Origin of the sequence: Nonomuraea sp. NPDC049637 (assembly GCF_040675235.1) — a bacterium.
Taxonomy (GTDB): Bacteria; Actinomycetota; Actinomycetes; order Streptosporangiales; family Streptosporangiaceae; genus Nonomuraea.
In genome coordinates, this window is sequence record NZ_JBFAOM010000004.1 from 225207 (window position 1) to 281325 (window position 56119).

Genomic DNA, 56119 nt, shown 5'->3' on the forward strand with positions numbered 1-56119 from the left:
CGCGATCGAGGCCGGGCTCTCCCTCGTGGACCAGACCAAGATCGTCACTGCGGCCAGCGAGCTGGCCCGCAACGCGCTCGTCTACGCCGGCGGCGGCGACGTGCGCATCGACCTCGTCGAGAACGGCAGGAAGCGGGGCCTGAAGCTGGTCTTCAGCGACAAGGGCCCCGGCATCCCCGACCTGGACAAGGCGCTCACCGACGGGTTCACCACCGGCGGCGGCATGGGCCTCGGCCTCGGCGGCTCCCGCCGCCTGGTCGACGAGTTCGACCTGCTCTCCGCCCCCGGGAAGGGCACGACCGTGACGGTGACCAAGTGGGCGAGGTGAGCCCGGCCTGGGTGCGCGCCGAGGACCCGAGCGCCGTCGGCGCCGTCCGGCGGCGGGCGGTCGAGCTGGCCGAGGCGGCCGGGTTCGACACCACCCGCACCGGGCAGACGGCCGTGGCCGTCAGCGAGGCCGTCTCCAACCTGGTCAAGCACGCCGTGGAGGGCGTCGTCCTGGTGCGGCCGCACCCCGAGGACCCGGCCAGCGTCGAGCTCGTCGCGGTGGACAAGGGCCCCGGCATGGCCGACGTGGCCCGCGCCCTGCGCGACGGCTACTCCACCTCCGGCACGCTCGGCATCGGGATGGGGGCCATCGCCCGCATCGCCACCGGATACGACGTTCACTCGGTGCCCGGCATGGGCACGGTGCTCGTCATGCACTTCACCGCCGCGGACACGCCCGGCCCGCCGCTGCGCGCCAGCGGCCTGACCCGGCCGATCGGCGACGAGGTCAGCTGCGGTGACGGCTACGCCATCGCCGAGAACGACGAGAGCACCACGGTGCTGCTGTGCGACGGTCTCGGCCACGGCCACATCGCCGCCATCGCCGCGCAGACCGCCATCGAGCTGTTCGCGCAGGTCCAGGACCAGGAGCCGCTGGCGATCCTGGAACACCTGCACCGCGGGCTGAGCGGCACCCGCGGCGGCGCCGTCGCGGTCGCCCGGGTCGGCCGGGACACCGTCACCTACGCCGGGCTGGGCAACGTCTCCGGCTGGGTCGCCGACGCCGGCGGCCGGCAGGGCATGATCTCGCTGCCCGGCATCGCCGGCCACCAGGGACGCACGCTCCGCCAGTACGAGTACAAGATCCCCCCGTACGCCACCGTCGTGATGCACTCCGACGGCCTGACCGACCGATGGGACCCCGGGAACGTACCGGGGCTGTTCGCGCGCACCCCCGCGGTCATCGCCGCGGGCCTGCTGCGCGAGGCGGGCAGCAGGCGCGACGACGCCTGCGTGGTGACGGTGAGGCCCGGCAATGGCGGAAACTGAGCTCATCAGGGTCAGGCTCGAAACCGACCAGGACGTCTTCGTCCTGCGCCGCCTCGGCCGGGCCGCGGCCGAGCTGGTCGGGCTGGAGTCCCAGGACCAGATCAGGGTCGCCACCGCCCTCAGCGAGGTGGGCAGGGAGGCCTTCGGCAAGGACGCCGCCGCCGTGATCGCCCTCGGGCGCGACGTGCTCGCGATCACCATCCGCCACACCAGGCCGTCCGCTTTGGACCGCTCCGAAGGCGTGACGCTGGCCGGCCGGCTCGTCGACGACATCGCCCTCGGCGACGGCCACGTCACGATCACCAAGCGGCTGCGGCCGCGGGCGACCGCCGTCCCGCTGGCGGCGATCCGGGCCGACCTGGCCAAGCTGGCGCCGATCAGCGCCATGGAGGAGCTGCGCGAGCAGAACAGGGAGCTGGCCGAGACCCTGGAGGACGTGCTGCGGCTCAACTCCGAGCTGCAGGAGACCAACACCGGCGTGCTGGCCATGTACAACCAGCTCTCGGCCGAGCTGGAGGAGACCAACAGGGGAGTCGTCGCCCTGTACGCCGAGCTGGACGAGAAGTCCGCCCAGCTCCGCGAGACCATCGACGCGCGCAACCGGTTCTGGGCCACCGTCAGCCACGAGCTGCGCACCCCGCTGAACTCCGTCATCGGCCTGGTCCGGCTGCTGACCGGCCCGGGCGGCGAGCCGCTGACCGAGGAGCAGGCCCACCAGATCGGGCTCATCGGCGATTCGGCGCAGACGCTGCTCGAACTCGTCAGCGAGCTGCTCGACATGGCCAAGGCCGAGTCCGGCCGCCTGGATCCGCAGCCCACACTGGTCAACCTGGCGCGGATGGCCGGGCAGTTGCACGTCACGATGCGGCCGACCAGCGAGCGCGCCGGCGTGACGCTGAGCCAGGAGATCGCGCCGGAGGCCACCGAGCTGTACGCCGACGAGGGCATGCTGCTCAGAATCCTGCGCAATTTGCTCTCGAACGCGCTCAAATTCACTCAAAGCGGGCAGGTAGTGCTGGCCGCGCATGCCGACGAAGCCAAGAGCGAGATCGTCATCACGGTCACGGACACCGGCATCGGCATCTCGGAGGAACACTTGACGCGCGTGTTCGAGGACTTCTACCAGGTTCCCGGCTCGCTCCAGGTCAGGGCGAAGGGCACCGGCCTCGGCCTGCCTTACGCGCGCAGGCTCACCGAGGCCCTGGGCGGCACGCTGGATCTCACCAGCACGCCGGGCGAGGGCACCACCGCCACCCTGCGGCTGCCGCACCAGAGCGGCACGCCGGAGGTGCAGCGCGTGCTGATCGCCGACGACGACGAGGTCTTCCGCGCCAGCGCCCGCCGCATGCTCTACGGTTTCGCCGTGCACGTGGACGAGGCCGCCGACGGCGCCGCCGCACTCGAGGTCATGGCCGCCTCCCCGCCCGACGTGATCCTGGTCGACCTGCTCATGCCGCGCATGGACGGCCACGTGCTGCTGCACCAGATGGCCGAGGACGAGCGGCTGAGCGACATCCCGGTCGTCGTCGTGACCATCGCCCCGCAACACGCCCCCGGCAACCGGCCGGTACTGTCCAAGCACGGGCTGCGCAGGGAACAACTCCTGCAGGCCATCCGCAGCGCCCGCCAGGGCGAGGACGGCGGTGCTGGAGAGGACCAGGATGTCTGAGTCCGCACGCGTGCTGGTGGTGGACGACACCCCCACCAAGCGCTACATCCTGTCGAGCTGGCTGCGACGGTCGGGGCACCAGGTGCTGGAGGCCAGGGGCGGCGAGGAGGCCCTCGGCCTGCTCGCCGCCAACCAGGTCGACCTGGTCGTCCTCGACGTGCGCCTGCCCGACATCAACGGCTACGAGGTCTGCGAGCTGATCAAGGCCAACCCGGCCACCGCCTCCATCCCCGTCATCCAGGTGTCGGCCAACGCGATCACCCCCGCCGACCGCACCGAGGGGCTGGAACGCGGCGCCGACGCCTACCTGAGCGAGCCCATCGAGCCCACCGAGTTCGCCGCCACCGTCGAGGCCATGCTGCGCTACTACCGGGCGCGCTGGCGGGCCGAGCTGATGGCCGAGCGCCTGGCCAAGCTCGCCGAGGTGACGTTGCGGATGAACGAGGCCGAGACGTTCGACGAGCTGCTGACCGTGGCCGTCGAGGGCGCCGCCGAGGTGCTCGGCCGCTACAGCGGCACGCTCGCCATGCTGCCCGACGGGCGGGTGCGGCGCTTCCGCGCCCGGCCCGGCGAGCCGGCCAGTGTCCAGCCCGCCGCCTCCGACGTGCTGGACCGCCTGTCCGAGCGGACGCTGAAGGACGCCACCAGGGCCCGGGTGTTCACCCTGGCCACCAGCGAGTGGGAGGGCCTGCTGCCCGACGTGCGCGCCGAGGACTCCACCACCGGCGTGCTCTGCCGCACCAAGAACTCGCCGTCGCCGGTCTACCTCGGCGTCGAGGCCGTCTCACCGCTCGACGCCGACGAGGTGAACCTGCTGCGCCAGCTCGGCCAGGAGCTGGCCCTGGCGCTGGGCGCGCTGCGCGCCTACACCGAGGAGCACGACATCGCGCTGACCCTGCAGCGCAGCCTGCTGCCCAGCCGCATCCCCGAGGTGCCCGGCCTGCAGGTCGCGCTGCGCTACCAGCCCGCCGTGGACAACGTCGAGGTCGGCGGCGACTTCTACGAGGTGCTGCAGGTCGACGGACGCGTGCTGGTCGCCGTCGGCGACGTGGAGGGCCACTCCCTGCACGCCGCGACCGTCATGGCCGAGGTGCGCCACGCCCTGCGCGCCTCGCTCATCGCCCAGGTGGACCTGAGCGCCTCCCTCGACCTGCTCAACCAGATGATGCGCCGCTACCACCGGGGCCTGACCGCCACCGTGTGCCTGATGCTCATCGACCCGGCCACCGGCGAGATCGAGCTGGCCAACGCCGGGCACATGCCGCCGCTGTTCGCCGGGCCCGGCAGCTCGTACCACACGCTGGGCAACCTGCTGCTCGGCGCGGTGCCCGAGCGGTACCAGGTCGACCGGCTCAAGCTGCCGCCCGGCGGCACGATGATGTTGTTCACCGACGGCCTGCTGGAGGACCGGCACATCCTGCTCGACGACAGCATGGAGAAGGCCAGGCAGCTCGCCGAGACCGTCGAGGACGACCTGGAGGAGTTCGCCGAGCGCATGCTGGCGGCGTTCGGGGCGCGCGAGGACGACGTGGCGCTCGTCGTCGTCCGCCGCACGCTCGACGCGGATTCCGGCGGGGCCTGAACGGTTGCACCGGCGCCTCAGCGGGTGTACCGGTGCTTGGCCCCGGGCGGGAAGTACTCGGGGTCCCCGGCCTCGCGCAACCGGATGGACGGCAGCTGCTGCGCCGCCGGCACATAGTTCGCGAACTCGCTGTTCAGCCGCAGGAGCTGGGTCAAGATCGAGGCCCCCACCGCCTGGGCGACCTCGCCGGTCGGCTTCTCGCCGGGCATCAGCTCCACCGTGACCGTCAGCTGCCGGTCGTGGTCGGCGTCCTCGGCCGCCTCCATCACGAACTTGCCCGTCACCGACCCGCTGACCTCCGGCTGCTCCAGCCCCACCGCGATGTTCTCCGGGTAGACGTTCGCCCCGTAGTACGACAGCGTGAAATGGCTGCGGCCGAACACGTAGACGAACGGATGGCGCGGGCCGGCGACCTGCGACCGGAATCCGTGCCGCCCGGCGAACTCCATCATGCGCTCGTACGGGATCACCCCGCCCTCGTCGGCGATGTGGTACCGGATCAGCGGCACGCCGTTGTCGCCGGAGAACAGCAGCGTGCCCTCGTGCTCCTCGAAGAAGCGCACCCGCGGGTCGTACTGCACCAGGGTCGGCAGCCGGGACTCCCCGAACAGCTCCCTGGCCGTGTCCGGACGGCCGGACAGGAAACGGCGCAGCTCGACCGAGAGCGGCGTCTCGTTGCCGAGCACCCCGGCGTCCGCGGTGCCGTACAGGGAGGCGATGCCGCGCACCGGGTCGGCGATCCCGGCCCGCTCGGCCACCAGTGTGCGCCACTCCTCGCTGAACACCTCGCCCGCCGTGACCAGCTTGACGTTCCAGTCGGCCCAGGGGAGCGGCTCGGTGTCGATGACGTTCTTCAGGAACGGCGGATAGCCCAGCAGGACCACCTGGTCGAAGTGCGGCGCCAGCTCCGGCAGCACCCGCGCGATCTCCCTGCGGTCGGTGCCCGGCGCGACGACGGTGATCGGGTAGCCGCGTTCGGCCAGGTGACGACAGCATTCGATGGTGAACAGGCCGCCCACCCAGGTGCCCAGGGCGAAGCAGACCACGGCCAGCGTACGGCGTTCGCGGGCCCCGAAGGAGTCACGGAAGACCTCCTCGAAGCGGGCGGCGATCACCCGCTCGTCCGCCACCGTACGCGGCCAGAACGACGGCGTCCCCGTCGAGCCCGACGACACGGCGATCATGTCCCCGATCACGCCGTCCCGGCAGAGGTCGGGGAGCGGGTGGCGGCGGATGTAGGTGTCCTTGGACGTCATCGGCAGCCGGCTGAAGCGCTCCAGGCTGGTGACGTCCGCCGGCTCGACACCGTGCTCGGCCAGGAACGAACGGTAGGCGGGCACGGTGGCGGCCACCTGGTGAAAGAGCTCAAGGGGATCCATGGGGCACGCGTGGCCGACCGCCCGGAACCTCGCGCCCCGGACCGGCCCCCACGCCTCCTCCCTCCAAGATTCGATCGTCTCCAGCCCCATGGTGACACCACGGCAGCACGAACGGGCCAGGGCCTGCCGGCGTGGGGTCGAGCGGCCACAGACTGCCGGCGACATGGCGGAATCCGTCGAGCAGGCCGACAGGTAAGCCAGTCCGGCCAGGTCCGGACGGTCGCGGAAGCGTGGTGACCCGCGCCGGATCTCCTCGACCAGCTCCCTCGTGCCCGGCGGGTCGTCGAGCGTTCGCGGGACGGGTCACTCGCCGGGGCGGACGAGGCCGGTTTCGTAGGCGAAGACGATGGCCTGGGCGCGGTCGCGCAGCCCGAGCTTGGTCAGCACGCGGCCCACATGGGTCTTGACCGTCTGCTCGGCCACGAACAGCTTCTGGGCGATCTCCTGGTTGGACATGGCCTGCGCGACCAGGATGAGCACCTCCGCCTCGCGCTCGGTCAGCTCCTCCGGACGCCTCCCCGACGGCGGACGCGGCCCGCCCAGCCGGGCGAACTCGTGGATCAGCCGCTTGGTGACGGCCGGCGCGATGAGCGCGTCGCCGGCGGCGACCACGCGGACGGCCTCGGCGAGCTGGGCCGCCGAGGCGTCCTTGAGCAGGAACCCGCTGGCTCCCGCCCGCAGCGCCTCGTAGACGTAGTCGTCGAGGTCGAACGTGGTCAGGATGAGCACCTTCGACGCCGGGCACGCCGCCAGCACCTCCCGGGTCGCCTCCAGCCCGTTCATGACCGGCATGCGCACGTCCATCAGCACCACGTCGGGGCTCAGCGCGACGGCCCGCGTCACCGCCTCGCGGCCGTCGGCCGCCTCGCCCACGACCTCGATGTCCGGCTGGCCGCTCAGGAACACGGTGAACCCCGTGCGGACCATCCCCTGGTCGTCGGCGATCAGCACGCGGATCACGCGGCGCCCTCCCTCTCCTCGATCGACAGCCCTGCGCCCAACCCCGTTGGCGACCCGACCGGCGGTTCCGTCGGCAACGCGGCGCTCACCTGGTAACCGCCGGCCCTCGTGGGCCCGGCGTCGAGCGTGCCGCCGAGCAGCGCCGCGCGTTCCCGCATGCCCACCAGCCCCTGGCCCGCGCCGGGCGCCGCCGCGGCGGAGCGGCCGGGGCCGTTGGCGACGCGCAGGCGCAGCGTGCCGGCGTCGGCGGCGATCTCGACGGTGACGCTCGACCCCGGCGCGTGCCGCATCGCGTTGCTGAGCGACTCCTGCACGATCCGGTACGCCGACAACCCCACCGCGGGCGACAGCGGCCCGATCGGCCGCCGCCGGTCGACCGCCACGGTCAGCCCCGCGTTGCGGGCGTTGGCCACCAGCTCCTCCAGGCGGTCGAGGCCGGGCTGCGGCGCGGTGTCGGTGCGGCCCTCGGGGTCGCGCAGCACGCCGAGGACCTGGCGCAGCTCGTCGATGGCCTCCAGGGACAACGCGCGGATCTCGGCCAGCCCCGCCTCCAGCTGGGACGCGTCGCCCGCGGCCCTGAGCGGCACCGCCTCGGCCTGGATGGCGATCACCGACATGTGGTGGGCCACGACGTCGTGCAGCTCGCGGGCGATGCGGGCGCGCTCCTCCAGCACCGCCTGGGCGCCCTCGGCCTGCCGGGTGCGCCGCTCCTCCTCGACGAGCAGGGCCGTGGCGTTGCGCCGGGCGCGCACGTTGTAGCCGAACAGCAGGACGACCACGGCCACGCCGGCCACCACCGGCGTCGAGTCGACGTCGACGGCCAGGCACAACAGGACGGTGAGGATCCCGGCCCCCACCGTGATCCGCCGCTCGCAGCGCACGCCCACGGAATACAGCGCCAGCAGGTACGCCACCCCCACCGCGACCGGGTAGGGCGCGTAGCCCTCGTCCTGCCCGATCGTGAGGCTGGCGCAGACGGCGACGGGGGCCAGCACGGCCGCCGCCCGCCAGGCCGCCAGCGGCCACCGGTTGCGCAGCACCACGGGCAGGCCGGCGGCCAGGGCCGCGAGGACGACGACGCCGCCCCAGAGCGGCGCGGGATCGCCGGGCGTGGCGGCGGCCCGCTCGTTCCACTCCTGGGTCGTGGACAGCGTCACGCCGAACAGCTCCACGCCCAGCAGGAGCTCGGCGATCTGCACCACGCTGTACGTCTTCACCGGGACCACCGGCGCCAGCCATCGGGGCACCGGCATCCGCAGCCACCGGGAACGCGGCCGGGACGGGGGATCGGCGCCGCCCGTCAGCAACGCGAGCGTGAAGGGCCGCAGCACGGCCAGCAAGGCCCGCCACAACGCCACGGCGAACCGCCCGGCCGCTCCTCCCGGCGACTCCGGAGGGCCGGTGCGCGCGTCGCCCCGGAAGGCGAGGGGCGCGGAGCGCCGGGCACGGTGATTCACCTGGTCAAGAATACGGAAAGGCGGGCGGCCGGGCGTCAGACCAAGGTCTGATCCTGACGTCACCCTCAGGTATCGCTTACAACATTACGATCGCCGTGAGCGAACATCGGCAAGGTTGGGAACAACAGCGCGCTCCAATGAATTGAGTCGGTATAACTCAACCCTTTGGAGTTCGCATGAGTGAGAGCTTGATCCTCCCGGTCCTGCCGCTCGACGACGAGGTCGTCCTGCCGGGCATGGTGGTTCCGCTGGACCTGTCCGACTCCGAGGTGCGTGCTGCGATCGACGCGGCCCGCGCGTCCGGTGGTAACAAGCCGCGGGTCCTCCTCGTTCCCCGGATCGACGGCCGTTACGGCGCCGTCGGCGTCCAGGCGGTGATCGAGCAGGTCGGGAGGCTGCCCGGCGGTGAGCCCGCCGCCGTGGTCCGCGGTGTCAACCGGGTGCGCGTGGGCACCGGCACCACCGGCCCCGGCGCCGCACTGTGGGTCGAGGCCGACACGATCGACACGGTTCCGGCCGGCGAGCGCGCCCAGGAGCTGGCCAAGGAGTACAAGGCCCTGGCCACCACCATCCTGCAGAAGCGCGGCGCCTGGCAGGTCGTCGACCAGGTCAACCAGATCGACGACCCCTCGGTGCTGGCCGACAGCTCGGGCTACACCCCTTGGCTGACCACGGCGCAGAAGGTCGAGCTGCTCGAGGCTCCCGACCCCGCCGACCGCCTGGCCAAGCTCGTCGAGTGGTCGCGCGAGCACCTCGCCGAGCTCGACGTCGCCGAGACGATCCGCAAGGACGTCCAGGAGGGCATGGAGAAGCAGCAGCGTGAGTTCCTGCTGCGCCAGCAGCTCGCCGCGGTCCGCAAGGAGCTGAAGGAGCTCAACGGCGACACCGCCGAGAGCGAGGAGGAGGACTACCGGGCCCGCGTCGAGGCCGCCGACCTGCCGGAGAAGGTGCGCGAGGCCGCGCTCAAGGAGGTCGACAAGCTGGAGCGCACCTCCGACCAGTCCCCGGAGGGCGGCTGGATCCGCACCTGGCTCGACACGGTGCTCGACATCCCGTGGAACGAGCGTACCGAGGACAACTACGACATCGCGGGCGCGCGGGCCGTGCTCGACGCCGACCACACGGGCCTCGACGACGTCAAGGACCGCATCATCGAGCACCTGGCCGTGCGCAAGCGCCGCCAGGACAAGGGCCTCGGCGTGGTGGGCGGCCGGCGCAGCGGCGCCGTCCTGGCCCTCGCCGGTCCTCCCGGGGTCGGCAAGACGTCCCTGGGCGAGTCGGTGGCGCGCGCGATGGGCCGCAGGTTCGTCCGGGTCGCGCTCGGCGGCGTACGCGACGAGGCGGAGATCCGCGGGCACCGGCGCACCTACGTCGGCGCCCTGCCGGGCCGCGTGGTCCGGGCCATCCGCGAGGCCGGCTCGATGAACCCGGTCGTCCTGCTCGACGAGGTCGACAAGGTCGGCGCCGACTACCGCGGCGACCCGACGGCGGCGCTGCTGGAAGTCCTCGACCCGGCCCAGAACCACACCTTCCGCGACCACTACCTGGAGGTCGAGCTCGACCTGTCCGACGTGCTGTTCCTGGCCACGGCCAACGTGCTGGAGGCCATCCCCGGCCCGCTGCTCGACCGCATGGAGGTCGTCACGCTCGACGGCTACACCGAGGACGAGAAGGTCGCCATCGCCCGCGACCACCTGCTGCCCAGGCAGCTGGAGCTCGCGGGCCTGACCTCCGAGGAGGTCAAGGTCGACGACGGCGCGCTGCGGCGGCTGGCCGGCGAGTACACCCGCGAGGCCGGCGTGCGCTCGCTGGAGCGGGCGGTCGCCAGGATCCTGCGCAAGGTGGCGGCCAAGGACGAGCTGCCCGTCACGGTCGGCCCGGACGACCTGGTCGGCTACATCGGCAGGCCGCGGTTCGTGCCGGAGTCGTCGCTGCCCGAGTCCACCCAGCGCACCTCCGTGCCGGGCGTGGCCACGGGCCTGGCGGTGACCGGGGCCGGCGGCGACGTCCTCTACGTGGAGGCGTCGCTGGCCGACCCGGAGACCGGCGAGACCGGCCTGACCCTGACCGGCCAGCTCGGCGACGTGATGAAGGAGTCGGCCCGGATCGCGCTGTCCTACCTGCGCTCGCACGGCGCGGAGCTGGAGCTGCCGGTCACCGCGCTGAAGGACCGCTCGGTCCACGTGCACTTCCCCGCGGGCGCCGTCCCCAAGGACGGTCCCTCGGCGGGCGTGACGCTGACGACCGCGCTGGCCTCGCTCCTGTCGGGCCGCCAGGTCCGCGCCGACGTCGCCATGACCGGTGAGATCTCGCTGACCGGGCGGGTCCTGCCGATCGGCGGCGTCAAGCAGAAGCTGCTGGCCGCCCACCGGGCGGGCATCACCACGGTGCTCATCCCGGCCCGCAACGAGCCCGACCTGGACGACGTGCCCGAGGAGGTGCGCAACGAGCTGACCATCCACGCGGTCAGCGACGTGCGCGAGGTCCTCGACATCGCGCTCACCCCGGCCGAGGTCGCCACCACGGTCGCGGCCTGACGCCGCACCCGGCACCGCCCCGCCGCACCCGGCTTCCCGGATGCGGCGGGGCGGCTCCATGTACGGGGGCGGGCCCGAACACACCGGCGAAGCGGGGTCAGCCGGTGAGGAGCAGCGCCTCCAGTTCGTCCAGCAGGGCCACGACCCGGGCCGCGCGCTCGGGGTCGTCGCCCACCGCCGCGTGCACCGCCTCCTCCACCGGCCTGGCCGCCCGGCGGTGGACCGCGGCCAGCGCCGGCTCCGTCAGCGTGACGAGGGTGCGTCGCCCGTCGCCGGGGTCGGGCTCGGTCCGGACGAGGCCGCGCTCGCGCATCCGGGCCACCGAGGCCGACACGTGGCTCTGGACGAAGCCCGTCCTGGCCTGGATCTCGCCGACGGTGCCGCCCGGGTGGCGCAGCACGTCCTCGAAGACGGCCTCCTCGCCGGGGGTGAGGGGCGGGCCCTTGGTCTCGCCGGCCGCCGTCTTCGACAGCTCCACCAGCCGCCGTCCGAGCCTTCGCAGTCGTGCCACGTTCATGGTGGCCGATTGTATCGCTGGAGATGTATCGTCAGCGATATGAACGGCGTGGCGAGGACGGCGGTGGGCGCGGCCTGGTTGCGGGCGCGCGAGAGCGAGCGGCCCGACCGGCTGTTCGAGGATCCGTACGCGAGTGCCTTCGTGGCGGCGGCGGACGCCCGGTCGCCGCAGGCGGGGCGGGGGAGCGGGGCGGGCGATCTCTTCGGCGCCCACCTGGTGTTCAGGACCAGGTTCTTCGACGACCACCTGAGCGGTTCCGGCTGCGACCAGGTCGTCCTGCTGGCCGCCGGGTTCGACGCCCGCGCCTACCGGCTCGACTGGCCGCCGGGCGTGCGGCTGTTCGAGCTCGACCTGCCCGAACTGCTGGCGTTCAAGGAGGGCGTGCTGCGCGGGCTGGCCGCGACGGCGCGCTGCGAGCGCGTCCCGGTGCCGGCGGACCTGCGCGAGGACTGGCCGGGCCGCCTGCGCGCGGCCGGGTTCGACCCGGCCCGGCCGACCGCCTGGCTGATCGAGGGCCTGCTGATCTACCTGGGCCCGGCCGAGGCCGGGCGGCTCCTCGACGGCGTCGGCGCGCTGTCGGCGGCGGGCAGCAGGCTCGCCTTCGAGTACGACCCGGCCGCGGCCGCCGTGCTCGCCGAGCGGGTGCGCACGATGCCCGAGCTGCGGCGGATCGCCACCCTTTGGAAGGGCGGCCCGGGCGAGGACGTCGTCGCCCGGCTGGCCGCCCGCGGCTGGCGGGCGCGTACGGTCGAGGCCTCCGCCCTCGCCGGCCGGTACGGCCGCCCCGCCCCGCGCGGCGGTTTCCTCACCGCGGTGCTGAGTGACGCAGATCACCACAATTCCCCGGAATAGGAGTATGTAAAGGCGGCGTTAGCACCGGCGTGAACGAGGCATACGCGAACGACCACCGCGCCCACCGGGACGCCATATGTTGTCGCATGCGTATGGGGCGAATGCCGGCCCGTTAGAGACCAGATCCCGCCCGTTCTCCTCGAAGGTCACCATGATCCACACCTTTTGCTTCGTGCTGCGCAGGCTGAGCCACCTGCCCTTCCCTCCCGGCAGCCACTAGATCCCGCCGCTCCGACGGCGACGTTCGTGTGTTGTCCGTGTGTTGTTCGTGTGTTGTTCGTGCAAGGAAGCGGCCCGCCACCCGGCCGCTCTCACTCGTGGGGAAATTTTCGTGATCCAGGCTTCCGGCCTGCGCAAGCAGTACGGCCAGACCGTCGCGCTCGACGGCGTCGACCTGCATGTGCGCGAGGGCGAGATCTACGGCGTGCTCGGCCAGAGCGGCGCCGGCAAGAGCACGCTGCTGCGCTGCGTCAACCTGCTCGAACGCCCCACCGCGGGCACGGTCACCGTCGCCGGGCAGGACCTGACCGCCCTGCCCGGCCGCGAGCTCAACCGCGCCAGGCAGCGCATCGGCATGATCCACCAGCACTTCGCGCTGCTGTCCTCGCGCACGGTGGCCGGCAACGTCGCCTTCCCGCTGGAGGTCATGGGCGTGCCCAGGGCCGAACGGCAGCGGCGCGTGGCCGAGCTGCTCGACCTCGTCGGCCTCCAGGGACGCGGCGGCGACCGCCCCCACCAGCTCTCCGGCGGCCAGAAGCAGCGCGTGGGCATCGCCAGGGCGCTGGCGGGCAACCCGTCGGTGCTGCTGTCGGACGAGGCCACCTCCGCGCTGGACCCGGCCACCACCCAGTCGATCCTCGCCCTGCTCAAGCGGCTCAACGCCGAGCTGGGCCTGACGATCCTGCTCATCACCCACGAGATGAACGTCGTCAAGAGCGTCTGCGACTCGGTCGCCATCATGGCCGGGGGCCGCATCGAGGAGTCGGGGGCGATCGCCGACCTCATCAGGACGCCCGGGTCCCGCCTGACCAGGGAGATCTTCCCGCTGCCCGAGCCCGCTCCGGCCGGTTCCGTCACGCTCACCTTCACCGGTGACCCGGGCCGGCCGCTGGTCTCGGAGATGGCGCGCAAGTTCGACGTGGACGTCAACATCCTCGGCGGCTCGATCGAGGACCTGGCCGGCGGTTCGGTCGGCCGCCTGCGGGTGGCGCTGACCGGCGCCGAGTCGTCCTCGGCGCTGTCGTTCCTGCGGGAGTCGGGGCTGATCGTCGAAGTCGCGGGGGAGGCCGCATGACCTGGGAAGAGATCGCGCCGCTGCTGTGGCCGGCCACGTGGGAGACCGCCCAGATGGTGGGGTGGGCCACGCTGTTCACCGTGCTGTTCGGGCTGCCGCTCGGCGTGGCGCTGGTGGCCTTCGACCGGGACGGGCTGCGTCCGCTGCCGGCGCTGAAGTCCGTGCTGGGGATCGTCGTCAACATCGGGCGGTCGCTGCCGTTCATCGTGCTGATGATCGCGATCATCCCGTTCACCCGGCTCGTCATCGGGACCACGATCGGCACCGCGGCCGTGGTGGTGCCGCTGACCGTGGGGGCCGTGCCGTTCTTCGCCCGGCTGGTCGAGACGGCGCTGCGCGAGGTCGGCACCGACGTCGTCCAGGCCGCGCAGGCCATGGGAGCGAGCCGGACCGCCATCGTGCGCAAGGTCCTGCTGCCCGAGGCGCTGCCGGGCCTGGTGTCGGGGCTGACCGTCACGATCGTCGCGCTCATCGGGTACTCGGCCATGGCGGGCACCGTCGGCGGCGGCGGGCTCGGCGACCTGGCCGTGCGCTACGGCTACCAGCGGTTCGAGACGCTCGTGATGATCGTGACCGTCGTCCTGCTCATCGTCATCGTGCAAATTCTGCAGAGTCTGGGCGACTGGGTCGCTCGGCGTATTTCACATAAGTAAGGGAAAAATCATGAAGATTCGCTCGATATTGGGTGCTGCTGCGCTGTCCCTGTTGCTCGCCGCATGCGGTACGTCGCAGTCCGCGACCTCCACCCCTGCCGCCGAGTCGGCCGACACGGTGCTGAAGGTGGGCGCGAGCCCCGTCCCGCACGGCGAGATCCTGAAATTCGTCAAGGACAACCTGGCCCCGGCCGCCGGGCTGAAGCTGGAGATCGTCGAGTTCACCGACTACGTCCAGCCGAACGTGCAGCTCGACGAGGGCCAGCTGAACGCCAACTTCTTCCAGCACAAGCCCTACCTGGACGACTTCAACGCCTCCAAGGGCACCAAGCTGAGCTTCGTCACCCCGGTGCACCTGGAGCCGCTCGGCCTGTACTCCAAGAAGATCACCTCGCTGTCGGCGCTGGCGGACGGGGCCACCGTGGCCGTCCCCAACGACGCCACGAACCTCGGCCGCTCGCTCAAGCTGCTCGCCGACAACGGCCTGGTCAAGCTCAAGGACGGCGCGGGCACCGCGGCCACCGAGCGCGACGTCACGGACAACCCCAAGAAGCTGCAGTTCAAGCCCCTTGAGGCGGCCCAGCTCCCGCGCTCGCTCGACGACGTGGACGCCGCGGTGATCAACGGCAACTACGCCATCGAGGCCGGGCTCAAGCCCGCGAGCCAGGCGCTGGTGCTGGAGAAGACCGAGGGCAACCCGTACGTCAACGGGCTCGTCGTCCAGGCCGGCCACGAGAAGGACGCCAACATCGTCACCCTCGGCAAGCTGCTCCAGGACCCGAAGGTCAAGGACTTCATCAAGCAGAAGTACGAGGGCTCGGTGATCCCCGCCGAGTGACGCCCGTCGAGTGATCCCGGCGTCGGCCTGATCCCCGTGTCGGTCGGTGCCCAAGCCGCGGCTCCCCGGTGGAGGGCCGCGGCTTCGGCGCGCCCTAGCGCCCTCGCCGAACGACCGAATACTGTTCTAATATGTATCCGGGAGCCATCGCAGCCGTCACCCCCGACAAGCCCGCTGTGATCATGGCGGGCTCCGGGCGGGTCCTCACCTACCGCGAGCTCGAAGAGGAGTCCAACCGCCTGGCCCACGCCTTCCGCGCGGCCGGGCTCAAGCCCGGCGACCACGTCGCCTTCATGCTCGCCAACCACCCGCTCTTCCTGGCCATCGCCTGGGCCGCGCACCGCGCGGGCCTGTACTACACGCCGATCAGCTCCCGCCTGCAGACCGACGAACTCGCCTACATCGTGGACAACTGCGGCGCCCGGGTCTTCATCTCCAGCGCGAACCTGGCGGAAGTGGCCGGCTCGATCACCGGCGCCACGCCGCGGGTGGAGCTGCGGCTCATGCTCGACGGCGTCGCCGAGGGCTTCGCCTCCTACGAGGAGACGGTGGCCGGCTGCCCGGTCACCCCGATCGCCGACGAGTGCCAGGGCGCCGACATGCTCTACTCCTCCGGCACGACCGGCCGTCCGAAGGGCGTCAAGGTGGCCGCCTCGCTGGCCCCGCTGAGCGAGTCGAACACGCTGGTCCGGCTCATCCAGGGGCTGTTCGCGCCGTCGGCCGACAGCGTCTACCTCTCGCCCGCGCCGCTGTACCACGCCGCGCCGCTGCGCTACTGCCTGTCCTTCCAGCGGCTCGGCGCCACGGTGGTGGTGATGGAACGCTTCGACCCCGAGGAGTACCTGCGGCTGGTCGAGCGGTACGGGGTGACGCACTCACAGCTCGTCCCGACGATGTTCATCAAGATGCTGAAGCTGCCGGAGGAGACCCGGACGAAGTACGATCTGTCGTCGCTGGTCTGCGCCATCCACGCCGCCGCGCCGTGTCCCGTGCCGGTCAAGGAGCAGATGATCTCCTGGTGGGGGCCGGTCATCCACGAGTACTACGCGGGCACCGAGGGCAACGGCTTCCTCTACGTCGGCTCCCAGGACTGGCTGGAGCACAAGGGCACGGTCGGCCGCTCGCTGCTCGGCGTCGTGCACGTCTGCGACGAGGACGGCGAGGACCTGCCGCCGGGCGAGCACGGCACGGTCTACTTCGAGAACGGCGCCCGCTTCGAGTACCACGGCGACCCCGACAAGACCCGCTCGGCGCAGGACCCGAAGGGCCGGGGCTGGACCACCCTCGGCGACATCGGCTACCTGGACGCCGACGGTTTCCTGTACCTCACGGACCGCCGCTCGTACATGATCATCTCGGGTGGGGTGAACATCTACCCGCAGGAGGCGGAGAACGTGCTGGCCGTCCATCCCAAGGTGGCCGACGTGGCCGTGTTCGGCGTACCGGACGAGGAGATGGGGGAGCAGGTCAAGGCCGTCGTCCAGGCGATGACGGCGGCGGAGGCGGGGCCGGCGCTGGAGGCGGAGCTGATCGCGTACTGCCGGGAGCATCTGGCCCACTACAAGTGCCCGAAGTCGGTCGACTTCCGCGACGAGCTCCCGCGCCACCCGACCGGCAAACTCTACAAACGCCTCCTGAGGGACGAATACTGGCCCACCCGCACCTGAGCGCCGCTCCCGGCCGCCTAGGGTGCTGGCCATGACGGACCGCCCGGTCGTGGGCCAGTGCGAGTGCGGCGCGGCCGCCGGACCGCTGGGCGCCTGCGTGGACTACTACCACGCCGTCCTGTCCGAAGAGCAGGGCGACCCCGGCATGTACCGGTGGCACGCGGTGGTGGTCTGCGCGTACTTCCTGCAGCATCCGTCCGGGGCGCACCCGAAGTACCTCGACGGCCAGTTCCGCCAGTTGCAGCTCTGCCTGGACCGGGGCCTGGACGCGCTGCTTCGCGTGGGAGCCCGCCAGGTGGCCAGGAACAGGCGCGGGACGCGGCCGGTCGACGACCTGGAGCCGTTGTCGGCGTACGCGCCGCTCCCGCCGGGTGGGCCGCCCCGGCACTTCCGCGCCACGTTCCGCGACCTCCCGGTCCGGGACGGCAGCTTCGTGTCCGACGGTCACCCGGCCTACGGCCGGCGCATCGAGACGATCGCCGAAGCCACAGTGGAATCCTGGCGCTCCCTCCAAACCTGACCCCGCCCGAGGCGGAGGCCGTGGCTCCTTGTCAACGGATCGCGCTGTCGGTGCCCACCCTGCGCATCGAGGCGGCCGTCCGTGCCCGCCGCTGACCGGACCCGCCGGTGTACGGAGACCGCGTGAAGCCCCAGAATGGGGTCATGCGCCAGGAGATCGACCGGAGCAGGCTCAAGGTCACCAGCAGGCGGCAGATCGCGGAGATACGGGCCCGGCGGGCTCACGAGCGGGAGTGGCGTGAGGCGCGCAGGATGGCGCACCTGTACCGGAAGATCCGCCTCATCGGGAAGATGATGATCATCCCCGTCGCCATAGTGGTGGGAGTGCTGCGAGCCCTCGGCGTCATCCCGCCGCTGTGACCACACGTCACCGCCCACGTGCGGGCTCGCCCGCACCGCCGTACAAAAGTGGTTTGTAGATTCTTTTCTGTTTTTGTGTGCATATGTCTGGCCCGTGAGCAGCGCAGATAAAGCGTGAGTGAGTCGTCTCGCAGCGTTCCGATCACCGCCTTAACCAGCTCTTACGCCCCTCTTGGCACCCTTGAGTCATAGGGACTTGAGGGAGATGACAGATGAACGCGAACGAGCCTCGCGAGCAGGGCACCGGCGGGTGGAGCCAGTTCGGCGCCACCCCGCCGGCCGCCGGGGGCTTCCCCCGGCGGGACACGATCGTCATGGAGCAGCCGCCTCCTCCTCCGCCGTCCACCCCCGTCAAGGCGCGGCTCAACGCCGGGCAGAAGGCCGTCGCCGGGCTCGCGCTGGCCGCGATGGCCATCGGCGGCGGTGTCGTGGGGGCCGCCGTCGCGACCGCGTTCCAGCCCGAGCCGCAGCAGGTGGTCAGCGCGCCGAGCCCGGTGCTCAGGTCCGCCTCCAACCAGCTCTCCACCGCTGAGGTGGCTGAGCGGGTGCAGCCGTCGGTGGTCATGATCCAGGGGCAGACGGGCGAGGGTTCGGGGGTCGTGCTCTCCGAGGACGGCCTCATCCTCACCAACAACCACGTGGTCGTCGGCGCCTCGCAGGGCGGGGGTCAGATGACGGTCAAGTTCAGCGACGGCAAGACCGCCAAGGCCAAGGTGGTGGGCACCGACCCGGCCACCGACCTCGCGGTCATCAAGGCCGAGGACGTCTCGGGGCTGACCAAGGCCATGCTGGGCGACAGCGACCAGCTCAAGGTCGGCGACGACGTGCTGGCCATCGGCAGCCCCCTCGGCCTGGACGGGTCGGTCAGCCGGGGCATCGTCAGCGCCCTGAACCGCACGCTCAAGCTGGGCGGCGAGCAGCGTCAGCAGCTTCCCCCCGGGTTCGGCGGCGAGCAGCAGCAGGGCCAGGTGGAGGGCACCACCATCGGCGACGTCATCCAGACCGACGCCGCGATCAACCCCGGCAACTCCGGCGGCGCACTGGTGAACGCGGCGGGCGCGCTCGTCGGCATCAACACCGCCATCGCCTCCGACGCGGCCGGCGGCGGCGTCGGCTTCGCGATCCCGGTCAACACCGCCAAGCAGGTCGCCGAGCAGCTCATCAAGAGCGGCAAGGTCAGCCACGCCTTCCTCGGCGTGAGCGTCACCGACGCCACCGGCGACGTGCCCGGCGCGCTGATCCGGCAGGTGACCGCGGACAGCCCGGCGGCGAAGGCCGGGCTGCAGGAGGGCGACCTGATCACCAAGATTGGGGACACACCTGTTGACTCAGGCGATACGGTTGTTGGACAGGTCAGAGGTTTCAAACCGGGCCAACAGGTCAAGATCACATATATGAGGGACGGTCGGTCCGCGGAGGCCACCGTCACCCTCCAAGAGAAGAAGTGAACACCAGGACCCCCTCCCGGAGACGGGTGTGCCGTTGAGATCGCTGCGGACTCGGCGGCACACCCCCCCATCAGGCGAGACGCCGGCCTATCAAGCGAAACGCCGGCCCTCGTCGCGGCGGTAGGCCCAGGTGGCGGCGGCCGCCGCGACCACCGTCCAGACGCCCAGCATGATCAGCGCGATCCCGTCCGGGCGGACCCCGGCGATGGCCGCCCAGATCAGCTCGGCCGCGCCCCTGGACGGAACGTACGGCGAGACGGCCTCCACGATGTCCGGCAGGATCTGCGGCGGCAGGATCAGCCCGCCCACGATCGCCACGGGGAAGAAGACGATCTGCGCCACCGCGAGCGCCGCCTTCGACGGCAGCGTCAGGCCGAGGAACAGGCCGATCAGCATGAACGGCACCCCTCCGCCGACCAGCGCGGCCAGCCCCAGGGCCAGCCGGACCGGCGTGATGACCGCCTCGGTCAGCAGGGCCGCGACCACCAGCACCGGCACCACCGACAGCAGCATGAGGACCACCGTCGAGACCATCCGCCCGGCCAGCCGCGGGAACGGCCCGGCGGGCAGCGTGCGGGTGTAGGGGTCCCAGGGCTGCTCGCGATCCTGCGAGACCGACGCGCTGAGCCCGATCACCGCCGAGGACATGGCGCCGAAGAACATCAGCGCCCCCGTCGCCGACGTCGCCGCGGCCGGGTCGCCGCCCGCGAACGGCACCACGAACGCCAGCATCGAGATGGCCGGGAACATGGAGCTGGCCAGGATCCCGATGGGCACCCTGAACTGCTCGACGAGCTGCAGCCGGGTGTGGGCCACGATCAGGCTAGACATGCGCGCTCTCCTTGGGGGGCGAGGTCGAGGTGATGGTGAGGAAGGCCTCCTCCAGCGTGGTCGGCCTGACCTCCAGCCCCGAGAACGGGATGCCGCTGCGCACCAGCTCGACCACCAGGCGGTCGGGGTCGGTGGTCAGCAGGCTGACGCGGCCGTCCTGGCGTTCGGTGCTGAGCACGCCGGGCAGCTCGGGCAGGTCCCCGGCGTCGAGCGAGACGCGCCGCACGCCCACCATGTCGCGCACGGCCCGCACGGTGTCGTCGGCCAGGACGCGTCCCTGCCCGACGACGACCACGCGCTGGGCCAGCGCCTCGATCTCCTCCAGGTAGTGGCTGGTCAGGACGACCGTGCCGCCTTCGGCGTGGAAGGCCTGGATGCCGTCCCAGAGGGTGCGCCTGGCCTCGACGTCGAGGCCGGTCGTCGGCTCGTCCAGGAACACCAGGCGCGGGCGGCCGGCGAAGGCCAGCGCCACGGCCAGGCGCCGCTTCTGCCCGCCGGACAGCCCGCCCACCTGCCGCTTGACCAGGTCGCTCAGGCCGAAGCGGTCGAGCAGTTCGTCCCTGCCGAGCGCGTCGGGGAAGTGGGCGCGCACGAAGTCGGCGATCTCGCCGACCCGCAGCGACTCGGGCAGGCCGGTCTCCTGCGGGGTCACGCCGATGCCCCGGCGCGTGACGGGGTCCTGGGGCGAGCCGCCGAACAGCTCGACCGTGCCGGAGGTCGGGCGGCGCAGCCCGACGAACAGGTTGATCAGGGTGGACTTGCCCGCGCCGTTCGGGCCGAGCAGGCCGACCAGCTCTCCGGCCCGGATGTCGAGCGAGACGCGGTCGAGCGCGAGCACGTCCCCGTAGCGGCGGGTGACCTCCACCGTTCTGGCGAGGGCCGTCATGGGGTTCCTCCAGCGTTGTCGAGCAAGGCGCGGATCGCCTTGGTGTAGTCCTCGAAGGCCAGCCGTCCGCGCTGGGTGAGCGCGACGTACGTGACGGGGGTGCGGCCCTTGTGGGTCTTGGTGATGCGGACGTAACCGGCGTCCTCCAGCTTGGTCAGGTGCACCGAGAGGTTGCCGGCCGTCATCCCGAGCAGGTCCTTCAGCGAGGGGAAGGCGATCTCGTCGCGCCCGCCGAGGGTGTTGAGCGTGGCGACCACCCGCAGCCTGGCCTGCGCGTGGATCACCGGGTCGAGCTCGGGGACGGCCCCGTCGGGGCTCACATCCGCCGCCGCAGCACGACGCCGGCCGCGATGTAGCCGCCGCCGGTCAGCACGGCCGTCAGCAGCGCGTGCCAGCCGGCGCCGAGCATGACGCCCACGCCGTTGACGACCGCCGTCCACACGCCGACGAAGAACATCGGCCAGTACGTCCAGATCGCGCCGCCGGCCATGTAGAGCAGCGCGACGAGCGTCATGAAGCCGCCGCCCCACAGCAGGCCGCTCTCGGCGGCGGGGAGCTGGGGACTGAAGCGGATGGCGATCACCGTCATGGAGACCAGGCCGGCCATCCAGGCGTAGCCGTACATCATGCCCTTGGCCGAGGTCTCGCCGCGGACCTGCGCCCCCATCTTCACCATGGCGAAGATCGCGATCGCCCCGGCCAGCGACATGCCGGCGAACAGCACCGTGATCGCCTGCGGGTGGGAGATCGGCGCGTAGGGCACGCCGTCGAGGCCGTAGTGCAGGAACAGCGCCGTGAAGCCGAGCAGCCAGGCCACGCCCCAGGGCACGTACAGCAGCACCGGGTCGCCGTGCAGCCGCCGGACCGTGGCGGTGCGTTGCTGCTCGATCAGCCGCAGCGTCTCCTCGGGGGTGCGCGCTCCGTCGTCGTCCACCATGCCAACTCCTCTTACCCGCAAACAGGTTTGCATCATAAACCTGATGGCGACGCAAACTCAAAGCGTGGGCAAAGGGATCGGCTAGCGCCTGGTCAGCGCCTCGGACTCCCACAGGTCGCGGTAGTAACCGGGCACCGCCACCAGCTCGTCATGCCGTCCGCGCTGGACGACGCGGCCCTCGTCGAGCACCACGACCTCGTCCACCGACTCCAGGCCCTTGAGCCGGTGGGTCACCAGGACGGTGGTGCGGTCGCGGATGACGTCCAGCAGGTCGGCCATCAGGCGGTCGGCGGTCTCCTCGTCGAGCGCCTCGGCGGGCTCGTCCAGCAACAGCACGGGCGGGTCGTACAGCAGCGCCCTGGCCAGGGCCAGGCGCTGGAGCTGGCCGCCGGAGACGGTCCTGCCGTCCTCGCCGAGCTCGGCGTCCCAGCCGACGCGCTCGGCCCACGGGCCGAGCCTGGCCTCCCGCACGGCCGCCGCCAGCCGCTCGTCGCCGGCGTCCGGCCCGGCCAGGCGCAGGTTGTCGCGCAGGGTGGTGCGGAAGATGTACGGGTCCTGGGTGAGGCCGGTCATCAGCGTGCGGACGTCGTCGCCGGACAGGTCGCGCAGGTCGGTCCCGTTGACCCGCACGCTGCCCGACTCCGGCTCGACCAGGCGCATCAGCGCGGCCAGCAGCGTGCTCTTGCCCGCGCCGCTCGGGCCGACGATCGCCACCCGGCGGCCGGGGGTCAGGCGCAGGGAGACGCCGTCGAGCGCGGGCCTGGCGGCCTCGGGGTGGCGGACGACGAGGCCGTCGACCTCGACCGTCAGCGGAGCCGACGGCACGGGCGCGGGCGCGGCGGGCTCGGCGACGGCCGGCGCGGCGGCGCGGACCTCGCGCAGCCGCCGGATCGCGGCGGTGATCCCGGCCATGCGCTCGCCCGCCGCCGCCAGCGGCAGCACCGGCTCGAACGACACCAGCGCGGTCAGCGCGAGCACCGCCGTGGCGACGGAGCCGGCGCCCGCCCCCTGGGCGAGCAGCACGATGGCCGCCACCGTCAGGCCCTGGGCCAGCGTGCCGACCGCCAGGGCGGCGGCGTGCACGCGCGACTGGCGGCGCTCCAGCGCGGCCAGCGCCTCGTCGGCGGCCAGCGCGCCGGACAGCGCCCGCTCGCCCGCGCCGTAGGCGGCCAGGTCGGCCGAGCCGTGCACGAGGTCGGCCACGCGGGCCGCCAGCGCGGCCCTGGCCGGCGCGATCCGGGCCGACCAGCGGCGCGCGGCGGCGGCGGTCGCGGCGGGCAGCAGCACGCCCGCCACCACGAGCCCGGCCACCAGCACCAGCGCGGTCAGCGGCAGCACGAACAGCCCGATGGCGACCGCGGCCAGCCCGGTCAGCAGCGCGGCGGCGGCCGGGAGCAGCGCGCGGACCAGCAGGTCCTGGACGGCCTCGGTGTCATCCACCATGCGGCTGAGCAGGTCGGCGCCGCCGTGGCGGGGGCGCTGGGGCGGGACGAGCGCCTGGTAGAGCCGCTCGCGGGTGCCTGCCTGGGCGCGCAGGGCCACGTCGTGGCCGGTGAGCCGTTCGGCGTAGCGGAAGACGCCCTTGCCGGTCGCGAACGCCCTGGTCGCCACGATGGCCACGCTCAGCGCGGCCAGGGACGGCTGCTGCGCGGCCCTGGTGATCAGCCAGGCGGCGGCCGCGATCAGCCCCAGCCCGGCCAGGTCGGCGGCAGCCCCCGCCAGCACGGCCCAGGCCAGCCGGGTGCCCATACGCCGGTTCATCGCGCGCTCCCCTCGGGAAGGGAGGCCACGCTCTGCGGCTCCCGGTGACCGTCGCCGTCCGGGCGGGCGGGCGGACGGTCGCGGGTGGTGTCGGAGACGACGCGGCCCTCGTGCACCCGCACGATCCGGTCGGCCAGGTCGATCATCGCGGGCCGGTGGGCGACGATGACGGCGGTGCGCCCTCGCGCCAGCTCCGCGGTGGCGGCCACGACGGCGGCCTCGCTGCGGCCGTCGAGGCGGGCGGTGGGCTCGTCGAGCAGCAGCGCCGTGGCGTCCGGGCGGCAGAAGCCCCGGGCCAGCGCCACGCGCTGCCGCTGGCCGGCCGACAGGTTCGCGCCGCGCTCGCCGACCACGGTGTCGAACCCCTGGGGCAGGCCGTCCACGAAGTCGGCGTGCGCGGCGGCGGCCGCCCGCCGGACCTGCTCCAGGGTGGCGCCGGGCGCGCCGAGCCGGATATTGTCGGCCACCGAGGTGGTGAACAGGTGGGGCCGCTGCGGCACGTACGCCAGGGCCGCCCGCCAGCTGTCCAGGTCCAGCTCGCGCAGGTCGGCGCCGTCGACCAGGACGCGTCCCTCGGCCGGGCGCAGGAAGCCCAGGACCAGGTGGAGCAGCGTGCTCTTGCCGCCGCCGCTCTCGCCGACCAGCGCCACCCGCTCGCCGGGCGCGATGGTGAGCGTCACGTTCTCCAGGGCGGGCTCGTCCCTGCCGGGGTAGCGGACGGTCACGTTCTCCAGGCGGATCTCCGGCGCGCCGTGCCCGTCGTACCGGCGGGCCGGGCCGGACGGGCCGGACGGGTCGCCGGCGGCCTCGTCCAGGACCGCGAAGGCCGCGTCGGCGGCGGCCACCCCCTCCATGGAGGCGTGGAACCGGGTGCCCATGGCCCGCAGCGGCAGGTACGCCTCCGGCGCCAGCAGCAGCACCAGCAGCGCCGTCGTCAGGTCCAGCGAGCCGCCGAGCAGCCGCAGCCCGATCGGCACCGCCACCAGCGCCAGCGACAGCGACGCGCACAGCTCCAGCACCAGCGACGACAGGAACGCCACCCGCAACGTGCGCATGGTCGCGCTGCGGTGGGCGTCGGCGACCTGCCGGATGACCGTGGCCTGGTAACGGGCCCGCCCGAAGGCGCGCAGCGTGGGCAGCCCGCGCACCACGTCGAGGAAGTGCCCGCCGAGCCGCGACAGGGCGTGGAACTGCCGCTCGGTGACCGCCTTGGTGGTCATGCCGACCAGCGCGCCGAAGACGGGGATCAGCGGCAGCGTCACCAGGACGATCACCGCGCTGCCCAGGTCGGCGGTGAACAGCCGGACCAGCACGGCCACCGGCACCACGGCCGCCACCGCGATCGAGGGCAGGTAGCCGGTCAGGTAGGCGTCGAGGCCGTCCAGGCCGCGGCCGGTCAGCGTGACCAGCTCGCCCGACCGGTGACCGGTCAGCCTGGACGGGCCCAGCTCGCCCAGGCGGGCCAGCAGCCGGTGGCGCAGCGCGGACTTCACGCCCGTCGCGGTGCGCCCGGCGAAGACGCCCTGCGTCCAGGCCAGCAGCGCCCGGACGCCCACGACGGCGGCCAGCGCCCCCAGCGCGGCAGCGGTGAACCGGCCCGACAGCACGCCGGCCAGCAGCTCGGCCTGCGCGAGCACGAGGAGCCCGGCGAGCACGGCCGCGACCATGGTGACGGTCAGGTGGCGGCGCACCGAGCGCTCGGCCCGCATGAGCCGCAGAAGATCCTTATGCACGTGGCCTTCAGAAGAACGAGGGGAGCGGGACGGCGCCCTTACCTGGCCGGAAAGTCCGCCATACCCATACTTGCGCGCCCAGCATGATCGGCGCGAACGGCAACGCCATGACACTGAGCACATTCAACGTAGCCGCCGGCGCGCTGTGCTCCAGCAAGTACGGCATGGCCCCCGCCAGCAGGCCGATCGCGGGCAGCGCGGCCACCAGCCCGGACAGCAGCAGCGCCCGCCCCGAACGCACGGCCCCGAACGCGCCCGGCTCCCGCCAGGCCAGGAACGTCCACCCGTGGAAGGCGAACAGCAGGGTGACCAGCACGCCCAGCAGCACCCCGACCGGATGCACCGGCGAGGAGGCGAACCCGGTTGCGGCGGCGTGCAGCGCCATGCCCCACCCGAACGACAACCCCAGCGACCCGAACGCGATCATCGCGTCCCAGAAGCCGCGCCACCGCGCGCCGTCCAGCCGCCGCCGGAACCACAACCCGGCGTCGCGCACGATCCAGCTCAGCAGCATGGCCACCACCAGCGGGTAGAGCCCGAACAGCACCTCGCCCTCCAGGCGCGGGTACACCCCGAACAGCGTCCCGGCCACCGCCACCAGCCACACCTCGTTGGCCAGCACGAACGGCGCCATCGCGGCCACCATGCGGTCGCGGTCGCCGCGCGTCCTGCCCAGCACCGGCAGCAGCAGGCCGACGCCGAGGTCGAAGCCCTCGAGGGCGAAGTACCCGGCCAGCAGGACCGCGAAGAACAGGAACCAGATCACTTCCATGTCAGCACTCCTAGTAGCTCATCGCCGGGGCGGGCTCGGCGCCGGCCTGGACCGCCCCGAGGTCGAGGTCACGCGGGCCGCGCCGGACGACCCGGGCGATGAGGACGTAGTCGACGACCGCCAGCAGCCCCAGCACGCCGGCGAACCCGATCAGCGAGGCCGTGACCATGCCCGAGGTCAGGCCGGGCGTCAGGGCGTCGGCCACGGTGAGCTTGTGCCAGACCATCCACGGCTGGCGGCCGATCTCCCTGGCCATCCAGCCCAGGATCGCCAGCGCGAACGGCACCGGGGTCATCACGATCAGCACGGTGTGCGTCCACCGCCAGCGCGGCAGCCAGTAGATGAGCGGCAGGAGCACGAACAGCAGCACGAACCCCAGGAGCTGGCCGATCTCGATCATGAGGCCGAGCGGCACCCCGGCGCCCGCGTCGCCGTCGAACTTGCCCTCCTGGACGCCGCCGAACTGCGCGTACCCGAACCCCAGGGCCAGGAAGGCGCCGACCGCCGCCACGCCGACGCCCGTGCGCAGCGACCGGGCGAAGAACAGCGTCTCGCGGGTGCGCCGCCGCAGCTGGTACGCGCTGGCCCCGGCCAGCACCAGGCCGCCGGTCAGCAGGCCCGCGCCGATGACGTGGGGGAAGGAGAAGACCAGCGTCTTGTTGGTGAGCAGGGCGCCGAAGTCGACCAGCTCCAGCCGGCCGTTCCTGACCACCGAGCCTGCCGGGTTCTGCAGGAAGGAGTTGGCGACCATGATGAAGAACGCGCTGGCGTACGCGGTCAGCGTCACCAGCCAGATGCAGGCCAGGTGCAGCCACTTGGGCAGCCGCCCCCACCCGAAGATCCACAACCCGAGGAACGTGGACTCCAGGAAGAAGGCCACCAGCGTCTCCATGGCCAGCGGCGCGCCGAACACGTCTCCGGCGTAGTGGGACAGCCCGCTCCACGACAGCCCGAACTGGAACTCCATCACCAGGCCGGTGACGATGCCCAGGGCGTAGTTGATGACGTAGATCTGCCCCCAGAACCGCGTCATGCCGCCGTGCAGCGCGCTGCCGGAGAGCACGTGGCGGGTGTGCATGAGCGCCACGACCGGCGCCAGCCCGAGCGTGAGCACGACGAACAGGAAGTGCAGGCTTCCCGTCACGGCGAACTGCGTGCGGGCGAGTTCGAGTACGTCCATTCGATCGACTCCGTTGTTGTGTCTACCTACATATAGGCAGCCTACATGTAGACTGGCTACATGGCGAACGGTTGTCTAGGATCTGGAGCATGAATCCAGACGCGCTGCGCGGGCACATGGACGCGTTGCTGCTCTCGGTGCTGGAGCGGGAGCCGCTGCACGGCTACGCCATCATCGAGGCGCTCCAGGAGCGCAGCGGGGGCGCGCTGAGCGTGCCCACCGGCACCGTCTATCCGGCGCTGCGGCGGCTGGAGCGGGTCGGCTACCTGGCCAGCGAGTGGGCCACGGTGGGCGGGCGCAAGCGGCGCACGTACCGGCTGACCGACCCGGGCAGGAAGCAGCTCGAAGGGGAGCGGTCGGCCTGGCGCGAGTTCACCAGCGTGATCGGCGGCGTGCTCCAGGCCGACCCCCGGGCCGACGCGCGGGCCTCAGGCTGAGGCGGCCGAGGAGGTCGAGGAGGCTCAGGAGACTCAGGAGGCTCAGGAGGCCGCGGCGGGCCGGCGGGTGCGGCTGACCCGCAGGCAGCGCGTCGCGCCGTAGATCTGCAGGCCCCAGAACGCGGTGGTGACCAGGTTCGCCAGGAACGCGGGCAGGTAGCCGGTCATCGTGCCCGGACCGGGCGGGCTGTAGGACAGCACGAGGCTCATCGCGCCGCCGAGCGGCAGCATGCCCCACACGACGATGCCCAGCGACCTGGTGACCAGGTGCGGGCGGCGGATCCAGCGGGCGCCGCGGCCCAGCGCCAGCAGGGCGAGGCCGCCGTACAGGCCGGTGGCGAGCTGGCAGACGTCGAGCAGCTTCGAGATCAGGTGGTACCAGGCCGGACGGCCCATCCACAGCGCCGGGTCGGCGGGGTAGGTGCGCCACACCATCGACCACATGAGCGCGGTCAGCGGGACGCTGATGAACAGCAGCAGCCCCAGCCGCCGCCCGGCCGCGGCGGTCAGCTCGCTCTGGTAGCCGGGGGCGATCTCGGTGACCGGGCCGAACTCCGCCACCGCCAGCCGCTCGGCCTCGGCGCGGTCGAGGCCGTCGGCCTCCAGGGCGTCGGCGGTGTCGGAGAGGCTGTCGCGGGCCTCGACGACCAGGTCGCGCTTCGCGCCGGACGGGCCGGAGAGCGCGCGATCGAGGTCGGCCACGTAGTCGTCGATCCGCATGATCCCAGTCTACGGAGTACGCCGCCGATGGCCTATCAGGGAAGACCCCGATATTTCGCGCCGCGACTTGATATGTCGGAAAAATCCTACGTATAGTGTCCGACATGCTGATTTCCGGGATCCTCACCGTCACCGTGCCCGTCGCCGACCAGGCGCGGGCGCTCGACTTCTACACCGGCGTGCTCGACTTCGAGGTGCGCACCGACAACCCGTTCCCGATGGGCCGCTGGCTCACCGTCGCGCCCAAGGGCGCGGCGACCGCGCTCCTGCTGGCCTCCTGGTTCCCCGACATGGCCCCCGTCGGCGGGCTCGTGGTGGCCGCGCCCGACCTCGACGCCCTGGCCGCCCGGCTCGCCGCGCACGACGTCGCCTTCGAGGGGCCGAGCGAGCAGGCGTGGGGACGCCAGCTGCTCTTCCAGGACCCGTTCGGCAACGGGTTCGTGGTCAGCCAGGCATGACCGCCGACCACGTCTTCACCGCGCTGGCCAGCCCGGCCCGGCGCGAACTGCTGCGCCTGCTGCTCCAGGAGGGCCCCCAGCCCGCCGGGCGGCTGGCCGAGCGCTTCGACATGAGCCGGCCCAGCGTCTCGGAGCACCTCAAGGTGCTCAAGGACGCCGGGCTCGTGGCCGAGGCCCGCAAGGGGCGCGAACGGCACTACCAGCTGGAGGCCGAGCCGCTCATGGAGATCCGCGACTGGCTCACCCCGTACGAGAGGTTCTGGCGCGAGAAGCTGACCGGCCTGTCCGCGCTGCTCGACGAGATGGAGGACGACGATGGCTGACGACCGGACCGCGATCAGGCTGGACGAGTTCCTCAAGCACCCGCCGGCCAAGGTGTGGCGGGCGCTGACCGATCCCGAGCTGATGGCCCGCTGGCTGATGCCCAACGACTTCCGGCTGGAGGTGGGCCACCGGTTCACCTTCACCACCCAGCCGAGGAAGGCGGTGGGGTTCGACGGGACGGTCCACTGCCAGGTGCTGGAGTTCGAGGCGGAGAAGCTGCTGCGGATCAGCTGGAGCGACCGCAAGCAGGCCGACTGGACGGTCACCTGGCGGCTGGTGCCGGAGGGCCGGGGCACCCGCCTGTTCCTCGACCACGAGGGTTTCGACCCCGACGACCCCACCCAGCAGTTCTCCCGCCGGATCATGGGCGGCGGCTGGCCCCGGCACTTCACCGTCATCGGCGACCTGGCCGCCACCCTCTGATCCGGCTTCCTGCACGGCCGGCTTCCTGCACGGCCGGCTTCCTACATGGCCGGGTTCCTACATGGCCGGGAGCTCGCGGGTCAGGCGCGAGCTCCACGGGCACCAGTGGCCGCCCGGCAGGAACGCGCCGCCCGCCTCGTCGAGGTGGTCCTCCACGTACGTCATGCTCGCGTCGCAGACCTCGATGGCCACGTCGAAGAAATTGATCGTCTCGGGCTGCAGGTGGTAGCTCCACCGGGCGTTGTAGGCGACGGGCCGCTTGACGATGCGGCCGTGCACGTGCGGCCGCTCGTCGGTGGCGCCGGCCAGCAGGTCGCGGGCGTGCCGGATGGAGCCGGGGTCGGTGAGCTGGATGACGAACCGGGACCGGCCGTCGGTGTCGGTGAACTCGAAGTACGCCTCTCCGGCCGCCTGGGCCGGGACGGCTCCCGCCGCGGCGAGCAGGACGACGGACGCCAGCACAGCACTGATCTTGGTGACGATGCGGGGCACGGGGGACACCTCCGAAACTGTCGGCCGCACTCTGCGGCTCGTCACCCAAAGTAATCGAGCGAATGCGCAAAGTCACTACGACGGAAGCCGGAGGCGGGCCATGACCCGCGCGGCCACCTCCTGCGGCGACCGGCCGTCGGTGTCCAGGCGCACGTCGCCCGCCCCCGCGCGGTCCAGGGCTGCGGCCTCCCGCGCCGCCCGTCCGGCCACGGCCCGCAGGGCGTCCGGGCCGAGCCCGCGCAGCTCGTCGCCGGGCGTGGCCGGGCCTCCTCCCCGGCCGCGCAGCAGCACGCGTTCCAGCAGCGTGGCGGGGGAGGCGTGCAGCCGGAACACGGTCGGCGTCAGGCCGGGAAGCAGGCGGGTGCAGGCGCGGACGGCCTCGTCGGAGTCCGCGCCGCCGGAGACGACCAGGCATTCGGCCCCGGCCGCCCGGTACCCGTCCCACAGCGCGGCCAGACCGCCGGCCCTGAGCCGGCGGCCCTCCTCAGGCGTGGACGGGCGCAGCGCGGAGATCTGCCGCAGATCGACGTAGGCGGCCCGTCCGCCCGACCGGTGAACACGGCTGAAGACCTCGTAGCCGACCGTCGACTTCCCGGCCGCCGTCGCCCCCGAGAACCACACCAGGGGAACCGGCGCACCGGCACCGGCACCCCCGCCCCGAACAGCCGAGGCGGGCACCGGCCCGGCGACGGGTGCGGTGAGGGGGGCGGTTACGTGGGCGGTGCCGGGTGCGGTGAGGGGGGCGGTGACGGGTGCACGGGCGGGTGCGGTGACAGGTTCGGTGGCGGAGGCGGGGGTGGGCGGCGGCCATCCGCCCAGCCGGTCGAGCACCAGCCGGGCCGTCTCGGCCACCGTCCGGCCGCCGGTGTCCACGCACAGGTCGGCGTACCGGCTGCGGTCCTGCTCGACGGCCTCGGCCACGGCCGCCTCCACCAGGTCCGGACGCCAGCCGCGCCCCAGGAACCGCTCCCGCAGCTCCGCGTGGGGCACCCGCAGCCGGCACACGGTGAACGCCGCGCCGGGCAGCAGCGCGGTGTACTCGCCGACCTCCTCGGGCGTGTCCACGAAACCGGCCAGCACCAGGCAGCGCATCCCGGCGCGCCGGAACCCGGGCCACAGGGCCGCCAGGTTGCGCGCCCGCAGGCGATGCGTGCCGCCCTCCGGCGCCGGATGGCACAGGGCGATCTGGTCGGTGTCGAGGAATGCCGCCTTGACGCCGTTGCGACCCAGCCGGTCGAAGATCTCCCAGCCGGCCGAGGACTTGCCGGCGCCCGTGGGGCCCGTCAACCACAGCAGCGGCAGCGGATCGTTACTCACCGGCGCGACCCTAGCGAGCCCGGTCCGCCGCCCACCACCGCATTTCGGCCCGCCCGCTGATGGATGACCGGACCGCCCGGCCCGGCTACTGGTGCAGGACCGGGTTGTGGTGGACCGCCTGGCGGGCCGCGTGCGAGGTGGAGCTCCACAACACCGCCGCCGCCGTCAGCGCCGCGAGCAGGGTGCACCAGGCGACCGCGCGTCCGAGGCGCATGCCGTACCCCCACAGCAGCCACGACAGCGACAGCCACCAGTGCTCACCGGCCTGGCGGCGCATCTCCATGGCGGCGAAGGCGAAGTCCGCCGAGGTGTCGCGGTCCTCGATCCGGCCGCGCAGCTCGGCGTAGAGGGAGGCCAGCAGGTCGGGGGTGGGGGGCGAGCCGCCGGCGGCGTCCCAGCCGCGCAGGGCGTGCTCGTCGGCCAGCGCGCTGCGCCGCGAGATCCAGCGCAGCATCGGACGGCGCAGGCTGACCCGCACCCCGCGCGGCGTGAGCGCGAACGTGCAGTTCCTGACCCGCACCCCGGCCGGGTGCGTGAGCCCGGCGAAGCCGCATCCCGACAGGTCGAGGCCGGTCAGCGTGAGGCTGGCGGCGTCCACCTGGCGCAGCGAGCTCAGCATCGACAGGCCCTTGCCGGTCACCGAGGCGGGCCCGTGCAGCACGGCGCCCTCCAGGTCGGCGCTGGAGTCGGTCAGCCGCACGGTGGCGGCCCCGAAGACCTCGGCGCGCCGCAGGTCCACCCCGCAGCGCGCGACCGTCACGTCGAGCAGGCCGTCGGCGCGGGTGCGCGCGGCCGAGAGCCTGCCGGAGGCCGACAGGTAGGCGTCCCCGGCGAAGTGGGCGTAGTCGAACCCCGCCTGTCCGCGCACCTTGCGGAAGGAGAGGGTCCGGCCGAACCTGGCCCCGCGGAACGTGGCGCCGGTGCCCAGACGGGCGTCGTCGAAGGTGGCGTACCCGTCGAACCGGGCGCCCTCGCAGGAGAGCCCGTGCTCGAAGACGGCCTGGCCGAACAGCGCGTCGCGGGACATGACGGCCCGGTCCAGCGAGACGTGCCCACGGACGCGTACGCCGTGGAAGGACAGCTCGCGCGTGAACCTGGCCGCCGCCAGCGACACGTTCCCCTCGAAACGGGCCCCGAAGAAGGAGGCGAGCCGCTCGAACCTGGCTCCGTCGAGCGACACGTCCCCGGCGAACGTCACGCCCGACAGCCTGACGTCGCCGGTGAACCTGGCCCGGTCGAGCCGGGCGCGGCCCGGTCTGCAACTCGTCGCCTCCAGGACCCGCGCGAGCAGGTCGCCGTTGACGGTGGTGCCGCGGAGGTCGAGCAGCCTGCCGGGGGACAACCGGGCGAGGACGGCGGGCAGGTCCTCGGCCGGCAGATGCGCCAGGCACAGGCCGGACGGCTGTTGGGCGATTCCGGGGCAGGCAGCAGAAAACGCGCAGGTGACCCAGTCCATGCACTGGTCATACCCGCGTGCCGCCAATGTCAAGGTTCGATGATTTAATGTTCTATCCACTTTTGTGTGGAAATATGCGGGCAATAATCCCTCTAAAGTGCCGGTCATGCGCGTTTTATCCCGAGCAGTACTCGCTGCCCTCGTGGCGGGCGCCCTGACCGCCACCCCGGCCCTCGCCGACACGGCGGCGGCGCCCTGTGACACCCCGGCCGACCGCCGCGTCGCCGAGGTGCAGGGCAGCGGCGACACCGGCCCCCTGACCGGCCAGACCGTACGGGTCGAGGGCATCGTGACCGGCGACTTCCAGCGGACCGACCAGCTCAGCGGCTTCTTCCTCCAGGACCCGCGGCCGGACGCCGACCCCCGGACCTCCGAGGGCCTGTTCGTCTTCGCCCGCGAGTCCTTCAAGGACGTCAAGACCGGCGACCGCGTCCTGGTCACCGGCAAGGCCACCGAGTTCAACGGCTGGACCGAGCTGTCCCCGGTCACCGCCGTGGACGTCTGCGGCACCGGGAGCGTGGCGGCGCAGCCGTACACGCTGCCCCCGGCCGCGGACGGCCTGGAGGCCGTCGAGAACATGCTGCTCACCTTCCCGCAGCCGCTCACCGTGGACGACAACTACAACCTGGGCCGCTTCGGCGAGGTCACGGTGTCGGCGCACGGCCGGCTGTACCAGCCCACCGACCGGCCCGGCGTGGACCCCGCCGGCGACACGCGCCGCTCGCTGCTCATCGACGACGGCTCCAACCGCGAGAACCCGGCGACGCTGCCGCCCGTCACGCGGGCGGGCGCCGTGGCCGCCGGCGTCACCGGCGTGCTCGGTTACGGCTTCGGCGAGTACCGCCTCCAGCCCACCAAGCCGATCGCCTACCTGGACGCCAACCCGCGCACGCCGCGCCCCTTCCCGGTGGTGGGCAACGTGACGGTGGCCTCGTTCAACACCCTCAACTGGTTCACCACCATCGGCTCGCGCGGCGCCAGCAACGCCAACGAGCAGCAGCGGCAGCTCGCCAAGCTGGTGGCCGCGCTGAAGGGCCTGGACGCCGACGCGGTCGCCCTCATGGAGGTCGAGAACAACGGCCAGACCGCGCTGCAGGCGCTCGTGGACGCCGTCAACGCCGAGGTCGGCGCCGGCACGTACGCGGCGCTCAGCCACCCCCACCCCGGCACGGACCTCATCCAGGTGGGCCTGATCTACAAGCCGGGCAAGCTGACCCCGGTCGGCGAGACCAGGGCCTCCCAGGACCCCGTCTTCAGCCGTCCGCCGCTGATCCAGACCTTCCGCAGGAAGGGCGGCGGCCAGCCGTTCACCATGATCGTCAACCACCTCAAGTCCAAGGGCAGCTGCCCGGCCGACGGCCCCGACGCCGACCAGGGCGACGGCCAGAGCTGCTGGAACCCCACCCGCGTCAAGCAGGCGCAGGCGCTGCTCGGCATCATCGGCGACCAGGACCTGCCCAACCCGCTGGTGCTCGGCGACCTCAACGCCTACGGCGAGGAGGACCCGATCGACACGCTGGAGGACGGCGGCCTGACCAGCCTCACCAAGCGGTTCGTGCCGCAGGCGCAGCGCTACAGCTACCTGTTCGACGGCCTGGCCGGCGAGCTCGACCACGCCTTCGCCGGCAAGCAGCTGCTCAAGCGGGTGACCAGCACCACGATCTGGCACATCAACTCCGACGAGCCGCGCATCCGCGACTACAACACCGAGTTCAACCCGCCCGGCCTCTACCAGCCGGACGCCTACCGCTCCTCCGACCACGACCCCCTGGTGATCGGCCTGACCCTGCCCGGCGGCCACTGACCCGTGCGGAAGGCGCGGCCCGCGGGCCGCGCCTTCCGGCGTCCCGGATCGCCGCTCGCAGCGGGGTTGCGCGCCTCCAGGGCATGGAATGCTGGTGGGGGGTACGTGGTTGACACGGTTGCAATTTCACCGAAGAGCGAGGAGCCGCTTGTGGCGACCATCGAAGTAACAGAGAAGAACTTCAACGACATCGCCGACAAGGGCATCGTGCTGCTCGACTTCTGGGCGACGTGGTGCCCGCCGTGCAAGAAGTTCGGGCCGATCTTCGAAGCGGCCTCCGACAAGCACGACGACATCACCTTCGGCAAGATCGACACCGACGCGGAGCAGGCGCTCGCGCAGGGCTTCGACATCACCTCGATCCCCACGCTGATGGCGATCCGCGACGGCATCGTGGTCTTCGCCCAGGCCGGCGCGATCCCGGGCCCGGCCCTGGAGGACCTCATCCGCCAGGTCCGCGCCCTCGACATGGACGCGATCCGGGCCGAGCTCAGCGAGGAGCTGAAGAACGCCGAGCAGAACTGACCCCGGCGGGCCCCGCCTGCACGGCGGGGCCCTCGCGTCGCCCGGCCCGCGCCAGGGCGGCGGCCAGCGGGAACACCGCGATCACCACGAGCGTGCCAGGCAGCCCGGCCAGGCGTGACAACGCGCCCGCCACGCCCAGCCCGATCCCGCCGCCGACGAAGAACGTCAGGTTCAGCAGGCCCATCGCGCCGCCGCGCCGCTCCACCGGGAAGCTCGCCGACATCCGGGCCGTGATCACCACCTGGGCCAGCGAGAACGCCGGGAACCCGAGCGAGGCGGCCACCACCAGCAGCACCGCGGCCCACCCCGCCGGCCCGCCGTGCCCACCCTGCCCGCCCGGCCCGTCGCTGAGCGCGCCGGCGAGCCCCGCCGCGACCAGGCTGAGCGCGAACGCCGCGGCGACGGCGGGCAGCAGCCACGACCGGGTGCCCGCGATCCTGGCCAGCACCACGCCCACCAGCGCGCCCGGCAGCAGCCAGGCGCCGATCGTCAGCACACTCCACCCGTGCACCCCGGCCAGGAGTTGCGGGGCGGCCCACATGGTGGCGAACAGGCCGCCGTACACGCCGACGCCGATCAGGGCGGCCCCGCGGAAGACCCGGTCGGCCGGCAGGTCACGCGGGACGAACCCGCCCGCCGCCGTACGGGTGCGCCGGACCAGCGCGGCCCCCGCGAGCACCGCCACCACCCCGGCCAGCGCCGCGACGGGCCAGGTCAGCCCCAGGTTGGCCGACTGGACGAGCACGAGGAACGCCGATACGCCCGCCGCCAGCAGCCCCGCGCCCACGACGTCCACCCGGCCGCCCGACCCCGCCCGCCGCGCCACCGGCAGGCAGAACGGCACCGCCACCAGCGCCAGAGCGGGCAGCGCGAGGGTGAGCCGCCACGACAACGCCTGGGTGACCAGCCCCCCGGCCAGCGTCGCGCCCGCCGAGAAGACCGCCATCGCGCTGCCGAACCAGGCCAGCACCGCCTGACGCCGCTCCGGCTCGGCCGTGGCCGCCAGGTTCAGCGCGACCGCCGACAGCCCGCCCGACCCGGCCGCCAGCACCGCCCGCGCCGCCACGAGCGCGGCCAGCGACGGCGCCGCCAGGCAGGCCAGCGCCCCGAGCGCCAGCACCGCCGAGCCGAGCAGCAGCGTGCGGCGCACCCCCCACGCGTCCGACAGGCGCCCGAACAGCGCCGTCCCGATGCCCAGCGCCAGCGCGTGCGCGGTCAGCACCCACACCACCGCGCCAGGACGCGCCCCCAGCGCGGCGGCGACGTCCGGCAGGGCCACTCCGGCCGCCGTGACGCCGAACACGGCGGGGCCGAAGAGCGCGCCCAGCCTGATCCCGATCGATCCACTCCCGTTCATGCGGGACAGTCCATCGCGGGAAGAGCGGGCGAACCAGGAGACGTTCTCCTGGACAGTCATCACGGATCATGATGAATGGAGACACCGTGGAGCTGCGGCAGCTCGCCTACTTCGTCGCCGTCGCCGACGAGGGCGGCTTCGGCCGGGCCGCCGAGCGGCTGCACATCGTGCAGCCCGCGGTCAGCCAGCAGGTGAGCAGGCTGGAACGCGAGCTGGGCGCCCGCCTGTTCGACCGGTCGACCCGGCACGTGCGGCTGACCGAGGCGGGGGAGCGGCTGCTGCCCGAGGCCCGCGAGGTGCTCGCCGCGGCCGAACGGGCCCGCCGGGCGGTCACCGGCCACCTGGCCGAGTCCACCGTGCGGCTCGGCGTGTCCGCCGCGCCCGGCACCCGCCTGTACCCGATGCTCGACCGGCTCGACCCCGGCCTGCGGGTCCGGCTCAGCAAGCAGGGGCTGGCCGAACGGCTGGCGGCGGTGCGCTCCGGCGACCTGGACGCCGCCCTGGTGCGTCTCGTGGACGCCGCGCCCGGCCTGGAGTTCTTCCCCGCCTGGACCGAGCCGCTGGTCGTGGCGCTGCCCGCCGGCCATCCGCTGGCCGGCTCCGGCACCCTCAGCCTCGCCCAGCTGGGCGACCTGCCCGTACGGCTCGCCCCCCGCGAGCGCAACCCGTCCTTCCACGACCTGGTCACCGGGGCCCTGGCGCGGGCGGGCGTGGACCCGCCGCGCGGCCCGGCCTTCACCGGCCTGCACGACACGCTCATCGACCTGGCCTCGGGCCCGCCGTCGTGGACGCTGTTCTACCCGGTCTTCGACGACCTGCCGCCGATCCGCGGCGTGGCCTACGCCGGCCTGGACGAGCCCGAGGTGCGCACCTACCTCGCCGTGCCGCCCGGTCCGCCCACGGCCCGGGTACGCCGGCTCCTGGCCGCCCTGGCCTGACCGCGGGCCGCGACCGGGCCGTCCGTCAGGGCTTGCGGGCGACGCCGACGTAGCCGACGTCGGTGCCGCTCGTCAGGGCGGGCGGCTCGGTGGGACGCCAGTCCTGGGGGAAGACCAGGCCGGGGTCGGCCAGCTCGTAGCCCTCGAAGAAGGCCAGGATCTCCTTGTCGGTCCGCAGGCTCAGCGCGGCCGTGGCCTGGTTGTAGACCTCCAGCGCCTGCGGGGTGGTGTCGGGCCTGGCGTCGATGGCGTGGCTGATCACCAGGTGGCTGCCGGGGGCGCTGACCTCGCGCAGCCGGGCCACGATCGGGTGGGCCTGCTCGTCGGGGATGAAGTGCAGGATCGCCAGCATGAGGAAGGCCACCGGCCGGTCGAAGTCGATCAGCGCGCCCAGCTTGTCCAGGAGGGTGTCCACCTCGCGGATGTCGGCCTGCAGGATGTCGACGTTGTCCGTACGGGCCAGCAGCGCCCGGCCGTGGACGCACACCACCGGGTCGTAGTCGACGTAGACCACGCGGGCCTCGGGCGCGATCTCGTGCGTGTTGCCCTGGGTCGGCAGCCCGGCGCCCAGGTCGACGATCTGCCGTACGCCCGAGTCCACCAGGTGCCGCACGGCCCGCCGCAGGAACGCCCGGTTGGAGCGGGCGGCCTCCTTGGTGTTGGGGAACACCTTGAGGATCTGCTCGGCCGCGGCGCGGTCGGCCGCGAAGTTGTCCTTGCCGTCGAGGTAGTAGTCGTACATCCGCGCGACGTTGGGGACGTTGGGGTCGACCCCCTCGGGGGCACTGTCCACGATTTCTCCCGAAATTTCGGTCCTTCGGGTGATCATAGCCTCGCCGACCCCGCCCGCACCGGAATTCGGTTCGGTTGTCCGCGCGGCGCGCGTCACGAACACGCGCCACGCGGAACCGGCCCAGCCCGGGAGCACGCCGCCCTCAGCGCTGCGGCTCCCGGTACGGCTCAGCCCCGATACTGCGTCAGCCCCGGTACAGCTCGGCCACGCGGAAGGCGAGGTCGAGCGACTGGCCGCGGTTGAGCCGCGGGTCGCAGGCCGTCTCGTAGCGGGTGCCGAGGTCGCCCTCGACGATCTCGTGGCCGCCGCCCACGCACTCGGTGACGTCGTCGCCGGTGAACTCGATGTGGATGCCGCCCGGGTGGGTGCCGAGCGCGCGGTGCACCTCGAAGAACCCGGCCACCTCGTCGAGCACGTCGTCGAAGTGGCGCGTCTTGTGCCCGCTGGGCGCCTCGAAGGTGTTGCCGTGCATCGGGTCGCAGATCCAGGCCACCTGGGCGCCGGCGGCCGTGACCTCCTTGACCAGGGTGGGCAGGTGCTCACGGATCTTGGACGCGCCCATCCGGGTGATGAACGTGAGCCGGCCGGGCTCGTTGTCCGGGTTGAGCTTCTGGATCAGCGCCAGCGCCTCCTCCGGCGAGGTCGTCGGCCCGAGCTTGACGCCGATCGGGTTGCGGATGCCGGCGAAGAAGTCGACGTGCGCGCCGTCGAGCTGACGGGTGCGCTCACCGATCCAGACCATGTGCGCCGAGACGTCGTAGGGCAGGCCGGTGCGCGAGTCGATGCGGGTGAGCGCCCGGTCGTAGTCGAGGATGAGCGCCTCGTGGGAGGAGTAGAACTCGACCGTGTGGAACTCCTCGGGCTCGGCCCCGCAGGCCCGCATGAAGGCCAGCGCCTGGTCGATCTCGCGGGCCAGCTGCTCGTAGCGGCGCCCGGCGGGAGACTCGGCCACGAAGTCCTGGTTCCAGGCGTGCACCTGGCGCAGGTCGGCGTAGCCGCCCTTGGTGAAGGCGCGCGCCAGGTTGAGCGTCACCGCCGAGGAGTGGTACGCCTTGAGCAGCCGCCACGGGTCGGGCTCGCGGGCTTCGGGGGTGAACTCGAACCCGTTGACCATGTCGCCCCGGTAGGCCGGCAGCTCCACGCCGTCGCGGATCTCGGTGCCCTTCGACCGAGGCTTGGCGAACTGGCCCGCCACCCGGCCGATCTTCACGACCGGCACCTTCGCCGCGTAGGTCAGCACGATCGCCATCTGCAGCAACGTCTTGAGCTTGTTGCGCACGTTGTCGGCGGTCGCGCCGGAGAAGGTCTCGGCGCAGTCGCCGCCCTGCAGGACGAACGCCTCTCCGCGCGAGACGGCCGCCAGCTGCCTCTTGAGCTGGTCGCACTCGCCGGCGAAGACGAGCGGGGGCAGGCCGCCGAGCTCGGCGACGACCTTGTCGAGCTCACCGCGATCGGGCCAGTCGGGCTGCTGGGCCGCGGGGAGGGCTCGCCAGGAATCGAGATCCACGAGATTGCTGCTCACGAGATACGAGGGTATTCCACTGACCCGGGCCCACCGACCCCCTTGTCCACGTTGTGAGAATGCATTTATCAGCTTTCGGGAGACTTCACATGCTCAGGCAGCACCCCGAGGCCGATGAAACGCCGCGGCAGCCGGTTGAACAGCGGGATCCTGGTCAGGTCGCGCGGCATCCCGGACGCGTCGAACCGCCGCCCCAGCGCCGGCGTGATCACCTGGTTCTGCACCAGCCGCTGGGCCGCCTGGGTGACCCGCGTGGGCAGCATGCGCCGCCGCTGCAGCCGGTGCAGGAGGGACTCGGGGATCGGCAGGCCCGCGGCCAGCGGCGCGGCCAGCAGGTTGGCGGCGGCCACCGCGTCCTGGACGGCCAGGTTGATGCCCACCCCGAACACCGGCGACATGGCGTGCGCCGCGTCCCCGATGCACAGGAAGCCGGGGCGGTGCCAGCGGCGCAGCCGGTTGAGCGCGACCGTGAGCACGCTGACGTCGTCGAAGCCCTCGATCTGCCCGACCCGGCCGGCCAGGTACGGCAGCAGCGTGGCCACCGGCCGCCTGAGGGCGTCGATGCCCTGCTCGGTCAGCCGCCCGAAGCCGCCCTTGGGGATCAGATAGGCGAGCTGCCAGTAGGTCTCGCGATTGATGGCGACCATCATGTGGCCGCTGGAGACGCGCAGGAACGTGTCGTCGGGGTCGTCGTCGTGCCGGGGGAGGCGGAACCAGACCACGTCCATCGGCGCGTGCAGGTCCTGGGGGACCAGGCCGGCGCGGGCGCGCAGCGCCGAGTGCCGTCCGTCGGCCGCCACGGTCAGCGTGGCGCGCAGCTCGTGCTCGCCGGACGGGTCGCGGTAGCGCACCCCGCGCACGGCCCCGCCCTCCCGGATCAGGTCGTGGGCCTCGGCGTTCATCAGCAGCCGGAAGTTCGGGTACGCGCTCGCGGCCGAGGTGACCAGCTTGAGGAAGTCCCACTGGGGGACGAACGCGATGTAGTCGTAGCCGCCCGGCAGGCCGCGCAGGCTGGCGAGCCTGATGTCGCCGGTGTCGGTCACCAGCCGCAGCTCGTGGGCCTTGCGGTGGGGCAGCCGCAGGAAGTCCTCCGCCAGGCCGAGCTCGGCCAGCACGCGCAGGGTGGAGGGGTGGATCGTGTCGCCGCGGAAGTCACGCAGGAAGTCGGCGTGCTTCTCCAGCAGCGTGACCTCGACGCCGGCCCTGGCCAGCAGCAGTCCGAGCACGGCCCCGGCGGGGCCGCCTCCGGCTATCACACACGTCATAATTCATCACCCAATGAGATTGTGTCACGTCCCCGGAAATGAGCAAGCCCCCGCGCCGCTCCGGCGGGCCCGGAGCGGCGGTGGGGGGAGCCGGGTCAGGAGGGGAGGGGCGGACGGCCGTAGCGGGCCGTCCAGGCCGTGTAGACCGGGCTGCGGGCCGCCACGGCGGCGTGGGCCGCGCGGGCGCTCTCCAGCAGCGCCGGCGCATGCGCGGCGAACGACGACCGCCAGATGAGCACCTGACGCATCCACAGCGGGTTCCCGCGCAGCGGCAGCACCGACACCCGCTCGCCCGGGTCGTAGAGCGCCTGGCAGGCCGACACCGCGTGCCCGGCCGCGATCAGCTCCCGCCGCACCCCGGCCTCCACGAGCTGGTACCGCCCGCGCGGCGTGAAACCGGCCCGCCGGCACGCCTCCAGCAGGTGCTCCGGCCAGCCCATCCCGTCGGGCGGCGGCAACACCCACGGCTCGCCCGCCAGCTCGGCCAGCTCCACCTCGGCACGCCCGGCCAGCGGATGGGCGGCGGGCAGCGCCACGAACACCGGCTCGACCGCCACCACGCCCATCCCCATGGCCGGGCCGGGCCGCAGCTCGTGGTCGGGGTAGTCGGCCACCAGCGCCACGTCGAGCCGTCCGTTGGCCACCATGTCCACCAGCACCCGGACGTAGTGCTCGGTCTGCAGCGTGATCCGCGCCTCGGGCAGCGCGCCCGCCAGGTTCGCGACGAGCGGCACGACGACGGGGTTCTCGAAGCCGCCCACCCGGATCGCCTGCCCGGCCAGCTCGTACGGCCCCGCCGCCAGCAGGTCGTCCACCCCGGCGAGCACCACCCGCGCCCTGGCCAGCACGAACTCCCCGAACGCGGTGGCCGCCACGCCGCGGTGGTCGCGGGTGAAGACCGCCCCGCCGAGCAGGCGTTCGATCCGTCCGAGCTGGGCGGTGAGCGCGGGCTGGGAGACGCCGAGCGCCGCCGCGGCCCTGGTCACACTGCCGTGGTCGGCGATGGCGCGCAGCGTCCTGAGATGTCTCAGTTCGAGCTGCATCCCGCAGAAGCTATCACTCCGGAGTTATGCCCTTATGGGATGAGACTGCCGGATCTATCCGGCCGATAGTGCATGACATGCGTAGATTCGCGGCCCTGGTACTGGCCGCCGCCGTCCTCCATGTCCCATCCGCCCATGCGTCGGCGGCCGCCGACGGGCCCGGCGCGGCCACCGTCGTGCCGGTCCAGGTCACCGGCGCCCCGGCCAAGCGGTTCAACCTGATCGTCATGGGCGACGGCTACACCGAGGCCGAGCAGGCGAAGTTCCGGGCCGACGTGGACCGGCACCTCAACGTGATGTGGTCGATCGAGCCGTTCAAGACCTACCGCGACTACATCAACGTCTACCGGATCGACATCGTCTCCGGCGAGTCCGGCGTGAGCTGCGACCCCGGCCTGGACGCGCCCCGCCGTACCACCCCGCTGAGCATGGGCTTCTGGGGCGGCTGCAACCCCGGCAGCGTGCAGCGGCTGATCACCATGGACAACTCCGCCGCCACCCGGTTCGCGAACCTGGTCACCGGGACGACGTCGGGCAACCGGCAGATCCTCGCCCTGGCCAACAGCGGCACCTACGGCGGCGCGGGCGGCAGCTACGCCACCGCCTCGGGCAGCAACTCCATGTCCGCCCTGATCAGCCCGCACGAGCTCGGCCACTCCCTGGGCGGCCTGCAGGACGAGTACGACTACTACCAGCGCGGCGTCCCCGGCGGGACCTACGGCGGCTCCGAGCCCTCCAGCGCGCACCACAGCCTGCTGACCGAGCAGCAGATGCTCGACCAGCGCCGGAAGTGGTGGCGGTGGCTGGGCGAGGACAGCGAGTCCGGCGGCCCGATCGCCCGCTACGAGGGCGGCCTGTACTACACCAGCGGCGTGTGGCGGCCGAGCAGGCACTCCATGATGAAGACCCTCGGCTACTACTTCGATCAGGTCAGCCGCGAGGTCATGACCCAGCGCATCACCGCCAAGACCACGCTGATCCAGGACTCCACGCCGACCGCCGCGCCCGTCGGGGCCGACCGGGTGCTCTGGGTCGAGCCGATGCGCCCGGTGGGGCACTCGCTGACCACCACCTGGGCCGTGGACGGCAAGAACCTGCCCGGCGACGCCGACGTCCTCGACCTGCGCACGCTGGGCCTGGCCGCGGGCACGCACACGGTCACGGCCACGGTCGCCGACCCCACGGAGTTCGTCCGGGACCCGGCGATCCGGACCGCCATGAGCAAGACCCGCACCTGGACCGTGGACACCACGCTCACCACGCCGCCCGACGGCGTCCAGGCCGCCGTCGTGTCGTCCACGCCGACGGACCGCCCGGCCGGGCGCGACGCCGTCGTGTACGTCGAGACCACCCACCCGGCGGCGTCCGTCCCGGCCGTCACCTGGGCGCTGGACGGCCGGCCGGCGGGCACCGGCACCGAGTTCGACCTGGGCGCGGCCGACCTGACGCCCGGCGCCCACACCCTCACCGCCACCCTCGGCGCCACCACGCTGACCTGGCAGGTCGACGCCACCGAGCCCACCACCGGGTACGAGCTGTCCGAGCCGCTCGCCCGCTCCGGCGACACCTACGTCTACAACGGCCCGTTCACGATGAAGCTCACCGGCGACGACGACCGCGACGGCTACGTGGTCTCGGAGTCCCGGGTGGACGGCGACGGCTGGTTCAACTACTTCGGCTGGCCCACCTCCTCCGAACTGCCCTGGACGTTCACCGAGCAGGGCACCGTCATCGACTCCCTGGTCTACGGCAAGCTGCCGCGCGGCCGGCACACCGTCGAGTACCGCTCGATCGACGCCGCCGGCAACTACGGGCAGGCCAAGAGCTTCACCGTCACCACCATCGCCCCGCCGCCCGCCTGCGACCGCACGGTCACCGGCGCGCACCGCGGCCCGCTCACCGTGGCCGACGGCGTCACCTGCCTGAAGGACGCCCAGGTCAGCGGCCCGGTCACGGTCAAGGCCGGCGCCTCGCTGGTGACCGACGGCGGCCGGATCAGCGGCACCCTCACCGCCGCCGGGCCCGCCGCCGTGCACCTGATCAGGACCCGCGTGGACGGCGCGCTCAGCGTCACCGGCGCGGGCCGGCTCACGGTCGTGGGCGCCGAGCTGCGCGGCGCGGCCGTGCTCACCGGCAACACCGCGCCGATCCTGTCGGGCGTCACGGTCAAGGGCGCGCTCGCCTGCACCGGCAACACCCCCGGGCCGGCCGACCTCGGCGTGCCGAACCAGGTGAACGGCGCGGGCGGCGGTCAGTGCGGCAAGCTGTCAGCGGGCGTCAAGGGGAAGCCGTACGAGGCGGTCCAGGACGTCCGTCAGTGAGCTGACGGCCAGATCGCGGACCCTGGCGTACTCGGACTCCGGGTACTGCCGGGGTCCGTTCTCCACCAGCAGGATCAGGTAGAGGTAGGCGCGGTACAGGTCCAGCCGGACGCGGGCCGAGGAGGTCAGCTCCAGCGGCGTCACCTCGCGGTAGCCGGCCAGCAGCGGGTCGTCCTCGCGCAGCTCGTCGAAGATCGTCGGGGTGACGAACTCGGCGATCGGGTCGCCCCAGAACGCCCGCTCGTGGTCGATGATCGCCTGGATGCGCGGCTCGCCGGTCAGGTCGAGGAACACGTTCCCGGCCCACACGTCGAAGTGCACCAGGCACGGCGTGGTCACCTCGTCCAGCACCGGCGCGGCCCGCTCGAAGATCGCCATGATCTCGGCGGCCGGGCGGGGCAGCGGCGCCGGGTAACGCTCGGTGTCGGCCAGCAGCGCGCCCGCCATGGCCAGGAACGCCTCCCGCCAGGTGGCGCCGACGATCCCGGCGTGCGGGTAGCCGAACACCTCGCCGGTCACCGCGTTGAAGGCGGCCAGGTGACGGCCGAGCTCCCGGCGCAGCGCCTGCTCGCCCTCGGGCTTGACGTCGTTCCAGGAGACGCCGTCGAGCGCGGTCAGCATCAGGTAGTCACCGCCGAGCACCGGGTCGTCGAACCCGGCCACCAGCAGCTCGGCCATGGGCACGCCCGCCGCGGCGGCCAGCTCGTAGGCGGCCGCCTCCATGCGCAGCAGGTTGCGCTCGTAGCTGAGCTGGTCGAGGTCGGGCGAGGGGGAGAGCTTGAGCACCACCTCGCGGCCGTCCTCCAGGGTCAGCCGCCACACGGCGTTGGCGTAGCCGTCGGTCAGCTCGACGGCCGTGAAGACGCCCGCGCCCACGGCCCGTCTGGCCAGCGCGTCGAGCTCGGCGGGCGATAAGCGGCGCTTGGTCCTGCTGTCCACGCGAGGCCCCTTCCGGGTTCAGGCGACGCTGATCGTCCAGCTCGCCACGTGTTCGTCGCCCGGCCGCAGCACGACCAGGTCGGTGCCGGAGTTGAAGGCGTCGGGCGGGCAGGTCATCGGCTCGACCGCGACGCCCTCGTAGCCGAGCTGCCGGCTCGTGCACACCTGCACCCACGGCAGCACCGCCGGGTCCCAGCCGACGCGCACCGCGCCCACCCGCACCTCGCCGCGGTCGAGCCCGGTGAAGGCGTGGTCGATCACGGTGTCGCCGACCGGGCGCGGCTTCCTGAAGTCGTACGGGGTGCCGGCGACGTCGGCCAGGCCGGCCGGCAGCAGTCGGTCGTCGGTCGTCAGGTAGCGGGCGGCGGGCAGCTCCAGCTCCTCGCCCAGCAGCCACGGGTGGGGCCCGCAGCCGTAGGGGGCGTCGGCCTCGCCGGTGTTGCGGGCCGTGACCGTCGTGGTCAGGCCGCCCGCGTCGAGCCGGTGCTCGGCCGACAGCGCCAGCGTGAACGGGTAACCGGGCGCCTCGGCCAGCTCGTACGTCAGGCGCGCCCGATCGGCCTCGGCCTCGGCCACCTTCCAGTCGACGACGGCGACCAGGCCGTGCAGCGCGTGACCGCGATCGGGCTCGGTCACCTCCAGCCGGTGCGAGCGGCCCTGGAAGGCGTAGCCGGCGCCGCCCACCCGGTTGGGCCAGGGGGCCAGGACGGTGCCCGCGAAGTAGGGGACCGGGCCCTGCTCGGGCCAGGTCGTCACGAGGTCACGCCCGCCGTGCCGGAGCGTTCTGAGCGCGGCGCCGCGCGGGCTGATCTGCGCGGTGTAGCCGCCGCCTTCGAGCTGGGGCACGGGAGAAGGTCCTTTCGTCGGGCGTGCGAGCAGCCGGGCCAGGATAACGCCTGGTCAGGCAGACTCTCGGCGAACCAGGTGCGTGTCGAGGATCACCACGGGCTGACGCAGCTCCTCGCCGTTGATGCGGGCCACGAGGAGCTGGGCCATCTGGCGGCCCATGGCCTCCGTGGGCTGGTGGACGGTGGTCAGCGGCGGATCGGCGTGCAGCGCGGCCTTGGAGTCGTCGAAGCCGATCACGGCGACGTCGCCCGGGATCGCCTTGCCCGCGGCCTTGAGCACGCGCATCGCGCCCAGGGCCATCGGGTCGGAGGCGGCGAAGACCGCGTCGAGATCGGGATGGCTCTCCAGCAGTTCCTGCATGGCGGTGGCGCCGCTCTCCTCGGAGAAGTCGCCGAAGGCCACGATCTCCGGCAGCCCCGAGGGCAGCAGCGCGTCGCGGTAGCCGGCCAGACGGTCGACGCCCACGCCCATGTCCTGGGAGCCGGCGATCGTGGCGATCGCGCCCCGGCCGAGGCCCAGCAGGTGTTTGACCGCCTGCCGGGCCCCCGCCCTGTTGTCCATGTCCACGAAGCTGTAGGGGTCGAGGCCGACGGGCCTGCCGCCGAGCACGGTCGGCACGCCCATCTCCTCCAGCCTGCCCGGCAGCGGGTCGGCGCCGTGCAGCGACAGCAGCAGCACGCCGTCGACGTGCTGCCCCGTCAGGTAGGTCTCCAGCCGCTCGTGCTCCTCGGGGGAGCGCGCCATCGCCAGGATCAGCTGCAGCCCGGTCTCGGCCAGCGCCGAGCCGATGCCGCGGATGGTGCCGGCGAAGTACGGCTCGTCGAAGACCCGGAACTGGGACTCCGACACCACCAGGGCGACCGTGTCCGTGCGGCGCGTGACGAGGGCACGCGCCGCCCTGTTGGGCACGTAGCCCAGCTCGCGGATGGCCAGCTCGACGGCCTCGCGGGCCTTGGCGCTGACGTTCGGCGAGCCGTTGATGACTCTCGACACCGTGCCCCGGCCCACACCGGCCCGAGCCGCGACTGCCTCAAGAGTCGGTCGGTTCATGTCGCCTATTCTGCCGGATGATCTCCGAGTACCAGTGCGCGCTGTCCTTCAGCAGCCGCTCCTGGGTGTCGAAGTCGACGTGGACCAGGCCGAAACGCTTGCCGTAGCCCCAGGCCCATTCGAAGTTGTCCATCAGCGACCAGGCGAAATAGCCCTGCAGGGGCACGCCCGCGTCGATCGCCTGCCGGCACGCGCCGAGGTGCGCCTCCACGTACGCCTGCCGCTGCGCGTCGTGGATGCGGCCGTCGGCCAGCACGTCGTCGAAGGCGGCGCCGTTCTCGGAGACCACCATCGGGATCGGCGGGTAGTCCCGCGCCACCCGGGTGAGCACCTCCACCAGGCCGTCCTCGTCGATCTCCCAGCCCATCGCGGTGACCGGCCGGCCGCCGTTGACGAACGAGACGTGCTCGCTGCCCACCCACGGCGAGGCCGTGTCCGTGGGGGCCGCCGCCGCCGACGCCTTGCCGCCGGGCGCGCCGGAGACCGTGAAGCGGCTGTAGTAGTTCACCAGCAGCACGTCGATCGGCGCGTTGATGATCTTCATGTCGCCCGGCCGCACGAGGTCGTCGTCGATCGGGATGTCGTACAGCACGTCCTCGGGGTAGCGGCCGGTCAGCAGCGCGTCCAGGAAGAACCGGTTCTGCAGGCCGTCGATACGGCGGGCCGCGTCCAGGTCGGCCTCGCTGCCGGTCTCGGGGGAGATCGCGTACAGGTTGACGCAGCCGCCGGCGCGGCGCGCGTCCATCGCCTGGACGGCCAGGCCGTGGGCGAGGTTGAGGTGATGCGCGCCCCTGATCGCGTTGCGCGGCTCACGCCGGCCCGGGGCGTGCTCGCCCGAGGCGTAGCCGAGGAACGCGGCGCACCATGGCTCGTTGACCGTGCTGAAGGTGTGGACGTGGTCCTTCAGCGCGTCGTGCACGATCGTGGCGTACTCGGCGAAGCGGTAGGCCGTGTCGCGGTTGGGCCAGCCGCCCTTGTCCTCCAGCTCCTGCGGCAGGTCCCAGTGGTAGAGGGTCAGCCACGGGTCGATGCCGTTGTTCTGGAGCTCGTCGGTGAGCCGCTTGTAGAAGTCCAGGCCCTTCTGGTTGACCGCGCCCGAGCCGGTCGGCTGGATCCGCGGCCAGGACACCGAGAAGCGGTAGGCCGTCAGGCCCAGGTCCGCCATGATGGCGACGTCCTGCCGGTAGCGGTGGTAGTGGTCCATGGCCACGTCCCCGTGGTGCCCGTTGAGCACCCGCCCCGGGGTCTTGGTGAAGGTGTCCCAGATGGACGGGCCGCGTCCGTCCTCGGTGACCGCGCCCTCGATCTGGTACGCCGAGGTGGCCGCGCCGAACGCGAAACCGGGAGGGAAGCGCAGCCCGGGACGAATCTGTTCCTCTTGTGTCGTCACGCCTTGACCGCACCTTCCATGAGTCCGCCGACGATCTGGCGGCCGAATGCGACGAATACCGCGATGAGCGGAATGATGGACAGCGCGGTACCCGCGAAGATCAGCGAGTAGCTGGTCGAGTAGCGCGCGTTGAGCGAGTTGATGGCGATCTGCACGGTCGGGTTGTCCGGCGTCAGCACGATCAGCGGCCACATGTAGTCGTTCCACATGAGCATAAAGGTGTTGATGCCGAGCACCGCCATGCCCGGACGCACGGCCGGCAGCACGACGTTCCACCAGATCCGCAGCGTCGCCGCGCCGTCCACCCTGGCCGCCTCGACCAGTTCGTTCGGCACGGCCTGGCGCGTGTACTGGGTCATCAGGAACACGCCGAACCCGTTGAGCAGGTACGGCAGGATGATGGCCTTCAGCGTGCCGGTCCACTCCAGGCTCACCATCATGCGGTAGAGCGGGACCACGCCCATCTGCTGCAGCGGCACCGCCATCGTCAGCAGCACGAGCAGCAGCAGGATGTTGCGGCCCCTGAACTGCAGGCTGGCGAAGGCGAACCCGGCCAGCGTGGAGATGATCACCACGGACACGGTGACGATCGCCGCGCTGACGAAGGAGTTGGTCAGGCCGAGCAGGAAGTGCGCGTCCTCGTTCTCCAGCACCGCGACGATGTTCTCGCCGAGGTTGCCGCCGGGCAGGAACTTCGGCGGCACCGACACGGCGTCGGAGTTCGTGCGCGAGGCGATGACGAGCATCCAGTACAGCGGGAACGCCGACAGGAAGATGGCCACCCCGAGCATGACCCGCGTCATGACGGTCGGTTTCCAGCCGGTCACTTGGCGCCTCCGATCCGCCGGACGAACAGGAAGTTGACGGCCGCGCCGATGAGGATCAGCAGGAACAGCAGCCAGGCGGCCGCCGCGGCATAGCCGTAGTCGAACTCGCGGAAGCCCTGCTTGACGACGAACATCGCCACCGTCTGGAACTGGCCCTGCGAGCCGCCGTCCACGTTGCCGTTGTAGAAGGTGGTCGGCTCGGAGAACAGCGTCAGGCCGCCGATCGTGGAGTTGAGCACCACGAAGATCATGGTCGGGCGCAGCATCGGCAGCGTGATCTGCCAGAACTGGCGCCGCCGGGACGCGCCGTCGATGGCGGCCGCCTCGTACAGGTCCTTGGGGATCGTCTGCATGCCGGCCAGGAAGATGATGGCGTTGTAGCCCGTCCAGCGCCAGTCGACCATCGCGGCGATGGCCAGCCAGGACGGGAAACGCTCGGCCCGCCAGTTGATCTTGTCCCCGCCGAACCAGCCCAGGACCCAGTTGACCAGGCCCCAGTCGCGCGCGAACAGCTGGGTGAACACCACGGCGACCGCGACCACCGAGGTGACCAGCGGCAGCAGCACGCTCATGCGGATCGGCAGGCGCCAGCGCAGCTTCTTGTTCAGCGCGTTGGCCAGGAACAGGGCCATCAGCATCTGCGGGATCGTGGCCAGCAGGAAGATGCCGACGGTGTTGGTGACGGCGTTCCAGAAGTCCTCGTCGGCCAGCAGCGCGGCGTAGTTGCCCAGCCCGGCCCACTTGGTCTCGCCGGTCAGGCTGTACTTGTAGAGCGAGTAGTAGAGCGTGAAGGCCAGCGGGAACAGCCCGAAGGCGGCGAACAGCAGGAAGTACGGGGACACCAGGGCGTACGGCATGGCCTTGACGTCGAGTCGGGAACGCCAGAGGCGGCCGGGTGGGCGGGCGCGGCGACGGTTGCCCCGCGCCGGCCGCGGATGAGAGTCGAAGCTCATAACAGACCTTTCGGCGGCAAGCCCGGCCCGCCAGTCGCGGGCCGGGCGGAGCAAGATCAGCCCGCGGCCTTCACCGCGTCGTCGACCAGCTGCTGCCAGGCCTTGTCGTAGGCCACCGAGCCGTCGTCCATGCCCTGGATGACCGACTCGACCGCGTTCTTGACCTGCGCGTGCTTCACGCCGAGGAAGACCGGCTGCAGGCTCTCCGCGGACTTGGCGAAGATCTCACCGATCGGGGCGTCGCTGAAGAACTCGTTCTTCGCGCCCTGCACGGCGGCGTCGGCCTGGGCCTTGCTGTTGCTCGGCATGTTGCCGAAGTCGGTGAAGATGCTCGCCTCGGTCTGCGCGCTGGTCAGGTAGTCGGCGACCTGCGCGGCCTCCTTCGGGTGCTTGGACTGCTTGGGCACGGCCACCCACGAGCCGCCCCAGTTGCCGCCGCCGCCGGGCACCGAGGCGACGTCCCACTTGCCCTTCATGCCGTCACCGGCGTTGCCGGAGACCACGCCGAGCATCCAGGACGGGCAGCCGACCGTGGCGAAGGCGCCCTTCTGGGTGCCCGCCGCCCACTCGTCGGTGAAGTTGCGCAGCTTGGCCGTCAGGCCGGACTGGCTGAGCTTGGAGGCGAAGTCGAAGCCCGCCTTCACCGCCGGGTTCTTGTCGACGATGAGGTTGTTGTCCTTGTCGAAGTAGGCGACGTTGCCGTTCTTGGCCGCCTCCTGGTACAGCACCACGTTGTAGAGGGTGTTGGTGCCGTCGGTGAACTTGGTGTCCTTCACCTTCGCCTGGAACTGCTGGCCGACCTTCATGAAGTCGTCCCACGTCGGCCACAGGGCGGCGACCTTCTCGCGGTCCGTGGGCAGCCCGGCCTTCTTGAACAGGTCCGTGCGGTAGCACAGGCTCATGCCGCCGATGTCCGTGCCGAGGCCGAAGATCTTGCCGTCGGCCGTCACGCCGTTCTCCCACTTCCAGGCGGGGTAGTCGGCCTTGCGGCCCTCAAGGCCGTACTCCTTGAGGTCGGCCCACCACTCGGGGTGCGCCTTGGCCAGGCCCATGCCGCCCTCGTCGATGCCGACGACGTCGCCCGCGCCGTTGCCCGACTGCAGCCACTGGATCATCTGGGGCCAGTACTGCTGCTCGAACTGGTCGGTCAGGTGCTCTTCCTTGATCTGGATGTCCTTGTGCTCGGCGTTCCACTTCGCGATGGCGTTCTTGTAGCCGAAGTTGGAGCCGCCGCCGAAGGTCTGCACCCGGATGGTGACGGGCTCGGCCGCCGCCGCGGAGGAGGCGGGGCTGTTGCCGGCGGCCGGCGTGTCGCCGCTGCCGCACGACGCGACGGTCAGCGCCGCCGCGGCCAGGGCTGAGGCCGCGGCCAGACCGCGACGCTTGCTGATCATCATGGGAGACCCCTTCTCGGGTGACTGATGGGAGGTGCACCGCGGCATGCGCTCCGCCGCGGTGGGAGTGTTTGGGAGCGCTCCCACAAAGGGTGCACTTACCGGCTGTGTCCGTCAATCCGCCGAAACGGAACCGTTACCAATCGTGCGTTTTGCCCACCGTAATCAGGATTTAAGGGGATGAAGGGTGTGAAGGGCTGTTTGGGAGCGCTCCCACCTCAAGAGACATCTTTCGTGCCGCATCAAGGGCATGTCGCCCGGACGCTGCGGGCTTGCTCCCGGTCAGGTCCCGCTGTCACGGAGCGTGACAGTCTTCTGGAACGTTCCAGTGACCGCCTCGGCGCCACGCGGTCGGGGGAGGCGGCACTCAGCAGGCGGCGGCGCGTTCGCGCAGCAGGGCGCGTTCGCGGGAGTTGCGCGTCATCGCGGCGGCCCGTTCGAACTCGGCCCGCGCCTCCTCGTGCCGGCCCAGCCGGAACAGCAGGTCGCCGCGGACGCTCGGCAGCAGGTGGTAGCCCTTGAGTGACGGCTCGTCCACGATCTGGTCGAGCAGGTCAAGGCCCACCGCCGGGCCGTAGGCCATCGACAGCGCCACCGCGCGGTTGAGCTCGACGACGGGGGAGCGGGCCAGGCGGGCCAGCGCCTCGTACAGGCTCGCGATGCGCACCCAGTCGGTGTCGCCGGGGTCGAACGCGCGGGCGTGGCAGGCCGCGATCGCGGCCAGCAGCGTGTACGGCCCCGCCGCGCCCGCCGGCTCCCCGGCCCGTTCCTTGTCTCGCTCCCGGTCTCGCTCCCGGTCTCGTTCCCCGGCCAGTTGCTCGGCCAGTTGCTCGGCTCGGGCCAGGGCCGCCAGCCCGCGCCCGATGAGCAGCCGGTCCCACCGGGTGCGGTCCTGCTCCAGCAGCAGCACCGGCTCGCCGGACGGCCCCACCCGGGCCGCCGCCCTGGACGCCTGGATCTCCATGAGCGCGACCAGCCCGTGCACCTCCGGTTCTGCGGGCATCAGCCCCGCCAGCACGCGGCCCAGCCGCAGGGCGTCCTCGCACAGGCCGGGCCGCATCCAGTCGTCGCCCGCGGTCGCCGAGTACCCCTCGTTGAAGATCAGGTAGATGACCTCCAGCACGGACGACAGGCGTCCGGCCAGCTCGGGGCCCTGCGGCACCTCGAACGGGACCTTCCGGTCGGCCAGGGTGCGCTTGGCCCGCACGATCCGCTGGGCGGCGGTCGGCTCGGGCACCAGGAACGCGCGGGCGATCTCGTCGGTGCTCAGGCCACCGAGCACCCGCAGCGTCAGGGCCACCCGCGCCTCCATCGACAGCGCCGGATGGCAGGCGGTGAAGACCAGCCGCAGCAGGTCGTCCTCGATCTCGTCGGGTTCGGGCGGCTCCGCGGCGGTCTCCAGCCGGTGGCCCAGCTCGGCCAGGTTGCGGGACATCCGCTCGTTCCTGCGGATCAGGTCGACGGCGCGGCGCTTGGACACCGTCATCAGCCAGGCGCCCGGGTTGCGTGGCACGCCCGATTCCGGCCACTGCTCCAGGGCCGCGACCAGCGCGTCCTGGGCCAGCTCCTCGGCCAGGCCGACGTCGCGGACCAGCCCGGCCAGGCCGGCGATGAGCCGGGGGGCCTCGATCCGCCAGACCGCCTCGATCGCCCGGTGGGTGTCGGAAGCCATCACCGGCTCATGACACCAGCACCGTCCTGGGTCCGCAAGGCGAGGTCAGCTCTCCCGCCCGTCCAGACGCCGGCGCATGGCCTTCTCCCGCTCGATCTCCGCCGGGTCGGACGAGGCCGCGTCGGGCGCGTCGGAGGCGTCGTACACCCGCCACACGTCCAGGCCGATGCCGTCATAGCCCTCCGGGACGGGCACGCGCATGGCCCATTCCAGAGCCTCCTCCCTGGACTTCACCTGGATCAGCCAGAACCCCGCGATCAGCTCCTTGGCCTCGGTGAACGGGCCGTCGATCACCGTGGCCCGGCCGCCGCTGTAGGCGATCTGCGCGCCCTGCGAGCTCGGGTAGAGTCCTTCGGCGGCCAGCAGCACCCCCGCCTTGGCCAGCGCCTCGTTGTAGGCGTGCATGTTGTCGACGAGCTCCTGGCTGGGCAGCGCCCCGGCCTCGGTCTCCCCGTTGGCCCTGCCGACGATCATGAATTTCACCCTGGCGTCCTTCCGTCCGCGCCCCCGGGGCGGAGCCGGCCTCGCCGAAGCGTCGAACGGGCGCCGGCCGGATCGACAAGGGCACGGGCCGTCCGCTTCCAGGGCACCGTACCGGTCGTGCGGCCGGGTGGCCGATGTGCCATCCTCGCCCCATGCCCCAACCCGCACAAGACGCCCCCGTCCCCAACCGGGCCCTGTGGGACGAGCGTGCCCGCGTCCACGGCTCCACCTCCACCGACCGGTTCTACGACGTCGACGCCTTCCTCGCCGGCCGGCAGACGCTCTACCCGCTCGAACGCCGCCTGGCCGGCGACGTCGCCGGCCGGGACCTGCTCCACCTGCAGTGCCACTTCGGCCTGGACACGCTGAGCTGGGCCCGCCTCGGAGCGCGGGTGACCGGCGTCGACTTCTCCCCGGTGGCGGTCGAGCGCGCCCGCGACCTGGCGGCCAGGGCCGGGCTGGCGGCCACGTTCGTGGAGGCCGACACGCAGCGGCTGCCGGCGGAGCTGGCCGGCGGCTTCGACGTGGCGGTGGCCACGTACGGAGTCCTGTGCTGGATCGGCGACCTGGACGCCTGGATGCGCGGCGCGGCCATGGCGCTGCGGCCCGGCGGGCGGCTGGTGCTGGTCGACCTGCATCCGGCCTACCAGACGGTGGCCTCGCTCGATCCGCTGGTGGCCGACTGGCCCTACGGCGGCGGCCAGGCCCACAAGGAGACGGTGACCGGCACGTACGCCGACGCCGCGGTGGTGACCGAGACGCATGAGGCGGTCGAGTACCCGTACTCGGTGGGGGAGATCGTCACGGCGGCGGCACGCGCCGGGTTCACGGTGGCCGAGCTGGGCGAGCACGTCGAGACCGACCTCGACCCGCGCGGCCTGCTGCCCGAGGGCCCGGACGGCCGGTACCGGTTCCCGTTCGGGGACTCGCACCTGCCGATCCTCTACTCGCTGGTGGCGGTCCGGCCCTGAGACGCGGCGAGCGCGCGTCCCTCGTGCGGGACGCGCGCTCGGAGCGGCGGGAGGTCAGCTCGCGTACTGGGGGTATCCGTAGCCGACGACCTGCGACTTCGGACGGACGCGCTCCTCGACCTTGCCGTTGCCGGTGTTGCCCTCGATCGTGGAGATCGTGCCGTCGCCGTTGTCCTTGACGACGAAGCCGACGTGCTGGATGGCGTCCAGGCTCTTGCTGCCGCCCCAGGAGAAGAAGACCACCGCGCCGGGCTTGGCCTCGGTGCCCCAGCGGTCGTTGGCGGCGAACCACTTGGCGTGGGCCACGGTCCAGGCGTCCCAGCCGACCTGGGGGCGGGCGCCGGTGTGCTCGCCGACCCAGGAGACGAAGATCGAGCACCAGGGGGCGTTCAGGTACATCGCGCGGGTGCCGCCGTCGCGGGCGATGGTCTCGGCGGCGCGCTGGGAGTCGGCGTACCACTTCTGGAACTTGGTTCCACCGCCGTAGGCGTTCTCGGAGGTGCCGACCTGGGCCCTGGCCATCGCCAGGACCTGCTGGGCGGTGACGTTGACCTGGGTCTCCTCCGCCTTGCGGGTGTGAGCGGCGGCCTGCGGCGCGACGGCCGAGTGGCCGGTCGCGGCGGCCGGGCCGGCGCTGTCGGCGGCGGCGGCGGTGGCGTGGGCGCCGAGGGCGGAGGCGAGGACGGCCGCGCCGAGCGCGGCGCGGGCGTAGGTGATCTTCGGGGCACGGATAGGACGGTGCTTGGCCATCGAGGGCATGTGACTCCTTGCTTCCATGCCGCTTACCGGGTTAGCTGACGGGTTCGGACGTGGAAGCTGCCCTACGGCACCGAAGTGCCGATTCACCCCAAAGGACGTGGGTCCCCGGTTCCGCCCGGAGGCGGATTCAGCGGTCACAGGACGATCCTGTGAAATGTCGTGCGATGGTTGGACAAAGCCGGACAAACCGGACGTCTGCCGCGAGATGCCCCACAAGGTAATACACCGGGCAAGAGTCAGGCAAGTGGCTAAAGGTCCAGCTAGGCGAGTTGCGCCCGCGCCTCGGCCAGAAGCTCCATCATGGCAAGGGATTCGTCAAGCGGCATGATCGCACTCTCCGTGCGGCCCTCGACCGTGGCCGCGCGCACCTCGCGCAGCTCGCCCGCGTAACCGTTGTCGGCCGGGTCGAGCACCAGCTCCTCGGTCTCCATCGACGGCCCCGACAGCAGCACCCGCTGCGGCGCCCAGAACGGCGCCAGGATGTCGGC

The 56119-nt window shown here is 72.3% G+C and carries 54 protein-coding genes and 1 riboswitch (2 of these 55 only partly in view); of the genes, 22 read left to right on the forward strand and 32 right to left on the reverse strand.

Translation table 11 applies throughout. The annotated features are described in order from the left end of the window. The 4 genes in view from AB0J71_RS07885 to AB0J71_RS07900 are tightly spaced (each overlapping or abutting the next) and all read left to right on the forward strand, a layout consistent with a single transcriptional unit that may run on beyond the window. Positions 1-328, forward strand: partial view of an anti-sigma regulatory factor gene (locus tag AB0J71_RS07885; protein ID WP_352330701.1) — the 3' portion only. Its footprint begins 56 nt before the window's first position; the window shows 328 of its 384 coding nt (coding positions 57-384); its start codon lies off the left edge, out of view; it ends in the stop codon at positions 326-328. Further along, positions 316-1317, forward strand: a complete 1002-nt coding sequence (locus tag AB0J71_RS07890; RefSeq protein WP_364413330.1) for an ATP-binding SpoIIE family protein phosphatase — start codon at positions 316-318, stop codon at positions 1315-1317. The genes AB0J71_RS07885 and AB0J71_RS07890 overlap by 13 nt, the downstream gene beginning before the upstream one ends. Next, on the forward strand, positions 1304-2986 hold the full coding sequence (locus AB0J71_RS07895) for an ATP-binding protein (RefSeq protein WP_364413332.1): 1683 nt from the start codon (positions 1304-1306) through the stop codon (positions 2984-2986). Before AB0J71_RS07890 ends, AB0J71_RS07895 begins: the two co-directional genes overlap by 14 nt. Then, positions 2979-4568, forward strand: coding sequence for a fused response regulator/phosphatase (locus AB0J71_RS07900; RefSeq protein ID WP_364413334.1), 1590 nt, complete (start codon positions 2979-2981; stop codon positions 4566-4568). The genes AB0J71_RS07895 and AB0J71_RS07900 overlap by 8 nt, the downstream gene beginning before the upstream one ends. Before the next feature lie 17 nt (positions 4569-4585). On the opposite strand, the gene AB0J71_RS07905 is transcribed toward AB0J71_RS07900, so the two are convergent. The 3 genes from AB0J71_RS07905 to AB0J71_RS07915 form a co-directional block, all read right to left on the reverse strand. Continuing rightward, complete coding sequence (locus tag AB0J71_RS07905; protein WP_364413336.1) at positions 4586-5947, reverse strand: phenylacetate--CoA ligase family protein; 1362 nt, start codon at positions 5945-5947, stop codon at positions 4586-4588. A 303-nt stretch (positions 5948-6250) separates the two neighbouring features. Continuing rightward, positions 6251-6907, reverse strand: coding sequence for a response regulator transcription factor (locus AB0J71_RS07910; protein WP_352328121.1), 657 nt, complete (start codon positions 6905-6907; stop codon positions 6251-6253). Then, positions 6904-8364: a histidine kinase gene (locus tag AB0J71_RS07915; RefSeq protein WP_364413338.1), complete on the reverse strand. Its 1461-nt coding sequence runs from the start codon at positions 8362-8364 to the stop codon at positions 6904-6906. The genes AB0J71_RS07910 and AB0J71_RS07915 overlap by 4 nt, the downstream gene beginning before the upstream one ends. A gap of 176 nt (positions 8365-8540) precedes the next feature. Between AB0J71_RS07915 and lon the strand changes: the two genes are divergently transcribed. Beyond that, entirely contained in the window at positions 8541-10901 is a 2361-nt protein-coding gene (gene lon, locus AB0J71_RS07920; protein WP_352328119.1) for an endopeptidase La, read from the forward strand. A gap of 97 nt (positions 10902-10998) precedes the next feature. Here the strand turns inward: lon and AB0J71_RS07925 are convergent, their stop codons facing one another. Next, on the reverse strand, positions 10999-11418 hold the full coding sequence (locus AB0J71_RS07925; protein WP_364413340.1) for a MarR family winged helix-turn-helix transcriptional regulator: 420 nt from the start codon (positions 11416-11418) through the stop codon (positions 10999-11001). 39 nt (positions 11419-11457) lie between these two features. Between AB0J71_RS07925 and AB0J71_RS07930 the strand changes: the two genes are divergently transcribed. The 8 genes from AB0J71_RS07930 to AB0J71_RS07965 all read left to right on the forward strand — a co-directional run bounded on the left by AB0J71_RS07930 (position 11458) and on the right by AB0J71_RS07965 (position 19049). Beyond that, the gene (locus tag AB0J71_RS07930; protein ID WP_364413342.1) at positions 11458-12270 is read left to right on the forward strand and encodes an SAM-dependent methyltransferase; all 813 of its coding nucleotides are present in this window, start codon (positions 11458-11460) and stop codon (positions 12268-12270) included. Between the two features lie 331 nt (positions 12271-12601). Then, entirely contained in the window at positions 12602-13564 is a 963-nt protein-coding gene (locus AB0J71_RS07935; RefSeq protein ID WP_352329102.1) for an ATP-binding cassette domain-containing protein, read from the forward strand. Beyond that, positions 13561-14217 (forward strand): methionine ABC transporter permease, encoded by a 657-nt coding sequence (locus AB0J71_RS07940; RefSeq protein ID WP_352329100.1) that lies wholly within the window; start codon positions 13561-13563, stop codon positions 14215-14217. Before AB0J71_RS07935 ends, AB0J71_RS07940 begins: the two co-directional genes overlap by 4 nt. Positions 14218-14227: 10 nt before the next feature. Continuing rightward, positions 14228-15055 carry a MetQ/NlpA family ABC transporter substrate-binding protein gene (locus AB0J71_RS07945; protein WP_364413344.1) on the forward strand — a complete coding sequence of 276 codons (828 nt, stop codon included), beginning with the start codon at positions 14228-14230 and terminating at the stop codon, positions 15053-15055. A gap of 131 nt (positions 15056-15186) precedes the next feature. Next, positions 15187-16722, forward strand: coding sequence for an AMP-binding protein (locus AB0J71_RS07950; RefSeq protein ID WP_364413346.1), 1536 nt, complete (start codon positions 15187-15189; stop codon positions 16720-16722). 31 nt (positions 16723-16753) lie between these two features. Then, complete coding sequence (locus AB0J71_RS07955) at positions 16754-17242, forward strand: DUF5946 family protein (RefSeq protein ID WP_364413348.1); 489 nt, start codon at positions 16754-16756, stop codon at positions 17240-17242. A 122-nt stretch (positions 17243-17364) separates the two neighbouring features. Further along, the gene (locus AB0J71_RS07960) at positions 17365-17601 is read left to right on the forward strand and encodes a hypothetical protein (protein ID WP_352329092.1); all 237 of its coding nucleotides are present in this window, start codon (positions 17365-17367) and stop codon (positions 17599-17601) included. Between the two features lie 212 nt (positions 17602-17813). Next, positions 17814-19049, forward strand: coding sequence for a trypsin-like peptidase domain-containing protein (locus AB0J71_RS07965; RefSeq protein ID WP_364389704.1), 1236 nt, complete (start codon positions 17814-17816; stop codon positions 19047-19049). A gap of 90 nt (positions 19050-19139) precedes the next feature. Here the strand turns inward: AB0J71_RS07965 and AB0J71_RS07970 are convergent, their stop codons facing one another. The 8 genes from AB0J71_RS07970 to AB0J71_RS08005 form a co-directional block, all read right to left on the reverse strand. After that, the gene (locus AB0J71_RS07970) at positions 19140-19880 is read right to left on the reverse strand and encodes an ABC transporter permease (RefSeq protein ID WP_352331117.1); all 741 of its coding nucleotides are present in this window, start codon (positions 19878-19880) and stop codon (positions 19140-19142) included. Further along, positions 19873-20766: an ABC transporter ATP-binding protein gene (locus tag AB0J71_RS07975; RefSeq protein ID WP_364389706.1), complete on the reverse strand. Its 894-nt coding sequence runs from the start codon at positions 20764-20766 to the stop codon at positions 19873-19875. The genes AB0J71_RS07970 and AB0J71_RS07975 overlap by 8 nt, the downstream gene beginning before the upstream one ends. Continuing rightward, the gene (locus AB0J71_RS07980) at positions 20763-21086 is read right to left on the reverse strand and encodes a transcriptional regulator (RefSeq protein ID WP_352328377.1); all 324 of its coding nucleotides are present in this window, start codon (positions 21084-21086) and stop codon (positions 20763-20765) included. Before AB0J71_RS07980 ends, AB0J71_RS07975 begins: the two co-directional genes overlap by 4 nt. Next, positions 21083-21703 (reverse strand): hypothetical protein, encoded by a 621-nt coding sequence (locus tag AB0J71_RS07985; RefSeq protein ID WP_352328376.1) that lies wholly within the window; start codon positions 21701-21703, stop codon positions 21083-21085. The genes AB0J71_RS07980 and AB0J71_RS07985 overlap by 4 nt, the downstream gene beginning before the upstream one ends. 81 nt (positions 21704-21784) lie before the next feature. Then, positions 21785-23464: a thiol reductant ABC exporter subunit CydC gene (gene cydC, locus AB0J71_RS07990; protein ID WP_352328375.1), complete on the reverse strand. Its 1680-nt coding sequence runs from the start codon at positions 23462-23464 to the stop codon at positions 21785-21787. Then, positions 23461-25197, reverse strand: a complete 1737-nt coding sequence (gene cydD, locus AB0J71_RS07995) for a thiol reductant ABC exporter subunit CydD (RefSeq protein WP_352328374.1) — start codon at positions 25195-25197, stop codon at positions 23461-23463. The genes cydC and cydD overlap by 4 nt, the downstream gene beginning before the upstream one ends. Before the next feature lie 7 nt (positions 25198-25204). Beyond that, positions 25205-25969: a cytochrome d ubiquinol oxidase subunit II gene (locus AB0J71_RS08000; protein ID WP_352328373.1), complete on the reverse strand. Its 765-nt coding sequence runs from the start codon at positions 25967-25969 to the stop codon at positions 25205-25207. A gap of 10 nt (positions 25970-25979) precedes the next feature. After that, on the reverse strand, positions 25980-27149 hold the full coding sequence (locus AB0J71_RS08005; protein WP_352328372.1) for a cytochrome ubiquinol oxidase subunit I: 1170 nt from the start codon (positions 27147-27149) through the stop codon (positions 25980-25982). Between the two features lie 89 nt (positions 27150-27238). Here AB0J71_RS08005 and AB0J71_RS08010 point away from each other — a divergent pair, with 89 nt between their 5' ends. After that, entirely contained in the window at positions 27239-27586 is a 348-nt protein-coding gene (locus AB0J71_RS08010) for a helix-turn-helix transcriptional regulator (RefSeq protein ID WP_364413350.1), read from the forward strand. Positions 27587-27628: 42 nt separating this feature from the next. Here AB0J71_RS08010 and AB0J71_RS08015 read toward each other — a convergent pair whose 3' ends face one another. Further along, positions 27629-28306 carry a permease prefix domain 1-containing protein gene (locus AB0J71_RS08015; RefSeq protein ID WP_364413351.1) on the reverse strand — a complete coding sequence of 226 codons (678 nt, stop codon included), beginning with the start codon at positions 28304-28306 and terminating at the stop codon, positions 27629-27631. 104 nt (positions 28307-28410) lie between these two features. On the opposite strand from AB0J71_RS08015, the gene AB0J71_RS08020 reads away from it, so the two are divergent. The 3 genes from AB0J71_RS08020 to AB0J71_RS08030 are packed head-to-tail and all read left to right on the forward strand — an operon-like array spanning position 28411 to position 29511. Next, on the forward strand, positions 28411-28764 hold the full coding sequence (locus tag AB0J71_RS08020; RefSeq protein WP_352328369.1) for a VOC family protein: 354 nt from the start codon (positions 28411-28413) through the stop codon (positions 28762-28764). Continuing rightward, positions 28761-29087, forward strand: coding sequence for a metalloregulator ArsR/SmtB family transcription factor (locus tag AB0J71_RS08025; protein ID WP_364389710.1), 327 nt, complete (start codon positions 28761-28763; stop codon positions 29085-29087). Before AB0J71_RS08020 ends, AB0J71_RS08025 begins: the two co-directional genes overlap by 4 nt. Next, positions 29080-29511 carry an SRPBCC domain-containing protein gene (locus AB0J71_RS08030; protein ID WP_364413353.1) on the forward strand — a complete coding sequence of 144 codons (432 nt, stop codon included), beginning with the start codon at positions 29080-29082 and terminating at the stop codon, positions 29509-29511. Before AB0J71_RS08025 ends, AB0J71_RS08030 begins: the two co-directional genes overlap by 8 nt. A 57-nt stretch (positions 29512-29568) precedes the next feature. Here the strand turns inward: AB0J71_RS08030 and AB0J71_RS08035 are convergent, their stop codons facing one another. The 3 genes from AB0J71_RS08035 to AB0J71_RS08045 all read right to left on the reverse strand — a co-directional run bounded on the left by AB0J71_RS08035 (position 29569) and on the right by AB0J71_RS08045 (position 32776). Beyond that, entirely contained in the window at positions 29569-30003 is a 435-nt protein-coding gene (locus AB0J71_RS08035) for a calmodulin-binding protein (protein ID WP_352330230.1), read from the reverse strand. Positions 30004-30078: 75 nt separating this feature from the next. Continuing rightward, positions 30079-31320 (reverse strand): hypothetical protein, encoded by a 1242-nt coding sequence (locus tag AB0J71_RS08040; RefSeq protein WP_364413355.1) that lies wholly within the window; start codon positions 31318-31320, stop codon positions 30079-30081. Positions 31321-31405: 85 nt separating this feature from the next. Next, positions 31406-32776 (reverse strand): pentapeptide repeat-containing protein, encoded by a 1371-nt coding sequence (locus AB0J71_RS08045; RefSeq protein WP_364413357.1) that lies wholly within the window; start codon positions 32774-32776, stop codon positions 31406-31408. A gap of 106 nt (positions 32777-32882) precedes the next feature. Between AB0J71_RS08045 and AB0J71_RS08050 the strand changes: the two genes are divergently transcribed. Both AB0J71_RS08050 and AB0J71_RS08055 read left to right on the forward strand, forming a co-directional pair. Continuing rightward, on the forward strand, positions 32883-34580 hold the full coding sequence (locus AB0J71_RS08050; protein ID WP_364389713.1) for an ExeM/NucH family extracellular endonuclease: 1698 nt from the start codon (positions 32883-32885) through the stop codon (positions 34578-34580). Between the two features lie 150 nt (positions 34581-34730). Beyond that, positions 34731-35105 (forward strand): thioredoxin family protein, encoded by a 375-nt coding sequence (locus AB0J71_RS08055; RefSeq protein ID WP_352329467.1) that lies wholly within the window; start codon positions 34731-34733, stop codon positions 35103-35105. Here the strand turns inward: AB0J71_RS08055 and AB0J71_RS08060 are convergent. After that, entirely contained in the window at positions 35071-36522 is a 1452-nt protein-coding gene (locus AB0J71_RS08060) for an MFS transporter (protein WP_364413359.1), read from the reverse strand. The two genes, AB0J71_RS08055 and AB0J71_RS08060, sit on opposite strands and share 35 nt — an antisense overlap. Before the next feature lie 26 nt (positions 36523-36548). Here AB0J71_RS08060 and AB0J71_RS08065 point away from each other — a divergent pair, with 26 nt between their 5' ends. Next, positions 36549-37400, forward strand: coding sequence for a LysR family transcriptional regulator (locus AB0J71_RS08065; RefSeq protein ID WP_352329463.1), 852 nt, complete (start codon positions 36549-36551; stop codon positions 37398-37400). Positions 37401-37425: 25 nt separating this feature from the next. Here the strand turns inward: AB0J71_RS08065 and AB0J71_RS08070 are convergent, their stop codons facing one another. The 4 genes from AB0J71_RS08070 to AB0J71_RS08085 all read right to left on the reverse strand — a co-directional run bounded on the left by AB0J71_RS08070 (position 37426) and on the right by AB0J71_RS08085 (position 42023). Beyond that, a complete protein-coding gene (locus tag AB0J71_RS08070) occupies positions 37426-38193 on the reverse strand; it encodes an SAM-dependent methyltransferase (RefSeq protein WP_352329461.1) in 768 nt (255 codons plus the stop codon). Between the two features lie 184 nt (positions 38194-38377). Then, positions 38378-39715 (reverse strand): class II 3-deoxy-7-phosphoheptulonate synthase, encoded by a 1338-nt coding sequence (locus tag AB0J71_RS08075; RefSeq protein WP_352329459.1) that lies wholly within the window; start codon positions 39713-39715, stop codon positions 38378-38380. 68 nt (positions 39716-39783) lie between these two features. After that, the gene (locus AB0J71_RS08080) at positions 39784-40980 is read right to left on the reverse strand and encodes an FAD-dependent oxidoreductase (RefSeq protein WP_352329458.1); all 1197 of its coding nucleotides are present in this window, start codon (positions 40978-40980) and stop codon (positions 39784-39786) included. A 95-nt stretch (positions 40981-41075) separates the two neighbouring features. Beyond that, the gene (locus AB0J71_RS08085) at positions 41076-42023 is read right to left on the reverse strand and encodes a LysR family transcriptional regulator (RefSeq protein ID WP_364389718.1); all 948 of its coding nucleotides are present in this window, start codon (positions 42021-42023) and stop codon (positions 41076-41078) included. Between the two features lie 77 nt (positions 42024-42100). Between AB0J71_RS08085 and AB0J71_RS08090 the strand changes: the two genes are divergently transcribed. Further along, positions 42101-44344 carry a M64 family metallopeptidase gene (locus AB0J71_RS08090; RefSeq protein ID WP_352325789.1) on the forward strand — a complete coding sequence of 748 codons (2244 nt, stop codon included), beginning with the start codon at positions 42101-42103 and terminating at the stop codon, positions 44342-44344. On the opposite strand, the gene AB0J71_RS08095 is transcribed toward AB0J71_RS08090, so the two are convergent. The 9 genes from AB0J71_RS08095 to AB0J71_RS08135 form a co-directional block, all read right to left on the reverse strand. Then, positions 44291-45283 (reverse strand): aminoglycoside phosphotransferase family protein, encoded by a 993-nt coding sequence (locus AB0J71_RS08095; RefSeq protein WP_352325790.1) that lies wholly within the window; start codon positions 45281-45283, stop codon positions 44291-44293. The two genes, AB0J71_RS08090 and AB0J71_RS08095, sit on opposite strands and share 54 nt — an antisense overlap. A gap of 18 nt (positions 45284-45301) precedes the next feature. Then, complete coding sequence (locus AB0J71_RS08100) at positions 45302-46129, reverse strand: aldose 1-epimerase family protein (RefSeq protein WP_352325791.1); 828 nt, start codon at positions 46127-46129, stop codon at positions 45302-45304. 54 nt (positions 46130-46183) lie between these two features. After that, the gene (locus AB0J71_RS08105; RefSeq protein WP_352325792.1) at positions 46184-47182 is read right to left on the reverse strand and encodes a LacI family DNA-binding transcriptional regulator; all 999 of its coding nucleotides are present in this window, start codon (positions 47180-47182) and stop codon (positions 46184-46186) included. After that, the gene (locus tag AB0J71_RS08110) at positions 47163-48572 is read right to left on the reverse strand and encodes a GH1 family beta-glucosidase (protein ID WP_352325794.1); all 1410 of its coding nucleotides are present in this window, start codon (positions 48570-48572) and stop codon (positions 47163-47165) included. The genes AB0J71_RS08105 and AB0J71_RS08110 overlap by 20 nt, the downstream gene beginning before the upstream one ends. Beyond that, positions 48569-49399 carry a carbohydrate ABC transporter permease gene (locus tag AB0J71_RS08115; protein ID WP_352325795.1) on the reverse strand — a complete coding sequence of 277 codons (831 nt, stop codon included), beginning with the start codon at positions 49397-49399 and terminating at the stop codon, positions 48569-48571. Before AB0J71_RS08115 ends, AB0J71_RS08110 begins: the two co-directional genes overlap by 4 nt. Continuing rightward, the gene (locus tag AB0J71_RS08120; protein ID WP_352325796.1) at positions 49396-50352 is read right to left on the reverse strand and encodes a sugar ABC transporter permease; all 957 of its coding nucleotides are present in this window, start codon (positions 50350-50352) and stop codon (positions 49396-49398) included. The genes AB0J71_RS08115 and AB0J71_RS08120 overlap by 4 nt, the downstream gene beginning before the upstream one ends. 56 nt (positions 50353-50408) lie before the next feature. Further along, complete coding sequence (locus AB0J71_RS08125; protein ID WP_352325797.1) at positions 50409-51749, reverse strand: extracellular solute-binding protein; 1341 nt, start codon at positions 51747-51749, stop codon at positions 50409-50411. A 364-nt stretch (positions 51750-52113) separates the two neighbouring features. Next, on the reverse strand, positions 52114-53418 hold the full coding sequence (locus AB0J71_RS08130) for an RNA polymerase sigma factor (RefSeq protein WP_364413362.1): 1305 nt from the start codon (positions 53416-53418) through the stop codon (positions 52114-52116). A gap of 45 nt (positions 53419-53463) precedes the next feature. Next, complete coding sequence (locus tag AB0J71_RS08135; protein WP_352325806.1) at positions 53464-53892, reverse strand: YciI family protein; 429 nt, start codon at positions 53890-53892, stop codon at positions 53464-53466. Between the two features lie 161 nt (positions 53893-54053). On the opposite strand from AB0J71_RS08135, the gene AB0J71_RS08140 reads away from it, so the two are divergent. Continuing rightward, positions 54054-54872 carry a class I SAM-dependent methyltransferase gene (locus AB0J71_RS08140; protein WP_364413364.1) on the forward strand — a complete coding sequence of 273 codons (819 nt, stop codon included), beginning with the start codon at positions 54054-54056 and terminating at the stop codon, positions 54870-54872. 54 nt (positions 54873-54926) lie between these two features. Here AB0J71_RS08140 and AB0J71_RS08145 read toward each other — a convergent pair whose 3' ends face one another. Next, the gene (locus AB0J71_RS08145; RefSeq protein WP_352325801.1) at positions 54927-55631 is read right to left on the reverse strand and encodes a CHAP domain-containing protein; all 705 of its coding nucleotides are present in this window, start codon (positions 55629-55631) and stop codon (positions 54927-54929) included. 5 nt (positions 55632-55636) lie between these two features. Next, a riboswitch (cyclic di-AMP (ydaO/yuaA leader) is annotated at positions 55637-55774 on the reverse strand. A 117-nt stretch (positions 55775-55891) separates the two neighbouring features. Beyond that, on the reverse strand, positions 55892-56119 hold the final stretch of the coding sequence (locus tag AB0J71_RS08150; RefSeq protein ID WP_364413366.1) for a Gfo/Idh/MocA family oxidoreductase. 726 nt of this gene lie beyond the right edge of the window; only the last 228 of its 954 coding nucleotides appear in the window; its start codon lies off the right edge, out of view — the gene reads right to left on this strand; its stop codon occupies positions 55892-55894.

Excerpts from the sequence above, each read along its gene's own strand:
- AB0J71_RS07895 (WP_364413332.1), top strand. The coding sequence starts at position 1,304 with ATGGCGGAAACTGAGCTCATCAGGGTCAGGCTCGAAACCGACCAGGAC.
- AB0J71_RS07900 (WP_364413334.1), top strand. The coding sequence starts at position 2,979 with ATGTCTGAGTCCGCACGCGTGCTGGTGGTGGACGACACCCCCACCAAG.
- AB0J71_RS07905 (WP_364413336.1), bottom strand. The coding sequence starts at position 5,947 with ATGGATCCCCTTGAGCTCTTTCACCAGGTGGCCGCCACCGTGCCCGCC.
- lon (WP_352328119.1), top strand. The coding sequence starts at position 8,541 with ATGAGTGAGAGCTTGATCCTCCCGGTCCTGCCGCTCGACGACGAGGTC.
- AB0J71_RS07925 (WP_364413340.1), bottom strand. The coding sequence starts at position 11,418 with ATGAACGTGGCACGACTGCGAAGGCTCGGACGGCGGCTGGTGGAGCTG.
- AB0J71_RS07930 (WP_364413342.1), top strand. The coding sequence starts at position 11,458 with ATGAACGGCGTGGCGAGGACGGCGGTGGGCGCGGCCTGGTTGCGGGCG.
- AB0J71_RS07940 (WP_352329100.1), top strand. The coding sequence starts at position 13,561 with ATGACCTGGGAAGAGATCGCGCCGCTGCTGTGGCCGGCCACGTGGGAG.
- AB0J71_RS07945 (WP_364413344.1), top strand. The coding sequence starts at position 14,228 with ATGAAGATTCGCTCGATATTGGGTGCTGCTGCGCTGTCCCTGTTGCTC.
- AB0J71_RS07950 (WP_364413346.1), top strand. The coding sequence starts at position 15,187 with ATGTATCCGGGAGCCATCGCAGCCGTCACCCCCGACAAGCCCGCTGTG.
- AB0J71_RS07955 (WP_364413348.1), top strand. The coding sequence starts at position 16,754 with ATGACGGACCGCCCGGTCGTGGGCCAGTGCGAGTGCGGCGCGGCCGCC.
- AB0J71_RS07965 (WP_364389704.1), top strand. The coding sequence starts at position 17,814 with ATGAACGCGAACGAGCCTCGCGAGCAGGGCACCGGCGGGTGGAGCCAG.
- AB0J71_RS07970 (WP_352331117.1), bottom strand. The coding sequence starts at position 19,880 with ATGTCTAGCCTGATCGTGGCCCACACCCGGCTGCAGCTCGTCGAGCAG.
- AB0J71_RS07975 (WP_364389706.1), bottom strand. The coding sequence starts at position 20,766 with ATGACGGCCCTCGCCAGAACGGTGGAGGTCACCCGCCGCTACGGGGAC.
- AB0J71_RS07985 (WP_352328376.1), bottom strand. The coding sequence starts at position 21,703 with ATGGTGGACGACGACGGAGCGCGCACCCCCGAGGAGACGCTGCGGCTG.
- cydC (WP_352328375.1), bottom strand. The coding sequence starts at position 23,464 with ATGAACCGGCGTATGGGCACCCGGCTGGCCTGGGCCGTGCTGGCGGGG.
- AB0J71_RS08000 (WP_352328373.1), bottom strand. The coding sequence starts at position 25,969 with ATGGAAGTGATCTGGTTCCTGTTCTTCGCGGTCCTGCTGGCCGGGTAC.
- AB0J71_RS08005 (WP_352328372.1), bottom strand. The coding sequence starts at position 27,149 with ATGGACGTACTCGAACTCGCCCGCACGCAGTTCGCCGTGACGGGAAGC.
- AB0J71_RS08010 (WP_364413350.1), top strand. The coding sequence starts at position 27,239 with ATGAATCCAGACGCGCTGCGCGGGCACATGGACGCGTTGCTGCTCTCG.
- AB0J71_RS08015 (WP_364413351.1), bottom strand. The coding sequence starts at position 28,306 with ATGCGGATCGACGACTACGTGGCCGACCTCGATCGCGCGCTCTCCGGC.
- AB0J71_RS08020 (WP_352328369.1), top strand. The coding sequence starts at position 28,411 with ATGCTGATTTCCGGGATCCTCACCGTCACCGTGCCCGTCGCCGACCAG.
- AB0J71_RS08025 (WP_364389710.1), top strand. The coding sequence starts at position 28,761 with ATGACCGCCGACCACGTCTTCACCGCGCTGGCCAGCCCGGCCCGGCGC.
- AB0J71_RS08030 (WP_364413353.1), top strand. The coding sequence starts at position 29,080 with ATGGCTGACGACCGGACCGCGATCAGGCTGGACGAGTTCCTCAAGCAC.
- AB0J71_RS08045 (WP_364413357.1), bottom strand. The coding sequence starts at position 32,776 with ATGGACTGGGTCACCTGCGCGTTTTCTGCTGCCTGCCCCGGAATCGCC.
- AB0J71_RS08050 (WP_364389713.1), top strand. The coding sequence starts at position 32,883 with ATGCGCGTTTTATCCCGAGCAGTACTCGCTGCCCTCGTGGCGGGCGCC.
- AB0J71_RS08060 (WP_364413359.1), bottom strand. The coding sequence starts at position 36,522 with ATGACTGTCCAGGAGAACGTCTCCTGGTTCGCCCGCTCTTCCCGCGAT.
- AB0J71_RS08080 (WP_352329458.1), bottom strand. The coding sequence starts at position 40,980 with ATGACGTGTGTGATAGCCGGAGGCGGCCCCGCCGGGGCCGTGCTCGGA.
- AB0J71_RS08085 (WP_364389718.1), bottom strand. The coding sequence starts at position 42,023 with ATGCAGCTCGAACTGAGACATCTCAGGACGCTGCGCGCCATCGCCGAC.
- AB0J71_RS08090 (WP_352325789.1), top strand. The coding sequence starts at position 42,101 with ATGCGTAGATTCGCGGCCCTGGTACTGGCCGCCGCCGTCCTCCATGTC.
- AB0J71_RS08105 (WP_352325792.1), bottom strand. The coding sequence starts at position 47,182 with ATGAACCGACCGACTCTTGAGGCAGTCGCGGCTCGGGCCGGTGTGGGC.
- AB0J71_RS08120 (WP_352325796.1), bottom strand. The coding sequence starts at position 50,352 with ATGAGCTTCGACTCTCATCCGCGGCCGGCGCGGGGCAACCGTCGCCGC.
- AB0J71_RS08125 (WP_352325797.1), bottom strand. The coding sequence starts at position 51,749 with ATGATGATCAGCAAGCGTCGCGGTCTGGCCGCGGCCTCAGCCCTGGCC.
- AB0J71_RS08130 (WP_364413362.1), bottom strand. The coding sequence starts at position 53,418 with ATGGCTTCCGACACCCACCGGGCGATCGAGGCGGTCTGGCGGATCGAG.
- AB0J71_RS08135 (WP_352325806.1), bottom strand. The coding sequence starts at position 53,892 with ATGATCGTCGGCAGGGCCAACGGGGAGACCGAGGCCGGGGCGCTGCCC.
- AB0J71_RS08140 (WP_364413364.1), top strand. The coding sequence starts at position 54,054 with ATGCCCCAACCCGCACAAGACGCCCCCGTCCCCAACCGGGCCCTGTGG.
- AB0J71_RS08145 (WP_352325801.1), bottom strand. The coding sequence starts at position 55,631 with ATGCCCTCGATGGCCAAGCACCGTCCTATCCGTGCCCCGAAGATCACC.